Origin of the sequence: Sphingobacterium bovistauri (genome assembly GCF_020295405.1) — a bacterium.
GTDB classification, from domain to species: domain Bacteria; phylum Bacteroidota; class Bacteroidia; order Sphingobacteriales; family Sphingobacteriaceae; genus Sphingobacterium; species Sphingobacterium bovistauri.
On record NZ_JADEYP010000012.1, the window covers coordinates 1 to 57,671 of the forward strand.

Here is a 57,671-nt window from a genome sequence, read left to right on the forward strand (position 1 = left end):
CTGCTTATATTTCGAGCATTACTGCTGTACTTATCTTGTTTTGTTTTCCCTTCGTTTCCGTCGGGACTGCAAAGGTAGAAACTTTATTTAAACTTCCAAAATTTATTTGAAGTTTTTTTTCTTTATGTTTTTACAAGTTTCCTTGTTTAAACAGCTCCTATCCTCATATTTCAGCGCCGTATCCAGCGTTCCTCCCTTGCGGAGTGGTGCAAAGATAGAAAAGAATTGTAACTACTTCCAAGCTTTATTAGAGTTTATTTTTTGAACATCGCGTAAGTAGCTGTTCAACTGAGAAATAAAATTAAAAAGAGGACTAAATTACTTCAGCCCTCTTAAACCAATTTATCTATTTAATCAATATTAGTTTTTAAAATCAATATTGTGATCCCAAGATTTAATAATATTCGAACCAGCTGCAGCATCATGACCATTTCCTGTAATATCTTTAAAAGTATTACCCGAACCCTCATTCATTGGCCAATAGCCTACTAAATCCGTATTTTTTGGATTTATTTCGAAATACATGTTGTTTTTAATTTGAGTTTGCGAAATCGCCTTTTTCCATAATTTAACTTGAGCCAAATGAGCTCTGTTTGGAAAATATCTTGATCCGCTAGATATCATTTGCACATAATCCATCCTTACATTACCTCCAATAGGACTTGGAGGCTGAAACTTCACATCCACTTCTCCATCTCGATAGATAGTCAACGTAGTACCATCGTACACGAAAGCCCAATGATACCATCTGTTAGCAACCAAGTTTGAAGCAGTCTGAATCTGTCCACCAAGTGTTTTTATTTGCAAATAATTATAGGGTGAGTTTGCATCACCGAATCGTATGTAAATTTCATGTTGATTACTACCTAAATTAAAAATAGCTTGATTATTCACGTTGTATGCGCTCAACTTAGTCCAACACTCTAGTGACCATTCATTAACATTAATACCCCAGTTTTCTTTAGGTAATGCACTTACATTCTCATTAAGATCTCCTGATATAGTAAAACCAGACATAACAGGTACTGATACCCTCAATGGTTTGGCTAGGGCGTAAATAAACCTTGATTGCGTATTTGCCAAATCTATACCTCCATTTAAAATCTTAGTAATCTTAATTGGTAACGCGTATTGGTTTCCTTTTGTCTCAAAATCATTTACTACTATTTTAAAACTGCTTGAAATCTCTCCTGCTGGTATTTTAACTACCGCATTAGTTGGAAACTGAAAATCTGGAACCATCAAATATTCAGTTTGATTTCTTTGGTTATATTCCTCTAATAACTCCGCAGCAAGACCAAGCTCAACTTCGACATCATAATCAACTTTCTTTGCCAATCTAACTAATACAGATATATCAGCACCATTATTCATAATAATGGTCTCTGAACCACCTACATTTTGTTCCGCATTACTGATATACACTTGATTATCAATAATACTATAATCAGCATCGTTACAAGCATAAAGTAACGAGATAATTGCTATTCCAATAAAACTTAATAATTTCATCTTTTATATATTAATTAGATAAACCTGTATTTCTTTGATTAAAAATGCGATAAAGATTAGTGATTCCCATTCTCAAAAAATAATATTCAGGAGAGCCATCATAATCACCTTTGCCCTTTGGCAAATAGTCAAATCCACTTCTATATAATCCAGCACCTCCAATTTGTTGATCCACACCATTAGCTTTATATATAAACTGCGACATACCTAAGAATCCGCCACCACTATTTGCATATGACTCAAAATTTTCGGTCAATATAGTCCGTCTAACAACCTCCTCTACCGTTATTCTTCCAGCTGCAATATGATCACTCATATCTTCTACTACTCCAGTGACCCTAGAGGTGCGATTCACATCCGTGGTAGACCCGTATGCTTGAAGCACGTAATAATCAACATATTGAGACTCCCAATCTTTCCCCATACGGTTTCCTACACCAATTTCACCATCAATCAAGTATAGTAGACCTGGTTTCGCAGGTTTTCTACCATCTCTATCGGTTCTCTGCGATCCTTTACCAAACCAATAACCTAATTCTTCAACAAAAATTCTACGTTGTACTACGTTCTTCCACAAGTAAGCATCCCACACCCCTCCGAAAAAAGGTTCATAATCCCAATCGAAGCCATCATAACCACTTTCAATCACCGCATCATATATAGCTTCTGCATATTTTCTAATAGCTGGCCTTACGACCGCTTCATCAGAGCTGTTACCAACATTATATATGGGGTCTTCAGGCATATCATCACCTACATTTTCAGAAAATAAAGTAACTACAACTTTTGTCCCTTTCACCTTCTGTACATATTCCATATCTGCCTTTCGCTCTAGACTTAGGTCAAATTTTGGGTGACCACCCCAGTTTGATGCTATAGTTACAGAATCAGGCAAACCTCTTAAACTATTTTCACCTGTTGGAGAAACACCATTCCAATTATCAAACCAAACAAAGATTTGAGGTAGATTAGGCGTTTTTTTCCATTCACGCAATGCCTCATAATATTCCTCCGTCTTATTTGTAGCATCAAAATCAATAGCCTTATTCACAGACTCTATTTCGGTCCATTCTTTACATGATGCACCCAATAATATTGATAATCCAACTATTAAAAATTTAAATCTTTTCATAATCATAAATATTAATTCTTTTTAGCCCACCATAAATCTGTACTCCCTGCATCATCTCCTCCTAACAAAGAGATAGCAGATGTCACTAAGTCGTTATTCGTTCTATATAAACTTTGAGGATACGTAAGACGACGAACCATTCTACCGTAAGAATTATTTATTGAACCTATAAAACTACTCGAACTCAAGTTATCCAAAGCAGGATAAATCTGAGGGAATCCCGTTCTGCGTATATCAGCCCATGATTCCGAACCATATGGATAGTTTGCTAACCATTTTTGAGTAATGATCTTTTCTAACTTCGTATTTACAGAAGTACTAAAATCTGACCAACTAACTGTTATTCTATTTGGAACTGAAATATTTGATCTCGACAAATTAGGGCTTGTATACTGAGCAGGCACTGCTGTACTTGTCAAATAAGAACCAACTGTTACATTATTAGCACTCATTGATAGCGTTACACCTTGCTCATAATATGTTTTAGCGACCGCATCGCCACCAGTTAACCAACCTTTCAAAGCCGCTTCAGCTCTTAAGAAAGCAACTTCTGATGCATTGAATATCAATAAAGGTGTAGCCTTTGTAAAAGCAGGCTTTGAATAACTATTCGCATTCGAAAATGTGGTTTTATTAATACTTTGAATACCCATCCTCACTCCTCTATAAGAACCTCCAGAAATAGCGGTCATATACTTAGAACTTCTAGGATCTGCATAGCCATTCATATAAGAACTCAATGATGCACTTATAGCTAAATCACCCCATTCTACCGAAGCCTTAAGATATGGGTTATCTTGCGTTGGAATAAAAGCATTATCAGTATTCGCTATAATCGGTCCTGCTTGATGAGCTTCTAAAAATTTAGCACTTGCAAATGTTGCATCTACGTTTGATAGACGCATTGCCATACGCATTTTTAGAGAATTTGCAAATTTTACCCATTTAGCGAAATCACCTTGGTAAACCCCATCATACATAGCCATTGGGTTATTTTTGTAGTTTGTACTACCCAAGATAAAGCGATTTAATACCGCCAAACTTTCATCCAGCTCGCTAAACATTTTCTTATACACATCCTCCACACTATCAAATGGCACTTGGTCATTGTTAGATTCTCCAATTTTTGAATAAGGAATCGGGCCATATGTATCTAACATACGCAGCATAGAAGCGACACGAATAATATTTACCCATGCATATATATAACCTGTCGAATTAGTAACCTCTTTAATTTTCAAATAATTACTATTGAATTCTGCCATCACGTCTTTATAAGGAACCTCTACCCAATCCAAGGCTGGATTGAGAGTTCCGAAATTAGTACCATTCCAATTATTAGTTGTAGCAAAATATCCACCATATTGACCGAAAACGAACTGTTCGGTATGTTGACTTCTATTCTCTTGAGAAAAATGCATCGTAGAGATTAACGTAGGTATTAATGTCCCTAATCGCTCTGCTTCAGTTAGATTTTTATCTTGAGGGTTATAAGGATGTGTATTATATTCCTCAAAATTTTTAGTACACGAAACAGCAAAAACAACTGCTAAGACTAGGTATACTTTATTTTTTATTAAATATCGAATATTCATGATGCTTATTTTAGAAGTTAACTTTAACATTAAACCCAAAGTTTTTCTGCGTTGGTTGCATAAAATAATCTACGCCAGAATAAAATGTGCTTGATGCATTAGGTGAAGCCTCAGGGTCAAACGGAGCCTTTTTATAAATAAATGCTAAATTGTTACCACTAATTCCAACTGTAACACCCGCTTTATTATTAAACCACTTACGGTCCAATTTATATTCTAAACTTACTTCTTGTAACCTGACATTATCAGCATTATAAGTATAGAAGTCGGACTTACCTGTACCCTCGCCAATTATATTCAAATAATTTTCGATAGGTATTTCATTATTTAAAATATTAAATGCCCCCTCTTCTCTAAGGTTTGCAGAATACTCTGACACACCATATCTATCTAAAAATGCTTGCGTATTTGACACTACTAATCCACCAAATCTACCCGCCAAAGCCACATTTAATCTTAGATTATCATAAGTAAATGAATTTCTCCATCCCACATGTGTCTTTGGTAGAATTGACCCCAATTTTCTATATTCATCGGAGTTCAAGTTTTCGATAATAGGCAATAATGTAGACGGATTTAAAAAGATATGTCCGTTATTATCTCTTTTGAAATCAGATGTTGAATAAATATCACCTAGACTACCACCTTCTGTCAATCGTACAATTGGTGAGCCTACACTACCAAGTACAGCTTTATTAACAAACACATTGATATCAGGATTTTCCTTCATTATCTCATCACTATAAAGTTGTACAACTTTATTATGGTTGATGGAATACGTTATATTACTCGCCCACGAAAATTTACCCCAACTCTTATCATACCCTAATAACATTTCAACACCATTATTTCTTACTTTACCAGCTTGAATTAATTTAGCTTCGTATTCCGTTCCACTTTCCATAATGGTATGTGTTTGATTCTCTGTATCAGCGGAATAATAAGTAACATTGAAAGTCAATGCATTATTAAAGAATCTCATGTCAGCACCGAACTCGTACGTATTAGTCATCTCTGGCTTTAACGCATAATTAGGACGTATACGAGGCAAAGAGTATGTGTCTGTCTGATCATTATAAACATATTGCTCCGTTGTCAAATATGGAGCATATGGTCTACCTATCCTTGCATAAGAACCTCTTAACTTCATGTAAGAAAAGACTTGAGGCAATGTCGTTAGCTCATTTATAACGGCAGATAAACCAATAGAAGGATAATCATACATTGGCTTATCCATAGCTGTTGACATAGCTAAAGCAGAATCCCAATCTAATCTTTCTGTCAAAGTCAAGAATAACGCATTTTTGTAGCCAAATTCTGCACTTGCAAATACAGATTGGGTTTGTTGTCTTAAACCATCTTGATCGACCTTGTAACTACCTATCGAACGATCCAGGTTTTCCAAGCTGAAATAGTTACCAATTTTATCCAAATCGCCAGTTATTGAATTTGACTCAAAATTCATATGTCTAATCGATCCTCCTACATTCAGGTTCAAGCTGAAATCACTCCAATTCTTTTTGTAATTAGAGATAATATCTGCATATAACTGATTTTGATCATTTTGTTGCAGATTAAAACGTCCCAATGGTCCTGACAATACACCTATAGTTCCAGCATGTCGACTATCCGTAAATCTTCTGTTCATGTTATCCGCATTTACACGTCCAGTTATATTCCAGTCGTTTGTCAGATTATATTTCAAAGAAGCTGTCAAGAAATAACGCTTACGGTTATTTATTCTATCCATTTTGTTCATTGTCCAATATGGATTTTGCATAGTCAGTCCTTGATCACCATAGGGCCAGAATTGTGTGCTTCGACCTGTTACTTCGTCGTAACGCTCAAACAATCTAATAGCTGAAAAATCTTCACCTCGAGGGAATAAATATACCGCAGGAAGAGGGTTGCTATATTGTCCCTGAGACATCATGTTAAGATCTTTCTGAATAATATAATTAGCACTGAAATCAAATGTCAACTTATCATCTAGAAAGTTAGTCGTATTACGATACATAAAGTTGTATCTGTTATACGTATTATTAGATATAATACCCTCAGCATTATTGTAAGCCATAGAAAAATAATTTTGACTTTTATCTGTCCCGGTGGATAAAGCCAAAGAATTGTTCATGTTATAACCTGTTTGGAAAAATTTAGCTGGATTATAATCCGAATTAATTACTCCTCCCCAACTTTGGTTAGAGTTCATTGCATTACCGTACTTGTTTTGGAATTGAGGTAATAACAATGGTGTAGAGAACATCGTATTATGATTATAGGTCAATGATGTTTTATCAGCTTTACCCTTTTTCGTTGTTACCAATATCACCCCATTCGCACCTTGATATCCGTACAAAGCTGCTGATGTTGGACCAGTCATGACAGATATACTTTCAATATCATCTGGGTTAATGTCCGCAATAGACTCTGAACTTGGTTGCGAAGCAAAAGAACCTTCGCCTGGATTGACTTTAAAATTATTCATGGGGATACCGTCGATCACATATAAAGCATTATTATCTAACGCAATAGATTTACTTCCTCTTAACACAACTTTTACAGCACCTCCAGGCCCACTGCTACTTGAGTTGATCTGAGCACCAGCTACTTTTCCTACTAACGAGTTAACAAAATTTGAACCTTTAGACGCGGATAAATCTTCACCACTCACCTGTTGTATTTGATAACTTAATGCTTTCTCTGATCTTTTAATCCCCAAAGCTGTTACCACAACATCTTCTAAAGTATTATCCTGCAAAGTCAGTCTAACAATTACGCGTGAGGCGCTTGAAACAGTAATTTTTTCAGCATTATAACCTACATAAGTTACTTGTAAAACATCGCCTATTTTTCCCTTTATATTAAATTCTCCTTTGACATCAGAAATTGAGCGTACATTATTAGTTATATTCAATATACTTGCTCCTGATATTAGCTGACCAGACGCATCTTGGATAACACCAGTTAAAGATTCTTGAACTTCAATTTTGGAGTTTGTAATTTTAGGTCCATTTTCTTCGTAATTTGATTTAGGACTTAGAACAACATGTTCATCATAAATAGTGTAAGATAAGGGCTGACTCTTCAAGATAGTACTCAAAGTCTCTTCCAAGGACTTTCCTTCTAGAAAGACATTCACTTTATTAGCAGTTTTTAATAACTTCTTGTTATACGTAAAAGTATATATAGTTTGCTGCTCAATTTTTTTAAAAGCTTCTTCCAAACTTCTATTTTTTAGATTCAAGGAAATTTTTTGAGCTTTTCCAGTAGCATAACTTAAGGTGCTAAAGGCTAGAATTAGCAATGTCGTTATTTTCATAATAAAAAGACATTTTTTAAAGATTTTATTAGGCGTGAAATGCCTTATAATTTCTTCTGAATAGAAAAAAATCATAAATTAGTTTTTGTAAAAGTTTATAATCTGGTATTTAACTCGGTTATAGAGTTTCAATTAAGCCGATTTGTCTGCAAACAAATCGGTCTTTTTTATATTAACATTTGGCTTATTTTTTTTTCATACTCATCACTTTTAAAGTTTTATTACTTAATTCAAATTTTAATTCTTTAGTCAATTCTAGTATTTTAATTAAGTTTTGAAGAGTGTTATCTCTCTTAACATTAATGATAATATCCATATCAATATTTTCATCATTTTCTATTTTGACATCATACCATCTAGATATTTCACTCAATAGTTCGGTCAAACTTATTTCACCTTGAGAAAAATAACCATTTTTCCAAGACATAATTTGATTGACATCTACATCATCTATAATACGTGTATGATTACTGCTCACTTCAAATTTCTTATTTGGTTTTACGACACGAGAAACATCATACCCATATACTCCTACAGCTCCTTCTAAAACTGTAGTTGACATTTCTTGAAGATTATATGATTTGGTATTAAAATGTGTACCAAGGACATTTACACTTTTTCCTTGACCAAGGTTCACTATAAAAGGCCTATTTTTATCCTTAGCTATTTCAAAATATGCCTCACCTTCTAGATCTATTATCCTGTTCCCTTTATCAAAATTTATTGGATATTTAATTTTTGACATAGCATTTAACCACACTTCGCTTCCGTCAGGAAGTGAAACTTGAAACATCCCTCCTTTTGGAGTTTCCACTATATTATGACTTTTGGAACTCATAGCGCTAGAACTCGTTTCGTACACTATTTTACCATCTTCAAGTTTTGTTATTATTGTATTTCCATCAACGATACTATTCCCTAACGATAATGTATCCAAATAGACTTTTTTTCCATTTGCTAATGTTAATATTGCCTTATTTCCACCAGGAAGAATGTCATAGACTACTTTTGACAATTTGTTTGTAGTTATAGAATTACTATCGTAATAGAACTTATATATTCCGAATGATAAAAGTGATATAACTGATGCTGCTACAGCAAACCTTTTCAACCACCTTAAATTATCTTTCTTTGAAACTATATCAGTTGATTCAACAATTTTACCCCAAAGTTTACCATCATCCATCTCATATCTAACCCACTCAAAATCAAAGTGATTATCAAAATTTTCTTTCAAAATATTTTCTAATTGATCATCTTTTAAAGTATGAATTGTACTAAACAACTCTTCACGCTCAATTTCTGTAATTGACTTACTATAATATTTTTGAAATAATAATTGAATTCTTTCTGTTTGCATTGGTTATTTTGGATAGGATATTTGCCCCTATATACTATAAAGACAAATCGAAATTAAAAAGTGGTAATACTATTTTTAAAAAAAAATTATGGAGAGTATAATTATCATCACATCAAGGTTTTCTCGCTGCATTTCTTTCTTTAAAGTTTTTAATGCCAAAAACATGTGCTTTCTTACCGTTTCGATTGAAATTCCCAATTGTTCAGAAATTTGCTGGTAAGATTTTTTTTCATTCTTTGCTAGTTTAAATATTTTTTGCTGTTGTGATGGAAGTTGAGATATTTTATCTTCTAGTATAGTATATATTTCCTCCTTTTTTCTCTTCTCTTCAATTAAATCTTCATCAACAACATCATATGCTATACCGACATTACCGATAGCGTAAGTCAATAATTTTTCTCTCCCCTTCTTCTTTAAGGTATTTAAAATCCTATTTTTTGATAATATGAATATGTAGTCTTTAAAGCTTTTAATATACTTAAGCTTTTCCCTATTTAGCCAGATGCTAATAAAAACGTCTTGTACAAGATCCTCCGATGCGTCACTATCCTCCATTATGCGAAATGCATAATCAAAAAGTAATGGACCGTAGTGTTTAAATACTATTTCAAAACTATCACTATCGCTGTTACTTATCGCAATTAGCAAATCGATTTCATTTTTTAAGCCTAAGAAATTACTTTTACCCATAATTGACTCAAACGAAACAAGTAGTTAAATTGATTATCTTTAGGTAAATCTACAACATTATCACATAAAACAAAAAGGGGACAACATAACATTGCCCCCTTACTAAATAGAAAACTAACCGATTTTTATTTCCAACCGCCTCCCAAGGCTTTGTATAGAACAATTTGATTTAAAATATTCTCCTTTTGAATATCAACTTTTGAAATTTGAGCTTGTACTACGCCTTTCTGTGCAGAAATAATATCCAAATAACTAACTCGTCCCGCAATAAACAACTCTTCAGCTGCTTCGGTAGATGAAACCAATGCATCAACTTGATCTTGTATTAATATAGCACGATCCGCAATTATATTCTGTGTTTCTGTGGCTAAAGACACTTCGTTAACCGCATTTAACACTCGTTTTTCGTATTCTAAAAATGCGATACCATATTGTCCTTTCATGATTTCATATTGTGATTTCAATTCTCGCTGACGCAATATAGGAGTCGTAACACCGCCAAAAAGTCCATAAGCAACTGATTTATCCAGATTAAATAATTTATCAAAACTAAAGGATTGCAAACCCAAATATGGACTAATCGCAACAGATGGCAAGAATGATAATCTAGCGGCATCTAGCTCCGAAAAGTTACTTTTCAATTCGAAAGCTGCTTGACGAACATCTAGACGGTTGTTAATCAATAAATCAAAAGAACCAACTTCTAATGTTGTGAATAAATTGGTGTTTAAAACATTTCCATCCGAACGTTGAATTGGTTGATAAACTCTACCCAACAACTGATTAATGTGATGCTCATTTTTAATTATCTCTTGCAATGCAAAAGCTCTATTTGCACGAGATTCTGCCAAAATTGATTTAAACTGTTGTACAGCTAATTCGTCAGATCGACCAGCTTCTTTTTGAGCTTCAATAATTTCTAACGCACGTTCATGCAGTACGATATTTTGATCATAAACTTTCACCTTATTATCCCAAGCGATTAGATCAAAATAAGCTGAAGAAATACTAGTTATTAACTCCGTTTCAACCAAACGCTTTGCTTCAGATTCAGCTAAAAATCCCATATAGGCTGCTTGCCTACGCTGACGGAGTTTCCCCCAAATATCAATCTCCCAGGAAGAACGAACACCTACGAAATAATCAGGAATAAAAGGTTCAGGAATCTTTTCATCTGCTTTCAAATTGTCTGAAAAATTAGAATCATAGTTACCAATACCTGATTCAGTATAATGTCCATACTTACGGATACCTCCTTCTACAGCAGCATCTAGTGTTGGTAATAGAGCTGCTTTACGCTGTTTGAAATTTGCTTGCGCTATTTCGATACGTCGTATTGCTTGATTTAGATCTTGGTTATTTGTAAGCCCATTTTCAATTAATGTAATCAAATTTTCATCCTGAAAGAAAGAATTCCACTTTACATCTGCTAGCGAAATTGAATCTTTCAATATATCATTCGCTTCAATTTTCATTTCTTGACTTAGTTCCTTATCCATCATTTTTTGAGGAACAGAACATGCAGAAAACAAGATAACGAAAGCTGTAATCACCGCTGCTGATTTTCCTAGTTTCACCTTTTTTCTCTTTGAGAATAGTACAATTAAACCAGGAATAACAATAACACCCAATATAGTACCTATCACCATCCCCCCAACTGAGGCTGTTCCAATAGTACGATTACCCAATGCTCCCGCACCCGATGCTAACATCAATGGGATCAAACCGGCCGCAAAAGCAAATGATGTCATCAAAATTGGACGTAAACGTGCTACAGCCCCCTCTATTGAAGCCGTCAACACATCCATTCCCTGTTTACGTTTTAGATTGGCATATTCCACGATAAGAATTGCATTTTTTCCCAATAAACCAATTAGCATGACTAATGCAACCTGCGCATAGATATTATTTTCTAGCCCCAATAGCTTTAGGAATAAAAATGCACCAAACAACCCTGCTGGAAGACACAATATAACTGGTAATGGAAGTAAGAAACTCTCATATTGCGCCGCTAGCAATAAATACACAAATACCAAACACAATAAGAAAATATAAGCGGCTTGATTACCTGAGATCTTTTGTTCGCGGGTCATACCAGACCATTCAATTTCATAGCCTTGAGGTAAGGATTGAGCAATCTTTTCTACGGCTTCGATAGCTTGTCCGGAACTATATCCTTCAGCCGCCTGACCTGTAACCATAGCCGAGTTGAACATATTATAACGCGTGATTTGCTCTGGGCCGTATACTCGTTTCATTGTCAAGAAAGATGAATAAGGAACCATCTCTCCATCATTAGTTTTCACATATAATGCTAATACATCTTCTGGCTTTTGACGCGTGAAGGCATCAGATTGTACCATCACCTTATACATCTGTCCATAACGAATAAAGTTCGTCGCATACTGACTACCTAACAAAGTCTGCAAAGTATTCATCGCATTCTCAACTGAGATACCTTTTTTAGCCGCCAAATCATAATCAATTTCCAACATATATTGCGGAAATCCTACGTCAAATGTTGTACTTGCGGACTCTATAACTTCATTCTCTTCTAAAGTTTTGATAAAGTTATTTACAACTAAGGCTGTTTTATTTAAATCTTCATTACCACTTCTATCCAACAAACGCATCTCAAATCCAGATGAATTCCCGAAGCCTGGAACTGTTGGTGGAGGAAAAAACTCTATCGTAGCATCTGCAATATGTGCTGTACGCTCACGCAACATAGTCATTACATCGTCTACAGTCTCTTTACGATCATCCCACGGAATAAGGTTTATCATCCCCATACCATAAGAAGAACCTGAAACCTCAGTAACAATGCTATATCCACCTAAAGTTGAAACTGTCTCTACTACATCGAGCTCTCGTGCAATTCGATCAACTTCGTCTAATACCGCTTCGGTTCGATCCACAGTAGCTCCTGGAGGCGTAGTGACCGCTACATATACCATACCTTGATCTTCTGTAGGAATAAATCCCGTCGGAACAATAGACATGGCACCGTAAGTCGCTATAAACATCACGACTAAACTGATTAAAGTAATCAGACGACGACCGGCAATTTTTGACAATAATCCTTTGTAGGAACCAGCAACCTTCTCATAATAATAGTTGAAACCTTTGAAAAATCTCGCCATCAATCCGTTACTTTCTTTGGCATCATGCGGCGATTTAAGAATCAACGCGCACAATGCTGGGGTCAATGTCAAGGCATTAATTCCTGAAATCACAATTGAAGCGGCTAAAGTCAAAGAGAACTGACGATAGAATACACCTACAGGTCCCGAAAGGAATGCTACAGGAATAAATACGGCAGACATCACCAACGTAATAGCGATTACTGCAGTTCCAACTTCCTTCATCGCAGCAAGCGTAGCTTCTAACGGCTGCATATGCTCCTCTTCCATTTTTGCATATACTGCCTCGACCACAACAATACCGTTATCGACAACAATACCAATTGCTAAAACTAATGCAAATAACGTCAATAAGTTGATCGAGAAACCCATCATTTGCATGAAAAATAAAGCTCCGATCAAACATACAGGTACAGCTAATATCGGAATAATGGTCGCTCTAAAATTTTGTAAGAATACAAATACAACTATAAATACCAATATAAAGGCTTCAATTAGCGTCCAGATTACTTTTGAAATGGAAGCATCCAAGAAACGTGAAACATCATACCCCATAGTATAAGTCATTCCCGGAGGAAAAGTCGAACCTTTCAATTCGTCCATACGGTCCTTTACACGTTGAATTACTTCCTGTGCATTTGAGCCTGGCAATTGCTTTAACATGATAGAAGCCGAAGGCTGTCCATCTGTTTTGGATACCATTTCATAATCAAGTGAACCAAATTCTACGTCTGCGATATCTTTCACTCGAATAATTGAACCATCTGCATTTGCACGAATTGGGATATTTTCGTATTCGAGCACCTCGGTAAATTTACCTGGATAACGCAATACATATTGTTGCATATTGCGCGCCTTATCCGAAGAGATTCCTGTTTGTCCAGGAGCAGCCTCTATATTTTGACGACGCAAAGATTCTACAAGTTCATCTGTAGAAATCGCATACGCAGACATGCGATCAGGCTTTACCCAAATCCGCATGGCGTAATCTTTTGCACCCATGATTTGTGCAAAACCAACGCCTTCAATACGTTTTAATTCTTTTAGAATATTAATATCCGTGAAATTGTAAATGAATCGTTCATCTGCGGTTTTATCCTCAGTAAACAAATTCAAATACATCAACATGGAGTTTACTTCTTTCTCTGTTGTTACCCCTGCTTTAATAACCTCTTCCGGCAACTCATCCAATACAGTTGTTACCCTGTTTTGAACATTTACCGCAGCAATATCGGGATCTACTCCTACTTTGAAGAAAACTTGAATTAATGTGGTACCGTTATTTGTCGATACCGTATTCATCGATGTCATACCTGCAACACCGTTGATGGCTCTCTCTAATGGAATAGCCACGGCATTGGTACTTACTTCGGCATTTGCACCCGTGTAATTTGCTGTAACCACTACAGATGGTGGTACGATATCAGGGAACTGTGTAATTGGCAATGTAAACAACGCCAGTAATCCCAAAAGAGTAATGAAAATGGAGATAACTAATGAAAGTATTGGTCTCCTTATATACGTTTCAAACATCTATTTCATCCCTCCTTGTGAATTTCCAACATCTTTTGGTTGAATTGACATACCATCACTAAGGGCATGTACACCTTCGTACACAACTTTTGTAGAAGGCTCTAATCCATTCTCTACGATATAATAATGACCTACACGTTGTCCATTTTGGAATGGTGTCATTTTTATTTTATTGTCTGCTCCAACGATATAAACATATGCCTTATCTTGAATTTCAAGCACAGATTTTTGGTGCACAAAAACTAAATCTCCGGTACTAGTCGGTACAGCAATTCTACCTGAAGCACCATGCTTAAGCAAGCCTACTGGGTTATCGAATTTAGCACGCATCGATATTGATCCTGTACTCGTTTCAAATTCACTTTCAACTAATTCAGCGATCCCTGGATATGGATAAATTTCGCCATTAGCCAAAATTAGTTTTACCTCTTGTTTAAATGAGTTTTGTTTATAATTAGAATCTGCTGCAATAGCTAAATACTCTGATTCAGAGATATTATAATAAACATTTACTCTATCCAAATCAGAAATAGTCGTGATCAAAGCTCCCTCAGTCAATAAAGATCCTTCTTTTAACTGAATACGATCAATACGGCCATCGAATGGTGCACGAATTAATGTATAGCTTAATTTTGTACGTGCTTGATTCAAAATGGCTTCACTTTCTTCAACTTTAGAAAACGCGGCTTTCAATTGCACATCTAATAAATCAGCCTCAGTGGCACTTACTATTTTTTTATCGACAAGCTTCTTCGTTCTTTCTATCTCAAGTTCAACTTTCTTCACTTCAGCACGAGCACTATTCAACGATGCTTGCGCCTGAGCAAAATCAGCCTTATATTCTTCATCGTTCAAAGCGAATAAAACCTGTCCCTTTCGGACATTAGCTCCTTCGTCAACATATATTTTATTTAAAAAGCCAGTCAAACGGGAACGCAATTCGACATTGCGTTGGGATTGAATATCTGCAATATATTCTTTATAAATAATGGTGTCCATTTGCACTAAATTAACAACAGGAACCTCTTTGGTGATTTCAGCAGTTTGCTTTTCTGAAGCATTAGTACATGCTGCAAAAGTAATTACGCACCCCATAATAGGATACCAATAACATAAGTTTTTCATAGATCTTTAAATGAATTACAATAAAATGTATAGGAATATATGGATTGATAGGAGTATCAATCTGGTCAATATAATTGTTCTGAGAAAAAATTAGAAAGGTCTATAGCGATACAAAAAGGAATAGTATCCAGGTAAAATTAACCTTTTAAAAAAATAGATGACATGTTTTATTTGATCATTCAAGGCAAATACTCGTCTCAATAACCATGAGAAATACAGAACCAAAGGAATAAGTCCTATTATTAAATTAAATATACGGTAATCGTCATACATAATTTCCGGAACCGATTCTGTACTTGTGTCTTGCTTCAAATTTAATACATCTTGCAAAACTACCTCTATTAATGTTTCACCTAAAGCAACGGGTTGCTGCCCTAAGAAATTACAATACTTTACCTCAAAACACAAAACGTTAAGGTAACTCAATAAAACTATTAAGTGTATTGTTCTCCACATATGCGGCAAAGATAAGAACTATAACTATTTAAGGGGAATCCGTATGTAAAATTACTGTTATTAAAGACAATATAAAATTATTCATTCAAATGGTCGCTATCCGCTTTTCTCCAAAAAAAGATAAAATGTATAAAAATTTTAAAAACTTAGAAAAATTCCTACTTTTGTTATTTAGAATTAATTTAAATAAAATTAAAGAGCAAACTAGATATAGTACACGATGAAAAAGACATTTCTATTATCGCTTTTATTAGCCGCAGCCTTATATGGTAATGCGCAACAAAGCAACAATACTTTACTAACTGCTGACTTCTGGAAAGCAAAACCAGATCTAAATACAGTGAAGGCTGAAATTTCCAAAGGTAATAGTCCATCTGAACAAAATGCAGGATTTCATGATCCTGTTACTATGGCTATAAGTAATCGTGTAACAAATGACGTACTTAAATTTTTGATCGAACAAGAAGGTAATAGTGTAGACAAAAAAACACACCATTCAAGAATTTATTTACAGTGGGCCGCAGCTGCTGGAAATTTGGAGTTAGTAAATTATTTGATCGAAAAAGGTTCAGATATTAATTATAAAGACAGTCATGGTGATGGTGTAGTAGTTTATGCTGCTGAGGTAGGAAATAAGAACACAGAAATTTATGACCTATTCTTCTCAAAAGGTATCGATCCAAAAGCAACTTACGAAAATGGAGCTAACTTAATCATGTTTGCTATCGCTAATGACACCGATCTAAGCCTTACAAATTATTTTATTTCCAAAGGTGTCTCATTGAGTGCAAAAGATAATCATGGACGTACTGTAGCAGATTATGCGGCTAAACTAGGTAATTTAGAAATTATTGAAAAATTAGTCGAAAAGGGAATCAAACCGACTAATCAAGCTTTATTCTTCGCTACTCAGGGTTCAAGAATGAAACAAAATGGTTTGGACACTTATCAATCACTTATTGAGAAATACAATCTTGATCCTAAAGCCGTTAATCCAGAAGGTGCTACGCTATTGCATATATTAGTTCGTCGTCCAAATACAGAAATAGTAAACTACTTCCTAGACAAAGGAATAGATATTTCAAAAGCTGATAATGAAGGAAATACTATTTTAATCAATGCAGCTGCTGGTCGCGATGTAAAATTGATCGAAACATTATTGACAAAGGCTAATAATATAAATGCTAAAAACGAAAATGGTGAAACTGCTTTAATCAAAGCTATTGCTAGTGGATCTGCTGAAGTGGTTGATGCGCTGATAAAAAAAGGAGCTGATACAAAAGTCTTAGACAAAGATGGAAACAATCTAGCTTATTATTGGTTCAATTCTTACCGTCCAGCTAACCAAGGAGGAGGACGTCCTGGAGCTGCACCACAAGGGCCTGCTGTTGATGATTTTGCGGAAAAATTAAAAGTTTTGAAAGCTGCTGGTGTAGATGTAATTGCACCACAACAAAATGGAAGTTCATTATTCCATATTGCAGTTGAAAAACAAAATATTGATTTGATTAAGAAAACAGCTGAATTAGGCGCAAATATCAATGCTCAAGATAAAGAAGGTAATTCTCCCCTGCACAACGCAGCATTAGTGGCTAAGGATGATAAAATCATGAAATTATTAATAGAATTAGGCGCTAAGAAAGATTTAAAAACAGAATTTGAAGAAACGGCTTATGAACTTGCTAAGGCCAATGAATTTTTAACTAAAAACAACATATCTATCGAATTTTTGAAATAATTATATAATGAAAAATACTTTAAAAGTTTTCGTATTAGCAGTTTTCGTTTTATTCCTTAACAACGTAGCATCAGCTCAAATTACCAAATATAAGTGCATGATTCAAATGCAAAACTATACTGGTAAAGAAGCATACGTAATTATTTCTTTGATGAATCCTCAAGGACAATACGAAAAAACATTAGGTGTACTTGGCCCAGATCAAGAATGGTATAATACTTTACCCCAATGGGATAAATTCAGCACTAAGAAAAAAGAGAAACTAAATGGCATCACTGGAGCTTCTATTGCTGGTGGTGCGCGTGCAACACGAGTTATTGAATTTGAAACAGCTAAATTAGACAAAGGTTATAAATTGCGTTTTGAATCTGCTGTTGAGACACAAAAATATCATGTAAAAGACGCTGAAATTGCTTTAACAGCTGCTGCTTTAGATAATAAAGCCGGAGCATCAGGAACTGGCTATATCCGTCAAGTACGTTTTATAAAAGTTCAATAACATAATGACATTATCCATTTGGCGATATGCACATCTTGCATTGGCAATTATATCCTCTGCATTTTTGCTAATCCTTTCGGTCACTGGTGTTATACTAGCCATTGACGCTGTACAAGAGAAAACACCTGCATATCGAGTAGAAAATTTTGACAAAATTACACTCGCGCAAAGTCTACCAGCTTTGCGCGATGCTTATTTTGAGATTTTGGAAATCAAAATCGATCACAATGATTTCGTAGTGATTGATGCGATGGATGAAGACGGAAATGCCTTCCAAGTTTATATTAATCCATTGACAGGTGAAAAAATTGGCGAGGTAAAACCCAAAAGTCAATTTATACAATGGACCACAGCATTGCACCGATCCCTTTTTCTAAAAGAACCTGGTAGAGCTATCGTAGGCGTGGTCTCTTTTTTATTAATGCTCATTACCATAAGTGGATTTATATTAATACTAAAAAGACAAAAAGGAATTCGCCATTTCTTTGATAAAATAAATAAAGACTTCTTTTCGCAATATTTTCATGTTGTAACAGGGCGTTGGTTATTAATTCCTGTTCTAATCATTGCACTCACAGGTACAGTGATTTTCCTTGTTCGTATGGATTTTATGAAAACGGACAACATCGAAATTAAGTATGATCCAAAAAGTTCTGACGATACTGTTGTCGAATTAAAAGACATTGATTTTTTTAAAAACACAAAAATAGCTGATGTTGAGCGTGTAGAATTTCCATTTATTCCTGATGATCCTGCTGAGCCCTTTATTGTACATTTAAAAGATAAAGCTGTTGCTGTCAATCAGGTTAATGGTGATATTATCAGCGAAAGCGTACTACCATATGCTGCAGTATTTGAAAAAATCAATATCGATCTGCATACAGGTCGTACAAATATCATTTGGGCGATTATTCTTGGTTTAGCTTCCTTGAATATTTTATTCTTTATCTATACAGGTTTTGTCATCACATTCAAGCGTTCGAAATCAAAATTAAAAAATAAATATAAGGCAGCAGAATCTGAGATCATCATATTGGTCGGTTCTGAAAATGGCACTACCCTCTTCTTTGCGAACCAAGTTCAAAAGCAACTTTTGTCCGATGGGAAAAAAGCTTTTATCGCTGAGATGAACAAATATCAACTGTATCCTAAAGCGGAACACTTTTTAATATTTACCTCAACCTATGGCCTAGGTGATCCGCCTACAAATGCGACAAACTTCAATCGTTTACTGAAGAAAACCCCACAAACACAACCTTTAAACTATAGTGTTGTAGGCTTTGGTTCAACTTCTTACGAAGATTTCTGTGCATATGCAAAAGAAGTAGATGAATTACTGAGTAAGCAAACTTGGGCTAAACAATTAGTAAAATTTCATACAGTCAATGATCGTTCAACCGAGGAATTTGTCCAATGGGTTCAATCTTGGAGTGAAAAATCACTTCATGCTTTGGCAACTGCACCCGCAGTGTATAGCAGCAAAGTTCCTGATCTTCGAAAATTCAAAGTAATATCCAAAACATCTATATCTGATGATAATTCGACATTCAAAATTATTTTGAAACCACTTAAAAGTCAAAAATTTGATTCGGGAGACTTATTAGCCATCTATCCTGCCAATGATAATAGAGAACGTTTTTATTCGATTGGCCGCAATGGTAAGGATGTGCAATTAATTGTTAAATTATTCCCTGATGGACTAGGTTCAAGCTACTTGTACAATTTAGGTCAAGATAAAATTATAGAAGCTCGTATTATGAGCAACCCTAATTTCCACCTACCAAAATTGACACCAAAGGTAGCTATGATTGCTAATGGAACAGGTATTGCTCCTTTTTTAGGTATGATTATGGGTAATAAGAATCTTACTGAACTTCATCTATTCACTGGATTCAGAAATCAAAATTCATTGACACAAATGTACAAGGACTTTGCGAATGAATATCTCTCCAAACAACATCTTACTCGATTAGAATTTGCCTTTTCACGTGAAAAAAATAAAGAATACGTTATGGATTTAATTTTAAGAGATTATTTCTTTTTCGCAAATCTATTACAAGAAGGCGGCACTATCATGATTTGTGGAGCATTGAAGATGCAAAAAGATGTCGAAAAAACACTTAATGAAATCACCACGAGTCATCATGGTAAATCATTACAATACTATTTCGACAATAATCAAATTTTAACAGATTGTTATTAATCCGCACATACAGCATTTGGAAAGATAGAATAGCAGCTGCTCTTCTGTCTTTTTTATTTATTCCCTTTACGCTTAATGCGCAGACAAACATTGTATTGGTAAGAGATACAACCTTGATGGGTTCTAAATTTCAACTAACAATAGTTACTACAGACATTTCACAAGGTAATAAACTAATTGATACCGCCATAGCTGAAATTAATCGCATTGAAAATCTGATCTCCGAATGGCGTCCATACACTAAAGTTTCAGAGATTAACCGCAACGCTGGAATCCAACCAGTAAAGGTGAACAACGAACTTTATGATCTCACTAAACGAGCAATTAACTACTCGTGGATGAGTAATGGGGCTTTTGACATTAGTACCGCAGCTATGGACAAGGTTTGGGTATTTGATGGGTCTATGATTGAAAAACCTACTACTGAAATTATTTCAAAGTCCATTCAATATGTCGGTTTTGAGCATATCGTTCTAGATTCTATAAATTCCACAATTTACCTTTCGCAAGAAGGTATGAAAATTGGTTTTGGCTCCATAGGTAAAGGCTACGCTGCCGACAAAGCTCGTGAGCTTTTACAATCTCTAGGGGTCAAAGGCGGTATTGTTAATGCTTCGGGCGATATTGCGACATGGGGAACACAACCAAACGGCAAACCGTGGCGAATTGGCATCAATAATCCTTTCAAAAGGCATGGAATTGCGAAAGTGTTAAAATTAAAAGAAAATGCTGTAGCTACTTCAGGCTCATATGAAAAGTATGCTGAAATAGATGGAGTCCGTTATGCTCACATCATTAATCCCAAAACAGGCTATCCTTCTACAGGATTAACCAGTGTCACGATATATGGTCCTTCTGCAGAATTTGCTAATGCATTAAGCACTTCGATAATGGTATTAGGCGAAAAAGAAGGAAAGAAACTAGTTAAGAAATATCCGAGGTATAAGTTTTTGTTTATCACAGATAAAGGAAAGATTATTAAACGGTAAAGAAAATATTTTCATATATTGATGAAAATGTGATTTTATGAAGTTTTTATTATTATCCCTTACAATTTTTATTTCCTTTGTTTCTTTCGGACAAAAAAGAATCAATTAAAAATTGAGTATGTTTCGAAAGAAGTGATTAATAATTTACAACTTCCAACTTCAAAACAGATTGGTAAAAAAGAAGCATTAGGAAAATACACCTTTACTGTAGAATTAGATGGTAGTTTATCAGATATTAAAGTAAAAGATTCAATAGGATATGATATAGATGCACAAATTGTAAAAACATTACAATTTGTTAAAAATTGGTCCGTTGCGGAAGTGAATGGTGTTCCAACACGTATTGCTTATAGTTTGCCCATCAGAATAAGATTTCCTGAAAAATAGCTCCAACATGATTATTTAAAACATTTATACCGCTGTAATAAAAAGATTTAAACCAAAACCTGAAATTAGCTGAAAGTCGTTACCTTTTAATTAACTTATATTTTCATATTTGTAAAACAAACACTAACAAATGAGAAAATATAACATTGTACTAATATTAGTTATTGCATTCAATACCTGTCTAGCGCAGGTGCAAGATGTTTATCACATTAAGTTCAATTTTAAATCTGATAATATTACTGCCAATTCAGACCGTGAGAAATCTTATCTTGAGGTTTGGACAAATGAATTCTACCAAACTATCATGTTGCAAGAAGATGTCGAGCATCACTATCTGTACAACAAGCAGGATTCCAACTCGTATATTCGCTTATTTCATGAATCAAAAGAATATTTAAGACTAGACCGTAATCCTGATTTTGATACTATAAAAATAGATTTTAGTACCAACGAACAAAAGTCTATTGCTGGATATAAGTGCAAACTCGCTAAGATAAAGTTTGAAAACCCAGGGGATAATAGTAGCGTAACTTGCTATATATGGTATGCAAAAGAAATCCCTAAATTTTTTGCCCCTACTTTTCCGTATTTCAAAAATCTACCAGGAGCTGTGCTTTCTATTGAAATAGAAGGTGAAGGTATGGAAGCCTTTGAAGTTGTAAAAACTACTAAACCAACTTCCTTCTTCGATAAACCTGAAGACTACAGCAATATGACTGCCGAAGAACCCGAGCAGGATAATTACCTAGGAGATGGGAGATATTATTACCAAGATAATTCGAGTGAACTCTATGGATTAATGGATACAGAACAAAAAATAATAACACCTGCAATTTATACAAGTATATTTGAATTCAACGCTGGTGTTGCCATTGTTACGAATCCCGAAGGTAAATATGCTGCTATTGATACAAGTGGTATTTTGGTTTCCCCATTTAAATATGATTATCTTATGTACGAACCAAATGGAAATCAATTCATTTTCGTAGAAAATTCAAGATATGGATTAATCAAAGACAATAAAATAATTATTCCGGCGGAGTACGACGCTTTGCATTTTTTTAATTTAGGATACACCATTTGTGCAAAGGATAATAAATGCGGATTAATAGACACGGACAATAAACTAATCGTACCTATTCAATATAATAACATTGTAGATTATAGAGCGGACTTATTTGTTGTCGAAGAAAATCAAAAATATAGCTTGTATGAAATCAAAACGCTGAAAATGGTTGCAAGTAATTTTGACTTCATAGCCCTACCAATACAAGATGAACTCATTACAGTGCAGAAAGATGGAAAATATGGCTTTATGGATAAAAAAGGGAAACTCATAATTCCTATTCAATATAGCTATGCTTCTACCTTCTATGAAGGTGTAGCTAATGTAGCACTCCAAGAAGACTTGGAAGATATGCATACAATTAATACGAGTGGTAAGAAGGTTGAATAAAACTTACAATAATTAGCTGTTATCAGGGATAAAATTACTTGATAATTATCCCAAAATTTGTGCTATTAATAATAAGTATTATGAAAAAAATCACACTAACACTGTTACTAATCTTTATAGCTGGTGTAAACTTGTATGCTCAAGATCAAAAAGTAGTTGAGATCAAATATGCCGCTACATTTGACGGTAATGAAGGAGCTCCAGATAAAATCAATCCTTTTATACACGCTTTAATCAATGAAGAATATAGCTCTATCACCCTACAAAACGAAGACGGTAAATACAGCTATATCTCAAAAACTAGCGAGGCCCCTGCTTACACATTTCTTAATGATGAGGATAAAACATATCTAAAACTAGAACATGACTATGAAGAATTGGACATTTTCGAAATAGATCTATCTTCGACTGAGACTAAAATGATTCAAGGATATACCTGTCAATTAGCCATCATAAATATCCCTACAGACGAAGGTGAATACAAGATCCAAATCTGGTACACACAAAATATTCCAAATTTCTATCTAAACAATTTCCTTTTCTTAAAAAAAGTCCCTGGTGCAGCCTTACAAATTGCAACTGAAGATTATTCTATTGATGCATTTGAAATCGTAAAAACGACTAAACCATTAAGTACATTTGAAATACCGGAAGATTATACAGAAATGGAAGTTGATTCTGCAGTAGAATACAATGAAATTGGTGACAATAGATATTATTATGAAGATGAAACAGGTACTTACTTTGGAATGCGAGATGGTGAAGATAACATTATCACACAACCCATTTATTCTGGAATGATGCATTTCAAAGGAGATGTTTGTATCGTAACGAATGAGGAAGGTAAATATGGAGCGATAGATTATAATGGAAAAGAAATATTGCCATTAAAATTTGATTATTTAGACCACGAACCAATTAATAATCAATATATATTTTCAGAAAATGAGAATTTTGGATTGATGAAAGACGGGAAAATCATCATCCCTGCACAATACCAGCTAGTTAGCTTTATAAGTAATGGTTACGCTATTTTTACTGAAAACTATAAAAATGGAATTATCGATGAAAACAACAAGGTTATTGTCCCTGCAAAATACAACAGCATACAAGAAAACTCTTCTACGCTATTTGTAAATATGGATGACAAAGGGATATATTCCTTACATCGTATTTCTGATGGAAAAGAACTTGCTTCGAAATATGATTTGATAAGTCTTAGTCAAGATTCTGATCTAGTGTTAGTTCAAAAGAATAATAAATATGGTTACGTGAATAAGGATGGAAAGATTGTTATTCCTATTCAATATGCATATGCTACAGTTTTCACTGCAGGACTAGCCGTAGTCTCGAATAGCGAAGATTTCAGCGAAGTTTTCTATATTGATACTACAGGAAAAAAATCAGACAAAACATATTAATATCTTTAACTGCTATTTAATTTAAAAACTTAATTTAGTGCCTCATACTTAAACGATGAGGCTTTTTAATAAAATGCATAAAATTGTTGTCTTTACCCTAATTTTCCTTTCTTGTTTTTTCATAAATAATCTATTCTGTCAGGAACAAGAGAATGAACTAGCGCAACAATTTAACACGACCAAAATTGGTTCTCCAGAAAGATTTGAATTAGCAGCAGATTATGTCAAGTTTTTATTCTTTAACAATAAACAAGATCAGGCATTTAAAATAATAAATAAAGAAATTAGAGAAGCTACTAAGAATAAAAATGGTAAATATGCAGCCAATTTATATACCGTTGCCTCGATAATTTATTTACTCAGTGACGATCAAGAATCTTCTGACAACTATTCAAAATTAGCTTCCTTATATGCTAAAAAAACGAAGGATAAGGAATCTAAAGGATATACATACTATGGTCAAGGGTGGATTTTTGCACGCACAGATAATGAAGCTGAGGCTATACCTAAATATTTAAAGGCACTAGCCTATTATGAAAATGCACATCCTAGTAAAACTTTGTTTTCTAGAAAATTCACCATCTACACTGAGCTTTCTGCCATATATGCGAATTGGAATGAATTTGAACTGCAAGAGAAGTATACATTACTAGCCTTAAAATTAGCTCAAAAGGAAAATAACATCTCCTCTATTTTTAATGCTAATATGGCTATGGGCTTTTTGCGCGAAAAACAATTCAACCTTGATAATGAAGACAAAAAAGCTATTACAGAAGCAGAGTCCTACTACCTAAAAGCTTTTCATACTTTCCAGCAGAATAGTAAAAAGATGACCGTGCCATCTGATCTTTCTTTCGTAGCAAATAATTTAGCGCATCTCTACCTCATGTATTTTCCCAATTCTAATGAATCAAAAGTTGTAGAATATGCCGAAATAGCGATAAAACAAGGTAAATTGACTGGCCAACACAATCATGTTGCTTCAGCATATGGCATTCTTGCAGACCTAAATTTGAGAAATGGGGATAAAGAGAAATCTAAAGATTACTTGTTGGCGGCAATAGTTGAGTTAGATAAAAACAATATAGAAGCGCCATTGACCAAAATGAATGTTTTTGAAAGTCTATCGACTATCCATGAACAAGAGGGAGATTACAAAGAGGCTATTCGTTATCAAAAAGAATACCTTGAGCTTTTTAAATCCTATTATGATCAAGAAAAGAATGCTCGTGCAAAAAAATTAGAAACCCAATACGAGAAAGAAAAACAAAAACAACAATTGTTAGCTCTTCAGTTAGAAAGCCAGAAAAAAGAACAGCAAATTCTGAAAATGAATTTGTTGAATATTCAGCAAAATCAACAACTCGAAAACTTAAGGTTACTAAAAGATAACCAACAAAAAGAGTTTGAATTGGCACAACTAGAAAAATCAAAACAACAGCAGGAGTTACGACTTTCGAAACTAGAATCCTTCAATAAACAAAAGGAAATAGTGCTTTACAAAGCACAAATACAGCTAAAAGAACGTATAAATCTATTTTACATTGGTATAGCTGTAATTGTAACGTTATTATTGTTCGCATTTATTTATGCGTACTTACAGCGTTCAAAAAGTTTGAAGCATCAAAAAAACATCTATGCCCTTGAGCTAGAAAAAGAAAGGCAAAATTCAAAAATTTCGAATCTTACGACCATGCTCGATGCCCAAGAACTGGAAAGAGGGAGATTAGCCCGTGACTTGCATGACGGATTAGGTGGATTATTATCAGGAGCCAAAATGAATCTTTCTCTATTAAAAGAACGTGACACTATATTAGCTTCAGACAATGTCAATCAATCTATCTCAAAACTGGATTTGGCTGTTGATGAATTAAGACGTGTAGCCCATAATTTGATGCCTGATTTATTAGAAAAATATGGACTTCAGGAAGCATTAACAGATTATGCTTCTAGGATGTCCAATCATTCTTTGGATATTGATGTTCAGTTTTTGCATTATCAAAACACCTTATCACAAGAGCATCAACTATTGGTGTATCGTATTCTTCAAGAACTTGTAAACAATGTTATCAAACATGCTCAAGCCACACAAATAATTATTCAGTTTGTAGAATACGACTCTCATTATGAAATTGTTGTCGAAGACGATGGTAAAGGCTTTGATACGAAAATCAATAATTCCAAAACAGCAGGATTACATAATATCCAATCAAGGATAGAATTTTTAAAAGGAAAAGTAACAATAGATTCCCAACCTGATTTGGGGACAAATATTGACATACAGTTTCCAAAAACCTATGCACATGATTAAAATTATCATCACAGACGATCATCCACTCCTATTAGAGGGATTGAAAAATATTTTAACACAACAGCAAGATTTTGATGTAATACAATGTTATGCATCCGCCAAAGATTTATTTGAAGGACTAAAACTCCAAAAAGCAGATGTGTTACTACTAGATATTAATCTAGTCGATTGCAATAGTTTGGATATTATTGAAGAATTGATTAGAAAATATCACGATATGCGTATCATCATGTTGAGTGTTCACAATGAATTTGCTGTCATCAATAGTGCTTTGCAAAAAGGTGCCTTAGGTTATATTCAAAAGAATGCTAACATAGATGAGATAATCTTGGGGATAGAAAGCGTATTGCAAGGTAAAAAATTTCTATGCAAGCAAACCAAAACTGTAATGGAAAAAAAGAATCTTTCTGAACTAAAAATAATTCCAAAACTAACAAGAAGAGAGAAAGAAATTTTGACGGAAGCTGCTTCGGGATTAACAACGCTACAAATCGCTGAAAAATTATTCATAAGCCCACACACGGTCGAAAGCCATCGAAAAAATTTAATCGTAAAATTCAAAACGTCAAATCTTACCAAAGCTATCAAACTAGCCTTAGAATATGGAATTATAAGAGAATAAACTACAAATAGCCATTTCCGGGGAGATATTTAATTCCTTGTTGTCGTATATTTACTCTCAAGCAATGACAATAAGAAATGGCACATCGCATCTATATATATAATATCGACTTACCAACGGGCTCTTCTTTTCCTCATTATCTTGGCGAATGGAACTATGAAATTCCTCCCCTACTGTTACCGCTATTTAGTTCAAATATTCGTTCAAAAGGGGAAATATTATATGCGGATAAGGTACAGGGAGTATCAAATCTAAGAAGGTTTTATGATTTATTGGCTGAAGTTTATCAATTAACCTATAAAAAGGTTTTCAATGAGCCAGTAGATGTGATGTTTGATTTTTTGGAGAATTTGCCCTATGACACCTTTCAGATTGATGGCACTGATGTGTTCAATATGAATGAAGAGAAACACAGTCAACAAGCTAAAGATTGGGGTATTCAAATAAAAAAACAAGTCGACATAATTGAAAAAGCTATAGATGAACGTTCATTAAAACCCCTTGATGAATATCTGAAAACATTTGGATATATATCCTTCTTAGAGGCGTTACAAACCGATTGGATCAATTACGGATTAGGATATTGGAATGATGACGCGTACAAAAATGATCATATAGAAATATTTACTGAAAATGGTTTTGAAGGTGTGCGAGATATGAAAAACAACATCATAGTTCAGCCTATTTATCAAGAAATATATGCTTTTGAAAATAATATTGCAGTTGCTAAAAAAGAAGACAAATATGGTTACATAAATAGCAAAGGGTTCGAAATAACCCCAACACAATTCGATGATGCTTTTGATGCTTTACAAATTTTCTATGGTGACATCAAAGATAATGATTACGAATTCCATACGTTAGTTGGCGTAGTAGAACAAGATGATAAATATGGATTACTGGATTTAATATCAAACACAATTCTAATCCCTATTACATATGAAGATTTAGAATATTTATATGGTAATTGTTTCAACGAACTGCAAAATGGACTATACTATTTAGTTGACCATGAAAATGAGTTAGTAGTTCATGAGGGTAGCGAAAACAAATTTGAATTTTGTAATTATAGATTATTCTTCACGAAAATCAAATGTTCATCCAAAAGAAAATACTTCAGCAGCAATGGAACTTTTCTAGGCGAATACATCGAAGATATGGTCGAAGATTTGCCTTACGAGCATTATTATATACGTCCGAATAAATTTCAAAAGAAAATTCAAATCATCAAACCTGATGGTAGTTTATTAGATACCGAAATAGACAATATAATACCGTTAGATAAATACGAAACGCTAGCCTATAAAAAGATTGGCGAATGGTTTATCTATAATTTAAAAGAACAAAATCACGTTACGATTTCGAGCAAAATAACCAATATCATTGTAGATTATTTTTCGGATGAATTTCCTAATTCATACATCTTACAAACCGATGCGGGAACAGGATTTTTTGATGCGAAACAACAAATTTGGCTTATCCCAGTAGATAAGGAAATTCAGAAAATAACAATGGTTTATTCTAGAATATTTTCCATTCAACGGAAATCAGGTTTTACCTATTGGGATGGAAATACGAACACAACAAGCGAAATTTACGATTATATTTCAGAAGCGATAGATACCGAAAGCCATAAGATTTTATTGTATAAAAATGATACTATCTACGCCTTGTCACTTGATGATAAGTTAGTTGAAATTCCGAAGGAAGAAATGGGTCGGTTATACCAAAACAGATACAATTTAAGAGGGAAAGACAACCAATTTTTTAATGCTTTCTATGAAAAATGGAAGGCAAAATTAGGAGAAGATTATTTCCAATACTATGATAATGATAGTTTGTATGATATGGCAAAAGAATATATTAAACACGAAAAACTAGACCAAGCCGTTCCCATTTTACGTTTAGGAGTGCGACGTGGTGATGAACGAATGATGTATGATTTAGCGGGTATTTATTCGGATGAAAACAATAGCGAGTTTTTCAATCTGACAGAGGCTATTGAGTTGTACACAAAATCTAGTGAATTGGGGCATGCCTTTGCAGCTAATGACTTAGGTTATCACTTACAAAATGGTATCGGTTGCGCACAAGATATCCACAAAGCAATCGAATATTACGAAAAAGCAGCACAACAAGGTAACGGTCTTGCTTTGTCTAATCTTGGCGACTTATATTTTCATGGCGAATGTGTGGAGCAAGATTATGATAAAGCACTGGATTACTATTTAAAAGCACAAAAGAAATTTTATTTCAATAACCAGAAAATAACGGAAATATATTACCAAAAAGGAGAATTTAACAAGGTAATTCCGCTACTAAAGAAAGATATCGACGAAGAGTTTTCACCCATCTATTATGGTATTATGTATGAAAACGGCTTTTGTTTGAAAGAAAACGTGAATAAGGCCATCAAATATTACGAAAAAGCATTAGAAATCGCCATGTACGAACATGCTATTCAGCGTTTGTTGTTTCATTACAGAAAAGATTCACCATTTGCCAACGAAATTAGATTTCAAGAATTATTAGCATTAGCTAAGGAAAATGACATCGAAATAAACCGAGAAGAATTAGGTTTAGAGCCAGTCAAGAAAGATTCATTTTTAAAGCGATTTTTTAAGTAAATAACCTGAATTATGTTGAACTCATTTAAAAGAAATAAAGAATCCTTTCCTCAAGAAACTGAAGATGGAAAGGTATATATAGCTGGAGATAAACTCTATTTTATCGACCATGGATACGAGGAATCTGTTGATTTATCAATTTTGAAATATGCCTATGTTGAGATATTAAGCGATAGACCTTTTCTATTTCTATTCGACTATCAGCAGCATTATATTTGTTGTTTACAACATGGTTTCGCGAAAGCTTACACAGAATTGAGCGAACGATTTGGTTTTGATGATGCCGCATTTTTCAAAATTGCAAATAGTAAAAAAGAACAAAAGCAGCGTATTTGGATACAATCTCAAAAGAAAAATTATCATATTCTAGATGATACAAATAAAGATTATACGGAAGGATTTGAAGTCTTAAGCCAACCTTCACAATTTATATCTTGGGATACTTCCTATGACGACATTAAAAAGCTGGGTATCGGAACATCTTACACGTCTGAATTTGACACCAATTATTTCAAAATTAATTATCCTGTACGAATCGGTTCACTAGTTATGGATGAATTGGAATTTTATGATGATAATGATAGAAAAGAAATAGCTGTGCAATCTTTTTTTGCGACTTTAAACAATGGAAACAATACCGATGATAGTTATAAAGAACTACGAAAACTTTGGATGGAAGAAATCCCTACCAAAGTAAAAGATGCAGGATACGAACGTAAAGACCAAAAGTACCTTAGTTTTGACCTAGGAGATATTTCATTAAGCATCTGTTATACCTACGATTCCGAACAGTATGATGATGGATGCACTTCACTATCTATCAGCAACTACAGAGATTATTCAGACATCATATTACGCGAAAGAGATGATTTACAACCCGAATCCACCGAAATAATTACTTTTAAATCACTTCTACAGTTTATGCCTGACTATACAAGCAATGCTAAAGTAACGGCAAAACCTAAGCTAATAGAGAAACTGGCTGGTCACAAACAAGCCCTTTATTTCAATAAAGAAACCAATAGGTTTGGATTTACCTCAGACCAATATGCTATAGAATTCGCTTGCTCGGAAGTCGAACAAATCAGCATCCAAAATGTATTGCCCGCAAAAGGAGGTGGTTATGCAGAATTGAGTATCAAACCATTTGGACAAGATTATAGCACGACTAACTTCTATGCCAATCAAAACGAATTAGATGAATACGCAGAGCCAATTGAGAAGCTATTGAACATAAAAGTCATCATGCCCGAACCTTATTACAATTGTTAATATAATGTGGATACAAAAATTAATATTTACGTTGAGTGTTTTTAGTCTTTTTAAGTGTGCTATCCCCCATAAATTGAATGTAGCAGCTATTGAGTACACCTATATTGCCGCATCTAAAACAAATAAAAAGGGCGCTCATATTCGATACAGAAAACGTATTCCCCTAATCGAAAAGTTGGACCCAAAAATATGGAACATTGAACAGTTTAATAACAAAATAGCGTATAACATTCGCGGACACATTACTTCTGCTGGACATAGTATTAATCGGATAAAAAAAATTAAAACAAAAAAAGAAATAATTGACAATACCCTCTATATAATACATTACGTATTAATCAAAAATAATCCAGGGAAAGAGAATGCCAACATAATGGGATATAACTATGTGCAAACATACACGCATAAAATAACACAAGATATCAAAAAAGTAAAGATAGAACTTCGACATCAGCTCCTCGCAAAAGAACACACGAATACCTTAATGACTGAAGAAAACATCAATATCAAATGACACTTAGAAGAACAAAATTAAACGATAAATAAAACTTTTTCATAACTTAAGGAGATGATTAACCAATTAAACTGGACAAAATCAGAAAGAATAGCCTTTCGTTTTGCTTTTATTCTTATTCTCACATTCATTATTGAAAAAAACAATGGAGCTTATCCATTGTTTGAAATTATTACTAAGCCCATTGTTTATTTATTCCAAGAGTTGACACCTTGGTTTGCTAAAAATATTCTAAAATACAATTATGATTACAGCATTTATACCAACGGTAGCGGGGATACATCCTATGATTGGATAAGTCTACTTCTTTTTATAATTATAGCGAGTATCGCGTGTGTTATATGGGGTATCTTAGATCAAAAACGAACTAATTACAATACGCTATATTATTATCTTACGGTATTTATCAGATACTATATTGCATTTATGTTATTCAATTATGGAGCGATTAAATTGCTTCATGCACAAATGCCTCCCCCTACGCTGAACAAATTGATGCAACCCCTGCATGAATTTTCACCAATGGGATTAGCTTGGACATTTTTAGGCTTTTCAAAAGGTTATAATATTTTCATGGGAATCGTTGAAATCATGGCAGTATTACTCCTATTTCGCAAAACGATGGTCCTCGGGGCATTGATTACAATGGCAACAAGCATAAATATTATGACTGTGAATTACTTCTACGATGTACCTGTAAAAATGATATCTACAGCTTTATTTGCCTTCTCCTTGTTTTTGCTTCTACCAAATTTTAAAGCTTTGTATGCATTCTTTATTCTAGGAAAATCCGCAGAAATTCGTACAATTGACAAGCCAGTATATAGTAAGACTTGGATTAATAAAGGTCTAATTGCTTTGAAAATTATTTTTCTTGTCGTGTTTATTGTTACCCAGTTCTTCTCACTCTCTAATACACAGAAGATGATATCTGAATACTTTAAGAAATCAAGTATTAACGGAATCTTCAAAATTGATCGTCAAGGTAAATCGCAAAAATCTATACCAAAAGATTGGAATTATGTCATATTTGAATTCGAGGGTACCCTAATCACTAGGGATACAAATTATCAAAAAGGGTATCAACAATATATTTTAGACGAAAGGACTAAGGAAATCACGATAAATAATTACAAATTAAAATATAGCGTTGAGAAGAATGGGGATATCATAATGAAGAAAAAATTTCCTTCACATCATGAAGAAATTAGGTTGGTAAAACAGAGGCAACAAGATTTTGAATTATTGAAGAGGGGATTTAATCTTATTCAAGAGCACCCATATAATCGATAGCACACCGATGTGATGAGAATAGAAATTTAGGGAAATCCCTAAATTTCTATTAATCTTCGTTTCTTTTATCAGCTAGTGAAAACTTCACTCCCTTTTGAGGATATGTTGCAGCGCTTTTTGCACTTGTATTACTCACAACTTTCTTTACACTGATGTAATCCCCCAATTTGAAATAATACTTTGCAAGTTTATAATCCAATATTAACGGGCCGCAGAAATAATTCCCATCTGCATCCTGCTCAATTACACCACGGTATAAACCTTCTTTTGTCTCTCTTGGCATTTTTAATTATGTATTTGATGCAAAGGTACAAACAATTAATTCATTATTTTGAATTATCTGTTTCCTTTACTTCGTCATCAAAAAGAATACGAACCGATGGTGTATACGTATCTTCGTATTGCTTTGTCTTATTCGCCCAAAAGAATGCCAATAGAAATATCAAAGCAATAAATACACTAAATCCAATTAATAAAAAGATAATATTCATAAATATTTAAATTAACCCTCTTTTCTTGCCATACCACCGTGTCATCAAACTCGTGAACGAAATAATGGTCACTGTACTTATTGGCATTAATATAGCTGCAAAAAGCGGTGACATTGTTCCTTGAACGGCAAAACTAATACCAATAATATTATATAAGATTGATATCACAAAACTCATTTTAATAACCTTGACCGCATCTTTACTAAATCCGAAAAAAGCAGGAATATTAGCAAATGATGCTCCATCCAATATCGCATCGCAACCGGGAGAAAAATTATTGATATCATCCGAAACAGCAATACCTAAGTCTGCTCGTCGTAATGCACCCGCGTCATTCAGACCGTCACCCAACATACAAACTCTTCGTCCTTCTTTTTGCCAACTTTCAATTCGTTGTAACTTATCAGAAGGATTTTGGTTAAATAACAACTTAGAATTAAATGGAAAAATTACCTTCAATGCCTCAGCTCGGCGCTCATTATCACCCGATATTAAATGAAGCATATAGTCATCTTTTTTTAAAATTTGAACTACTTCATTGAATCCCGAACGCCATGATTGCTCCAAAGTGAACACTCCTTTAATAGCTTTATTAATTTTTACATAAACCGCTGTATCATCTCTTTGTTTTGGTATTCCAACAAAAATTGCACTTCCTATTGTGACTTCATAGTCCAAATACTCGGCAGATTGTCCTTTACCAACAACTTCATTATAATTTGAAATAGGTAATAATTGACCTTCACCCAACCACTTCAATATTTCACGACTCAAAGGATGGTTTGAATTACGACAAATTGAATACAGAATATCCTTTTCTGTCGAACTCAATTCTCCCTCAAAACACATAGCTGATGCTGTTGGAGAAGTGATTGTACCAGTCTTGTCAAACACAACCGTATCTATCGCTGCCATTTGTTCAATCGCAGCTGTATTTTTTATATAAAATTTATTTTTATCAAAAATACTTAAAGCTGCTGAAAGCGTAAACGGCGAACTCAGAGCTAACGCACACGGACAGGCAATAATCAATACCGCCGTAAATGCAGCCCAAGCTTTATCCGCTTGTCCATTTATAAACCAAAACGACAAAGCCAACAAAGCAATACTTACCAATACTACTGTAAAATATTTACTTATATACCCTACAAAAGTATCAAACTGTTTTTCATAGTTCTTGAAAGACTCATTATTCCACAGGCGTGTCAAATAACTTTGGGAAACAGCTTTTACAACTTCCAATTCAATAGCTCCTCCAATTTGTCGACCTCCAGCATAGACCACCTCACCCAATACTTTTTCAATTGGTTTACTTTCTCCTGTCACAAAACTAAAATCTACCGATGCATTGCCTTTTAATAGAATTGCATCAGCAGGAATGATTTCATTATTACGAATCAAAATACGATCAGCAATTTTCAAATCAGAGATTTGTCTCGGAATTTCTTTATTTTCTTCTAAAACCGTTACCGCTACAGGAAAGTAAGAACGGTAATCACGTTCGAATGAGATGTGATGATAAGTACGTTGTTGTACCCATTTTCCGATCAGAATAAAAAACACCAAGCTGCATAAGGTATCCATAAATCCTGGACCTGTTTGGGTCAAAATCTCAATAGCAGAGCGGAGGAAAAGTACTAAAACCCCAAGTGCCAAAGGTACATCCAGATTCAAACGCTTTTGTTTTAAGCTAAACCAAGCAGATTTAAAATAATCAGAAGCACTATATAGCAAAACAGGAATACCGAATGCCAAATTCATATAACCAAAGAAATTGACGTATTCCTTCTCAAAACTTCCCATCCCAAAATAATCAGGGAAGCTAATCATCATCGAATTACCAAAGCAAAATCCTGCTACAGTAATCTTAGCAATCAGACCATTTTGATTTATTTTTTTTCCTTCTTTGACCACATCCTGCAGTGTAATCTTAGGGTCGTATCCTATATTTTGAAGTAGCTCAACGATTTGTCTTAATGACAATTCCTTTTTATTGAAGGTAATACTTGCTTGCTTTTTCATAAAATCAACCTTCGAAGATTTTACAGCAGTAGTTAGTTTATATAAATTTTCAAGTAACCAAATACATGAACTACAATGTATTGCCGGTATATAAAAAGTTATAATCGCAACATCATCATCTTGGTAATCTACCAGCTTAGCGATGATATTTGGTTCATCCAAATAGCTCAAATCCTGCTTTTCCGATTTCTGAGATTTACCAGGATGTGTATTATATCTATAGTAACTTTGCATGTTGTTTTCATGCAAAATTTGATACACAGTTTGACAGCCTAAGCAGCAGAACGTATGTTCATTAAGTACATATGGTGTATCCACGACCTTATCCCCACAATGGAAACAATCTGTAGCAACTTTCAATTGTGTATCTATTGCCATAATGCGCTACTTTATATTGCTTGACTGAATAAATTTTCGCGTGCTTTTGTGCGTTGCAAACGCTCGTCAAAAGCCATACACACATTTCTTAAGAAAGATTTCCCAACAGCTGTAATTGATATATTCAGGTCATTTACACGTACAAGACTATCATTTTCTAGAGGCTCAAGCCTTTCCAAGATACGTTCGTTCAATTCATGAAAAGGAACTAAATTCACCACGCCCCTACACATCATATCCAAAACGTATTGACGGATAATTACGTCCTCCGTATTAAGTAAATGTCCTTTAAACACAGGTAAACGTCCGTCAAGTATACATTGATGATATTCTTCTACTGTTTTTACATTCTGCCCAAAAGCCGTCCAAGCATCCGAAATTGAAGAAACCCCCAATCCAATCATTAATGGTGTGTACCTATCTGCATACCCCATAAAATTGCGGTGCAGAGTGCCATTGGCATTGGCTATAAATAAAGCATCTTCATTTTTGGCAAAATGATCCATACCCACATCTTCATAATCTGCATCTTGTATCATAGATTTGCCTAAATTATACAAGTCCAACTTCTCCTTGCCCACGGGTAAATCTAATTCTGTAAATCGTCTCTGCCCAGGTTTAATCCATGGGACATGTGCATAGCTATAAAATGATATACGATCTGGAGACATTTTTAGAGAATGATTTATGGTCATTTGAATGGATTCCAAAGTCTGTAACGGCAATCCGTATATCAAATCAAAATTAATAGATTCATAACCTATTGTTCTAGCTTCATACATTACACGTGAAACATCCTCCACAGTTTGATGACGATTGATGGCAAATTGCACACGTTCATCAAAATCTTGAATACCCAAACTTAATCGCTTAAAACCTAAATCATATAAGGTTTTTAAATGCTCACGCGTGGTATTTGCTGGATGCGCTTCAAAAGAAAAACTTGCGTCTGCAGTGATTTGATTGCCTTCTAAAATTCCATTTATTAATCTTTCAAGATTTTCTGGTTGAAAAAAAGTAGGTGTACCACCACCAAGATGTATCTCTTGAATCAAAATACGGCCTTCCCCAAGGAGGTGATGGTACATCTTCCACTCTTTTAACAAAGAATCTATATAAGGCTCTTCGACTTTGTGGTTTTTAGTGATGCGTGTATTACAACCACAGTAAGTACACAAGCTTTCACAATATGGTAGATGAATATAGATACTTATTCCATGCTCTTTTGATTTATTGTAGCGAGCTACTACATTTGATTTCCAATCCTCCCCATTGAAAACATCATTTTCCCAAAATGGAACTGTCGGGTATGATGTGTAACGTGGAGCTGCCACATTATATTTTTCAATTAACTTATTGTAATCCATAATATTTTGAATTAAAGGATGGAATTATTTTTATTAGAACAATCAAAAGAACAATGACATGCTGCACCTAGACATTTACTATCCACCCAATTATTCAAATTATCAATAGTTTGTATAGCGATGCTTCTAGGAGAATCATCTGTGCTTGGTGTATTGGCTACATGAAGCGCTAATTTTCCAGCATGCTTTAGATCAATATGATTAACAGAATGAGAACGGGTGATAATTTTCTTAACACCAATCTTATAAAGTGCATTTAGTAGTTCTTTATCTAGATTATCTTGAGGAGATACAATAACCACCTCTTTACCTTCTGCATAACGAATTGTGGCCAAATTCAACGGATTTGAGATCAAAGTCAAATCATGAACCTTAGCGTTAGCTTTGGCTAATGTTTGCTTCTCAAATTCTTGAATATTATAAGCAACTACCCTCATCAATTATTGTACTTTTTTATTATCCCAAAAGTACTGTGAAGCCACTATCTGCCGAATGTAGGCGGTCAACTTAATATGTGATTTAGGTCACATATTAAGTTAAGAAAGGCTTCCAATATGGAAGCCTTTCTTAACTATTGCTTGATATTTTTCAATTTTTCGATGGAGTAGATTCGAATAGCATTTCCTTCTTTGATGATAAGCTTCTCATCTTTGAAATCTGCAAGCATTCGGCTAATTGTTTCATTAGCCGTACCCGCCAATGCAGCTAAGTCATCTCGCGATATACGGATTACGACTTCATCTTGATCAGGTTTTTCTAATGATTTGGTAGCGACATGCACTAAAGTATTAGCGACACGTTTTCTAACGGAATCATAAGCAAATCCGAGCATTTGCTCTTCTTTCTCCTTAACATTTCCCGAAAGTAACTTAATAAACTTGGTCGCAATTGCTGGCTTATTAAACATCAATTCGAAGAAATTTTCCTTAGGTATCAACGCGACTTCTGAATCTTCTAAAGCACTAGCACTCTCTGTATAATGTTCATTGAGTAGGATAGATTCATACCCAAAAAATTGCGCGTCGGTATGGATATTCGTAGATAATTCCCGACCGTCTAGATAATATAAAAATGTACGTACTTTCCCTGACAACAAATAATACACGTATATAGGTGAATCACCATCTTCGTATATTAACTGCTTCTTTTTGTATACTTTTACGCGGGCTTCTTTTACCAAATCCTTCAATAATACATTTTGATCTTCCTCACTTAGATTCAGCGTATTCGTCTTTTCTATAGCGGAATGTAAACTATCGCGTTTACGTAAACGACTTTCAATAGAATTTAACAATTCAATATCATCAAATGGCTTGACTAAATAGTCGTCAGCTCCCATTTCCATCGCTTTACGCATATCTACACGTTCTGATTTCGCCGTCAAAAAGATAAAAGGAATATGCATCGTTGATTCCTGTTTGCTGAGCATATACAATACGCCATAACCATCTAGTTCGGGCATCATAATATCACAAAGAATTAAATCTGGAACATGTTTCATAGCAAGTTCTACCCCAATCTTCCCATTCTCAGCTGTAAGGATATTATATCCACTCGTGAGCTCCAAAATTTCGGCGGTACCTTCCCTTATTTCAAGATTATCTTCGATAATCAAAATAGTACGTTTATTCATAGTGTAGATTTTTTACTTTTGGAAAGTCATTTTAAATGAAGTACCCTTGTTGATAGCCGACCAATATTCCAACTCTCCCCCCATCAAAGCAATATATCGATTTACAATATTAAGTCCAAGTCCTGTGCCTGGAATATTGCCCGTATTATGTGCTCTGAAAAAAGGTTCAAATAGATTTTTTTGATCTTCCTCAGGAATGCCTATACCATTATCACGAATAATAATAGTACACGCATCATCTGTAATTTCTGTCGCAAATTCAATAAAAGTATCCTCCCCTGAATACTTGATGGCATTTGATATCAAATTGATGATACTACTTTTCAACAAATGCGCATCCAAATCAAATTCTGCATTGGCTCCTGTATGTTGATAGACAATATGTTGATTTTTTTTACAAATCATCTGCATCTCGCCTGTGATTTCTTCCCCCAAGTGAACTACATTTATTTTCTGTTGATTCAGCACCACTACCCCAGCTTCCAATTTTTCTAATGACAAAAAATCATTCAAAATATTATTTAGCAGCTGAACGGCGCCTTTTATACGGCCTGTATGTTTAGCCACCGCATCCAATTTCTCCTGCTCTACGTATTTATCAATAAGAGATGCAGACAATTGAACCGAACTCAACGGAGTACGGAATTCATGTGAAGCCATAGAGACAAAACGAGATTTCAACTGATTAAGCTCCTTCTCCTTTTCAAGCGAATTGCTCACATCAGTTTTCGCTCGCTCCAATTCCGAAACTAAAGCAATTAAATCTTTGGTACGATGGCGAACAGTCTCCTCGAGCTCCAAAGTATGTTGCATCAACCTATCCTCAGCAGCCTTTTCTTTAGATAAATCGTGGATAAATCCGGTGAAAATACTTTTATCTTTATAAAAGACTTCACTCACCGCCAATCGAAATGGAAAGGTCGCGCCATCCTTTTTTCTACCCAATACCTCGCGACCTACACCAATAATTTTTTTATTACCCGTAGTTTTATAATTAGAAATATACGAATCATGCCTGCCGCGATCGGGCTCAGGCATTAACATAGATATATTATTCCCAATTACTTCTTCTGCCTTATACCCAAACAATCGTAATGCTGCAGGATTTATAGATTCCACAATACCTCGATTAGAAATAGTAATAATTCCGTCAATTGCAGTATCAATGATTGCTTCTAATAATTTCGAAGTTTCAAAACTCATTTGACAGGTTCTATTTTACTAATTTCTTATATTTAATACGCTTAGGACCTACATCACCCAGACGTTTTTTTCGATTTTCCTCGTATTCAGTATAATTACCTTCAAAGAAATACACTTGAGAATCTCCTTCAAAAGCCAAGATATGTGTACAAATTCTATCTAAGAACCATCTATCGTGAGAAATAATCACCGCACAACCACCAAAATTTTCTAAACCTTCTTCCAAAGCACGCAACGTATTCACATCGATATCATTGGTAGGCTCATCCAGTAATAATACATTTGAAGCTTTCTTCAACGTAATTGCTAAGTGAACGCGATTACGTTCACCACCAGAGAGTACGCCTACTTTTTTCTGCTGATCTGCACCGTTGAAATTAAATTTCGAAACATAAGCGCGAGAATTTAAGGTCTTAGTTCCCAATAAAATATTATCATTTCCATCTGTGATGTTTTCCCAAACAGATTTATTTGGATCCAAATCATCATGCATTTGATCAACATACCCTAAATCAACGGTTTCTCCGACTCTAAAATCTCCAGTATCAGGCGTTTCTTGCCCTGTAATCAATCGGAATAAGGTAGTCTTACCTGCACCATTTGGCCCAATAATACCCACAATACCTGCTGGAGGTAAAGAGAAACTTAGATTTTCGAACAAAATACGATCTCCGTAAGTTTTCGAAATATTATTTGCTTCTATAACTACATTCCCCAAACGTGGTCCTGGTGGAATAAATAATTCTAATTTTTCTTCACGCTCTTTTGTCTCTTCCGAAGCTAATTTTTCGTAATTATGAAGACGTGCTTTGGATTTGGCGTGACGTGCTTTAGGTGCCATTTTCACCCATTCCAATTCACGTTCTAATGTCTTTTGACGTTTTGATTCTGTTTTTTCTTCCTGTGCTAGACGTTTTGACTTCTGATCCAACCAAGATGAATAATTCCCTTTCCAAGGAATACCCTCACCTCTATCCAATTCCAGAATCCATCCCGCTACATTATCCAAGAAATACCTATCGTGCGTTACCGCAATGACAGTTCCCTTATATTGTTGCAAATGTTGTTCTAACCAATCAATAGACTCCGCATCCAAGTGGTTGGTAGGCTCATCCAATAACAAAACATCTGGCTCCTGTAATAATAAGCGACACATCGCGACACGGCGACGCTCACCTCCTGACAGATTGGCAATCTTAGCATCTGGCTCTGGACAACGCAAAGCATCCATTGCACGTTCCAATTTTGAGTCTAACTCCCATGCATTTGTTGCGTCGATTTTATCTTGCAACTCGCCTTGACGAGCCAAAAGCTTATCCATCACATCAGCATCTTCATATACTTCTGGTAAACCAAACTTTTCGTTGATTTCCTCATATTCTGCTAAAATAGCTGTCGTCTCCGCAACCCCTTCCTCTACAATCTCTCGAACTGTTTTATCCAAATCCAATATAGGCTCTTGCGCCAAATACCCCACTGAATATCCAGGAGAAAATACGACTTCGCCTTGGTATGATTTATCCAATCCAGCAATAATTTTCAACAAAGAAGATTTACCAGATCCATTGAGACCAATTACACCAATTTTCGCTCCGTAGAAAAATGATAGATAAATGTTTTTTAATACTTGTTTTTGAGGTGGGTAAATTTTGTTTACGCCAGCCATCGAAAAGATTATTTTTTCGTCAGACATATGAATATTTTATACTGAAATGCGCTCTTGTTTTTCGTTAGTCAAAGATAACTAAATAAAGCCCAATATTAAATAGTCTAAAATACTTTCATATTCACAAAAAAAACATCATAAATACAAAAATACCTTTACTAAAAAACACTTTTACCAAAAAAAATACGGAAGTTGACATATTTTTAACTAATAAAATATATTAATCACTGTTGTTAACAAAAAAATACATACTTTTACCTATCAAGCAATCCGATCAACTAACCAATACAATATGTTTACTAAAAGTAAAGACAGGAATAAAGTGAATAGCTGTATTTCCTTCAAAAAAAAATTAGCACTAGTATTTATAACCCTAACTATTCAATTTGTCATCCCAATTGATGGAGTAAAAGCCGAAGTAACCACCGATAAATATCAACAAATTATCATTAAAGGAAATGTGCTAACTATTGACGGGAAACCAATAGTTGGGGCAAATATCAGATCAAAAGACAGAAAACATGCGACTAAAACCAATGATAAAGGAGAATTTAAACTCACTCTAGGTGACAAAATTGAAGACATCGAAATCTCTATGCTGGGTTATAATACAGTCAAAATCCCTGCTAGAAAAATCAGAGAGAATCAAGACTTAGTTATCCAGCTTGAAACCAAAAATAATGAGATTGAAGAAATTAACATCTCCGCCCAAGCAGTCCCTAGCGTTAAAATCGATTTGACCAACCGCAAACACCTCAATCTAGGTCAAATCCTAGAAGGAACTGTACCTGGATTGACTGTAAAAAGAGATTTGAAAACAGAAGTAGAATATACGATATCTGATTTTCAGTCAGCAGCAACGTATAAAATGAGATTTCTAACAGAGGAAGAATTTTATAATATTAAAAATTATAATATTTTTCCCAAAGTCACAAACCCTCATTTTTATAATACAGATTATATTTCGACAAACGCTGGACATCAAACCTATCAAGATTATATAAATGAATCCACAAGTCGTGGCACTCAAGGGAGTAATCGCTTATCTTCAAGCACATCAACTAAAGATAATGGTTTACAATTTGAAATGTTAGGAGCGAGCGGAATTGACAACAAAAGTTTGCTATTAGTAATAGATGGATTTGTTCAAAGTAAAATTCCTGAAAATTTTCCATTAAACAATATAGAGACTGTCGAAATCATACGAGATCCACTGGAATGTGCTAAGTGGGGCCCCGATGCGATGAATGGAATCATAAAAATCACTTCCAAACAAGGTACAGCTGGCAAATTAAGTTTTGATTACAGTTCAAACGTATACATTTCGAACAAAAGTGATAATAGTCCTGAAAATTTGAATTTGGTTTCAAGCCAAGACGTGCTAGACTTTTATAAAGAACTGTATGACAACAAGCTGCTATTCAACGCTAATTTGAGTGGAGTGAATCATAATTTCGTTCCAGCAAAACAATTGCTATATGAGTTGGATAAGAAAATGATTACAGAAGATATGTTTAAGACAAAATGGGATTCTTTGTCAAGCATCTCAAACTATGAACAAATCAACTCTCTCTATAGACCTGCAGTGAGACAAAACCACAGTCTGTCTATATCAGGAGGCACCGAAAAATACAATGCTGTATTCTCAGGACTATATGCTTATGACAAATTAAACACCATTAGAAATAGTGAAAGCAGATATGGCTTGTCATTACAAAACAATTTCAACCTATTAGACGGGAATCTGAAAGCAAAATTATTTGTGACCTATAACAAAGAACTAGGTCACTCATCTCAATTCGAAATCCCAAATAATTTCGACCCATACCAATTATTGCTCGACCAGAATGGAAATTATGTATACGACTATTCTACAGGCACATTCTCAAAAGCGCTAAATGATGTGAATATAACAAGAGGGTTTCTAGATAATGGAAAAAATGCTATTGAGGATGCGAACGCTAGTGACAATAAAAGAATTTTGAATAATTACCAAACATTATTAAACCTAAATTGGAACATTACAAAAAATCTAGACTTTGATCTTGGAGGTAAATTCTTTATTGAAAAGGCGAAATCTAATAATTACACAGGGGAAAATCACAGTTCAACTAGAAATCAGATAAACTTATATAGGGAATACATAAATACTACTTCTCTCAAAACGGCTAGTACCTATATGATTCCATATGGTGGTATCCTCAGAAGGACAGATGAAAATAAAGACAATTGGGATTTAAGAGCTTCTCTTAAATATAGATACCAAATAAATAACAGAAATAAAATTAGCTTTTTTGTAGGAGGTACAGGCTCAAGCACTAATACTGAAGGGATCCCTTATCAGACAATTTATGGATACAATGACGAATATAGCCATGGCTTGCCTATTGTATCTGACAACACAAAGTCAATCAATTCTGTTGTTAACGGTCTGATACGCACTGACAACTTATTAAATATAAATGCAGCAAGCGCGTATAATGATAAAAACCTCGGTTTCAATGGTAAAATATCCTATCAATTAGATAATTTTTTACAGATTGATGCAACTAAGACTTATTCATATTTTCCGAGACCATATGTCTCACCGTCATATACGCAAACCTCTCTCTCTACATTAGATGCTACTCTAGATATATTGAACTTATACTTCAAGAATAAGGGAATTTTTAATCACTTCACCTTCAAGACAGGATTTAAAGAGCTAAAAACATCTGATTTAACGCAGCAAGGCATAAGAGGAAACTATATATCTCAGTTAGAATGGAAAGAATCTGTCAGAGCTATTGTCATTAATAATTTTGATATGACCCAACACCAAAATGGCACTAACAGAAATATATTGTCTGATATCAGTTTAGGCTTATTAAAGGGCGCATTGGTTATGAATGCCAATTATTTTCAACCTTTTGATGAGAAAGGAAATATATCTGGAAATATATCTTATACAAATGCTGTCAACAAATTTGGAATAAGCAATTTCGCGATTAATCTATCCTTAGTCAATTTAAGTCCAATACAAAAACTAATATTAGGACTAAATACTAGCTTAGATCCAAATGCGATTGGTATTTCGCCAAGTGCTTTAGGACAAAGACGAGAATCATCGAGCAATAGAAACATTGTTCTAACCTTAGGATTCTTAGAAAATCGAATTACATTAGAAAGTCGGTATTACAACACCCAATTAACAGGACTTTCCTTTTCTGGAATTGTACCAGTAGACCCTACTACAGGTTTAACAACAAACATTTGGTTTGGTGGTCGATCTAAAAATGAAGGAATGACTTTTGGATTAAATACTGAAATCCTTAAAGCGGGAGTCAATAAATTAGGGTGGCGTATGAACATAGTGGGTACATATAATCAATCATCAGTAGATGGCCTGCCTACAGCAAGAAAATTAAATACCACTAATCCATTAACTCTACAATACAATGGCGCTAATCAAAACATTTTACGAAGCTTTTCTTGGGCAGGCTTAAACGAGCAAGGACATCCTCAAATATATTCCACCAATGATAATAAACTAACATTTGATGGTGATAGAAGCAAAACATACACCTTAGCAGATACAACCATAAAAATAGTAAATAGTGGGTTAAGCAGAGCTCCATGGAGTGGAGGTGTTAATCCTTCATTTGAATACAATGGTTTTTTTGCATCAGGTAGAATAATCTTCAACTTGGGTCATGTGATGCGGAGATATATTCCTGCCCCTACTGACGTTTTAGATTCGGATAAACTAATGAGGGAAAGATGGAGTGAAAGTGGAGATGAGCTAAATACCGACGTACCAAAAATTATGCAACAGAGTTACTACCGAACCTTAGTAACTCAAAATTCAGACAACAGCATTTTACCAGCAGATCACATTAGACTTCGTGAAATACAATTGGGATACACGTTCCCTAAAAATATGCTTCAAAACCTTAGGCTTAACGCGCTCACCCTATCATTTCAAATGATGAATGTAGGCTTATGGGCTAAAAATAATTACGGTATTGATCCTGAAGCCATCACGAATGTCGGAAAACTTATCCCTCAACAACCAAAACAGTACATTTTTTCCCTAAACGTTAATTTCTAAAAATGAAAACTATATTAAAATTAAAAACATATATATTTTTTACATGTTTAGTTCACTTGACTACATCCTGTGAAAAATTCTTTGATACTACGTTTCAAAACTCAACATCAGTAACTCCGAAATATGTAGAAGATTACGAAGAAATGCTAAATTCGACCACGTTCGCTTCTCCTAATTATTTTGTAGCAGATCTAGTAAGTGATGATATATACATCTCAGATGCTATGTATAATAACACACGAAAAGAATTTATTTTAAATGCATATGAGTGGAAAAAAAACATATGGTCAGATCTACCTGACTATATGTATAACACATCCTATAAACAAATTCTTCAGTTGAATTTTATACTTCAAAATATTGATGTTGCCATCTCACAATCAATTCCTGATAAAAAGGAAATCGTAAAGTCTGAAGCATTAATTCAACGAGCGTATATATATTTACAATTAGTAAATATATATGGAGCAGCCTATAATTCAACAACTTCTAAGACAGACTTATCCATCCCATTAGTCTTAGAGCCAAATGTGTTACTGCCTAAACAAGAAACCGTAGAAACCATTTACAAACAAATAATTACGGACATAAACAATGTGATAAACACAAATTCATTAGAAAATTTCGGGAAAGACATATTACATCCAGGTAAAGCAGCTGCATACGCTCTACTAGCAAGAACATATCTGTACATGAATGATTTTGAAAATGCTTTAGTATATGCGGATAAAGCATTAGTAATTAAGAACTCATTATATAACTACAATGATTTGTTTCTTCCGCTATTTAATTACCCTAAAACTCTAGTTGAATTTAATTCTAAAAATGATGAAGTAATATTTCAAAAAATAGGTAATGACAAAGATTTCGTATTATCTGATAATAAGTTACCATACATAAGCAAAGATTTGGAAAATACTTTTGAAAAAAATGATTTAAGACTTCTAGTCAAATATTCCGAATCTGATAATATACAACCGAGTATTAGACCATTTTCTACGAAAGATTTATACTTCGACTATGGAATAAATGTGCCGGAAATGATGCTAATTAAAGCAGAATGTTTAACTAGAGCCAACAATCATCAAGATGCAGTAGAACTATTAAACGAATTAAGAATAAATCGATTCTCCCCTGAAAATTTTATATCAATTAAATATCATAGTAATAGTGTTTTGGATTTAGTACTCAAAGAAAGACGAAGAGAGTTAGCTTTCCATGGTGGCGTGCGATTATTTGATATCAAGAGATTAGCAGCATTAGAAAATAACCATACAACTATCAGTAGGACAACAGATGATGGTACTCCAAGAGTATCTATATCTTCTAGCAACAACAAATTATTAATCCCCTTCTCTGATAATTTATTATTAGGAAACCCTAACATAAAGCAACATGAATAATATATATAAAATTTCATTTTTCATCCTTCTTCTTTCAATATTCTCGTGCAAAAAAGAATCTTTAATAAGAGATGATTTATACGCTCAAGTAGTAAGTAGTTTATCTAATTACCAATACGTGCCGTCAAATAATTATGACTCTGTTTTATTTAACATGGGTGCATATATAGACTCCAGATCATACCCTGGATTACCAGCAATAGTGGATAAAGCTAATGCAGAGGATACTTATATTACGGGTAAAATAAGTTATGACCCTGCCTTATTTGAAATATTCGATAGCATTTATCACACCAATGCTTTACCATTGACTGATGAAAAATTATTTAAAGTAATCAACGATGGGAAATTATTATTGAAACAAGGTCAAACTATAACTTCAGATTCACTTAAAATCAAACTAAATGATTTCACTACATTTCCTGCTACAAACAAAACATATAAATATTTAGTACCAATTGTGTTTTCAACCACTTCATCTAATATCAAATTAAAAAGTAACATAATATATTACATATTTTCATTCAGAATTGTGAATAATATAATTATAAGTATTGAAAATACTTTTTTTGACCTTGATGACAAAAACCTTGCTTATAATTTTGACTTTAAAATATCAACTAGAGTATCAAAGGACATAGCAATAGAGCTTGAAGATTTAAGTTCAAAACAGTCAATTGAAGAATACAATTCTAAATCTGGAGGAAATTATATAGCACTACCTAAAGACTCATACTCATTAAAAACGTCAGTTTCATTTCCAGCAAATGAAACGAATAATAACATTAAAAGTGTATTCGTGATCAATGATTATAGCAAAATAGATGAATCTAAAAGCTATATATTACCACTTAAAATTAAAAATTTAAATAACTCACCAACTTATTATATAAGAATTTGGAGGAATGATATAATAAATGATAATGAAAAAATTAATGGAAACCCAATTAATAAGAAAGATTGGTCAATACAAGTATCATCTGAATATAATCAAAATAGTTTAAAAGAAAGAGCTATCGACAACAATAACACCACTACTTGGAGTTCGAAAACAACACCAAAACCACATTGGTTAATATTAGACTTAGGGAAAATACATTCTATTAAAGGCTTCGAAATCGTCCCTAATTATACATACAGGACTGAAAACATATTAGAAATGGACATATACAGTAGTAATGATAACATTAATTGGACATATCAAGGTATATATATTGGAAGTTTAACATCATCATCTTCAAGTTCATCTTCACCTGATTTTAAATATTTCTCTTTCAGAAACAAAGTTAACAATCGATATTTCAAATTTGTAATAAACAAACATACAGCTAATTATACCGGTCTAAATGAAATATCTGCTTATGAATAGGTAGAACTAAAAAACATATTAATTTACAAAGACAAATTTAAAACATATGAGATCCTTATCAATAACTGGAATGATTTTATTATTCCTAATTACTACAATAAGAATTAATGCTCAGACTCAAAACAATGAAAGATATGAAAATATTTTAAAGGATATAAGATCCATATTGAACAATAAAGAAAATATTATAGGAAAAAATAATCTAGATGAGACTTACACTGAGGAAGCAATCAAAAAACTAGAAAGTTTTAATGATGAAATACTTAATAGTAATGACGAAAAGATATATTCATTATATATGTATACAATTTTTGACCGTGCTAAAAAAGAGGAATTGCGTGAGTCAGTATTTAAAAAATTCCCTAAAGGAAATGCAAGCCAGGAGCTCGCTATGAGTTTAATTATTAAAAACACAAAATCCTCAAAAGACATTATTAAAAGTTACAAACAATTTAGTAGGCAATTCAATATAAAGAAAAATGAAAATATTGGATCTTCATTCAGTATATATAAAAGAAAGCTTATATTACTATATTTTATTGAAGGTAACACAAAGTCCGCCTATTATCATATAAATGACCTAATAATTTCCCAGCCCAAAAAGCGACATGACTATAGTAATTTACATTTGTCTATTGCAAAACAAATGAATACTTCTAATGTCGATAAAAAAATTATATTGGAATTATTAGATACAGTAATCGAAGAGGTAAGAAATGACAACCAAGAATATAGTATTAATGACTATGTTAAAACATATATTAATTTAGCCTATGATACACAAGACTATGAAAGAATTGTCAATTTATTTAAACAATTTGATAGCACAAATCCTAATTTATTAAACGGCAGCTTGTTCGCGGATAAACAAGCATCAGCATACTATCACACGAATCAAATCAATAAAGCAAAAGATATACTTGAATATATTTTAAAAAATCATGGAACAGACTCAGAATCAGAAGATATTTTAAAGAATATTTATATTAAAGAAAACAATACTGACCAAGGATTTGGAGTATATATTCAAAACTTAACAGCAGTTTTTGACAAAAAAGCAATCGATTCTTTTAGAGGCAAAATGATCAAAAAAACTGCGCCTGATTTCACTTTAGAAGATTTGAATGGACAAAAAGTTTCGCTGTCTGATTTGAAGGGCAAAATTGTAATTTTGGATTTTTGGGCGACGTGGTGCTCCCCTTGTATACAATCCTTTCCAGGTATGCAAGCATCCATAGAAAAATACAAAGATGACGATCGTATTAAGTTTATTTTCGTAAACACATGGGAAAGTGATATAAATCCGCAGGAAAAAGTAAAAACTTTTCTAAAAAATAACAATTACCTCTTCAATGTATTATTTGACAATTCAAATACCCCTGTAAATGCTATAGCCACATCTTATGGTGTCCGTGGAATCCCTCACAAAGTGGTGATTGATCAAAATGGGTTTATTCGATTTGAATCATCTGGATCATCCTCAAATATAAATAGCATTGTAAGCGAAATGTCAGCTAAAATTGAATTGATTCTAACAGAACCTCAACCCAATAATTAAATAAAATATTCTAATCCTTAAAATATGAACTCAAAAGCTTATCATTTAATTATTGCACTAATAATAATTAGTCATAGTCTTAAATCGCAGATTGCTTCCAAAAGCAACATTACATTACATGATATAATAGAACATATTAATAAAATAGAAACTGATGACTTAGGAAAAAAAAATATAAAAAAAGAGGCAGATATACTATCAAATAGCTCTAAAGAAGAATTTGCAAATTATTCTTTAGAGCTATATAGGGATATACTAAAAGATAATATATCAGCAGAAAGAATTAAAAATAAAATTATTAAAAAATTCCCAAAGGGAATTCTAGAAAAATCGATAGATCTAGATCATGTATTTAAAGATAAATCATTGACAGCGGAGGGTATTGAAAAAAAGTATAATCTATTCATAAGTAAATACTTTGATAGCAACTCAAACGAAGACACTTATGTCGATGATGATCCAAACCTAAAACTAGCTTTACTGTTTTATAACGAAAAAAATATTGACAAAACGCTGGAATATATCAGCAAAACTAAAAAAGATTTAAAATACCCACATAAAGCATGGAGTTTAGTAAAAAAATTACACTCCGATAAGGAGTACACATTATTGGTGGATATTTTAGAAGATTACAATAATATAATTCAAAAAGACAGTGTTTTAAAATCAACATTCACTCGATATATAGTACCGATGCATGTCGAAAGTCTCATAAAAACTGGGAAAATAGAAGAAGCCAAACTTATTGTAAATACTCATTTAGATACAGAGGATAACTTGGATGCATCGATAGGACTATTACTAGTCAATGAATATAAAAATCAAAAAAAATATAATGACGCACTATCAAAACTTGAAGAAATAATTATTAAAAAGGGAAGAAATTCTACACTGAAAGATTCCCTACGGTCTATTTATGTAAAAATAAACAATGACGATAAACTTTTTGAAAATTATTATAGCACAATTGAGAACACCAGAATTCAAAAGGAAATTGAATATTATAAAAAGGACATTATAAAAGAAAGCGCTTTAAATTTTAATTTAAAAAACTTAAACGGCGATTCGGTTAACTTATCAGATCTTAGAGGGAAAATAATTGTATTAGATTTTTGGGCAACTTGGTGTGGGCCTTGTAAAAAATCATTTCCTGCAATGCAAAAACTAGTTGATTTATACAAAAACGATAATGATATTGAATTCTTGTTTATTGATACATGGGAAAAAGACAGCGATTATAAAACTGTAGTTCAAGAGTTTATCACTAAAAATAATTACACCTTTAATGTACTTTTTGACGACAAAACCGAAAAGGATTATTACATATCTAATAAATATGGGGCTACAGGAATTCCATACAAAGTAATAATTGACAAAAATGGTTATATCAGATTTAAATCCGCGGGTGCTTATTTAGAGGCTGATAAAACATTAAACGAAATATCAACTAAGATTGAAATGATAAGAAATAATCTCTAAAATATTTAAAGAAACAATTTCACAATCATTAAAGCACAAACGTATAAAATAACAAGATCATTACACTCGTTCAAAATCAAATTGTAATTCTCAAAACCTTAAATTTATTCAATTCATTTTCTGAGAATTAGTAAATACTACCAATCAATAATTTGTAAAATCAACGAAGAATACTACCTTTGTAAGGTTGTCAATCAAACAAGATGAGGCAACACCTGCATAAGGTGCCATAGCTCAGTTGGTAGAGCAAAGGACTGAAAATCCTTGTGTCGCTGGTTCGAATCCAGCTGGCACCACAGAAAAAGCCTCGATAGTTCGAGGCTTTTTTTATTCCATACAAAAAATATTTACATCAGAATATGGGATCAAGCTGAATTCTTGGGGGGAGTGTTAAAAATTTCTTAATTTAGTATCCTTAATACAGATATCCCTTGCAAGAAGCCGAACGTAAATTACTATCCTAATTGATGCCCGAAGGGCTTTTGGAATATTTTCAGATTTTAGAAGTCGATCAAGTTGACAATCAACTCCATATTTATTTAGATGAGCTTAATATTGCTCCGACAAGTTATGAGAACAGCAAGTTGGAGTTGTAAATCGTCAGCAAAAAGTGGACACGTTTGAATCTTAACTAAGAGAGTGTTTTATTCAAAAACACTTAACTTTAGTAATATGGGAAGACCAAGAAAAAGTAGTCCAGAAAACTTCATCAAAGACATTCGTCGCAAGACCAGAAGAATCTTTACAGCAGAACAAAAAATCATGATCATTATGGAAGCCTTACGGGCAGAGGTATCGGTATCGGAACTATGTCGCAGGCATAATATTAATGAATCGCAATTCTATAAATGGAACAAAGAATTCCTTGAAGCGGGAAAAAAGCGACTAGAGGGCGATTTAACACGAGAAGCAACGAGTGATGAGGTGATGGAATTAAAGCAAGAGAACACTCGTTTAAAGGAAATTGTCGCCGATTTGGTTCTGCGTTATGATATCGTAAAAAAAAGCTTGGATTTGCTGGATTAAGCACAAAATATAAGAAGTTTATGCGTATCACAGCAGCAGAAAAGTACGAGATTATCCAGTCCGTTACACGTTCAGAAATCGGCATTAAACGTACTCTAAAAGAGTTTGGTATTGCTCGAAGTACCTTTTACAAGTGGTACAATTGTTATTTGAAAGATGGATATTTAGGCCTTCAATCCAAAGCTAAAACAAATCGAAGACAATGGAATTCTATTCCACCAGAGGTCAAAGAAATGGTAGTGGAAATTGCTTTGGATAAAGAAGATCTCTCTAGTCGTGAGCTCGCACATTATATCACCGACGAACAACAAGTGTTCATTTCCGAATCCAGTGTATATAGAATTCTCAAAGAAAGAGGACTTACAACAGCTCCAAGCCATATTTTACTATCAGCTTCGAATGAATTCAAGGATAAGACAGCCTTTGTACATCAAATGTGGCAAACGGATTTCACTTACTTCAAAATCATTGGTTGGGGATATTATTACCTCAGTACGATTTTGGATGATTACAGTCGCTATATCATTCACTGGGAATTATGCAGTACTATGAAAGCGCAAGATGTAAAGAGAACTGTAGATAAGGCGATTATTAAAGCAAAGCTGAAGACCAAAACAAAACCAAAATTACTGTCTGATAACGGTGCTTGTTACGTATCTACCGAGTTGGGAAAATAACTGAATGATGAATTAAATATGAAACAAGTTCATGGTAAACCAGGACATCCGCAAACGCAAGGTAAGATTGAACGCTATCATCGAACGATGAAAAATGTCGTTAAACTGGATAAATATTATTGTCCCGAAGAATTAGAAGCAGCTTTAGAAAAGTTCGTGAAAAAATACAACAACGAGCGTTACCACGAATCTTTAAACAATCTAACTCCGGCTGATGTCTATTATGGACGAGGTGAATTGATCTTGAAAAGACGAAAGGAAATAAAAACAAGAACTTTAAATGAAAGAAAAACTCAATATCTTAATCAAAAATTAATAGATTTATAAAACAAAACTCACTCTAAGTGATTGTCCACTTTATTTTGAATACATACAATACTAACAGTTCTTATAAAGATAATAGGGCTGTTAGTATACTTTATATATCAAATACTCTTCAAACCAAACCTTATTTAAATATAAACTTACATCCAACCTCTACTTAAAAAACACAAGAAATTCTAACATCTGTCATTTTGACTTGAAAATACTATGGCTTAATTGTTGATAATTTCTTTTAGAAATATAAGTGCGGTTTTCTCAATAATTTCATACTTTTATAGAAATCCTCACCTATTAATTTAAAGAAAGGTAATTAAATGGAAGCAAAATTTTCACCAAGAGTAAAAGATGTAATTTCCTATAGTCGCGAAGAAGCTTTACGTCTTCGCCATGATTATATTGGAACAGAGCATTTATTACTTGGACTTATTCGTGAAGGTGATGGTATAGCTATCAAAATTCTTAGAAATCTTAATCTTGATACAGTTGCAATAAGACAATCTGTAGAAGATGCTGTCAAAGGATCTTCGGTATCAAGAACACCTATAGGATCTGTACCTCTAACGAAACAAGCTGAAAAAGTCCTTAAAATAACATATTTAGAAGCCAAAATCTTCAAATCAGACATTATTGGCACTGAACATCTTCTCCTCGCGATTTTACGAGACGAAGACAATATTGCTTCGCAGATTTTGCAGCAATATGGAGTTAGTTATGACTTATTCAAAAATGAAGTAGAGCAAAATAAAACATCAATCACAGACGAAGCTTCGGGTTCTTCTACACCTGATGATGATTACGAAGAGCAAGAAAACTTCTCCGCTCCTAAAAAAGTATCGGATATCAAGTCGAAGACTCCAGTTCTAGATAATTTTGGTCGTGATTTGACACGTGCTGCCGAGGAAGGTAAATTGGATCCAATTGTAGGTCGTGAAAAAGAAATTGAACGCGTTTCACAAATCTTATCACGTCGCAAGAAAAACAACCCTATTCTAATCGGTGAACCTGGAGTTGGTAAATCAGCTATTGCTGAAGGATTAGCTTTACGTATTGTACAACGCAAAGTGTCACGTGTATTGTTCAACAAACGAGTTGTAACACTAGATTTAGCATCGTTAGTAGCTGGTACAAAATACCGCGGTCAATTCGAAGAACGGATGAAAGCGGTAATGAATGAATTGGAAAAATCACCAGATGTCATCTTATTTATTGATGAGATTCACACAATCGTGGGTGCTGGTGGAGCATCAGGTTCTTTAGACGCTTCTAATATGTTCAAACCTGCTTTGGCTCGGGGAGAAATTCAATGTATTGGTGCTACTACTTTAGACGAGTATCGTCAATTTATTGAGAAAGATGGAGCTTTAGATCGTCGTTTCCAAAAGGTAATGATTGAACCTGCTTCGCACGATGAGACATTGGAAATCCTAAATCGTATTAAAGATAAGTACGAAGAACACCATAATGTAAACTACACGCCAGAAGCTTTACTAGCTTGTGTTACGTTAACAACACGATATATCACAGATCGTTTTTTACCAGATAAAGCTATAGATGCTTTGGATGAAGCTGGTTCTCGCGTTCACTTGACAAATATTCACGTACCTCAAGCGATTATCGATATCGAAGAGAAGATTGAAGAAGTTAAGGTGGAAAAAAATAAAGTTGTTCGTTCGCAGAAATACGAAGAAGCAGCGAAATTGCGTGATACAGAGAAAAAACTTCTTGAAGAGCTAGAAAAAGAAAAAACAGCTTGGGAAGCGGAAACGAAGACCAAACGTTATACCGTAACGGAAGATAATGTAGCGGAAGTTGTATCCATGATGACGGGTATTCCTGTTCAAAGAGTAAGTCAAACTGATAGCCAAAAGCTATTGAATATGGGCGAATCGATGAAAGGTCGTATCATTGGTCAAGACGATGCTGTCCAAAAATTGGTAAAAGCGATACAACGTACACGCGCAGGGTTGAAAGATCCGAAGAAGCCAATTGGTTCTTTCATTTTCTTAGGACCTACAGGAGTAGGTAAAACGGAGTTAGCGAAAGAATTAGCACGATTCATGTTTGATTCAGAAGACTCATTGATTCAAGTGGACATGAGTGAGTACATGGAAAAATTCGCTGTATCTCGCTTGGTTGGCGCGCCTCCAGGATATGTAGGTTATGAAGAAGGTGGTCAATTGACGGAGAAAGTACGTCGCAAACCTTATTCCGTAGTTCTATTGGATGAGATTGAGAAAGCTCACCCAGATGTATTCAACTTATTGTTGCAAGTACTGGACGAAGGACAGTTGACTGACTCACTAGGTCGTCGTGTAGATTTTAGAAATACGATTATCATCATGACGTCTAACATTGGTGTACGTCAATTGAAAGAATTTGGTCAAGGTGTTGGTTTTACCACTGCTGCAAAAGAAAATCAAGCAGATGCACATTCAAGAGGTGTAATTGAAACCGCTTTAAAACGTGCTTTTGCTCCTGAATTTTTGAACCGTGTGGATGATGTAATTGTATTCAATTCGTTGACAAAAGAAAATATCTTCAAAATCATTGATATTGAATTGAAATCATTATTTGGCCGTATCGAATCATTGGGACATACGATCCAATTAACTGATAAAGCGAAAGATTATATTGCAGAGAAGGGTTATGACACCAACTTTGGTGCTAGACCTTTGAAGCGTGCAATTCAGAAATATTTAGAAGATCCTATTGCAGAAGAAATTCTGAAAGGTGAATTGAAATCTAATGCTTTGCTTACTGTAGATTTAGATACAGAGAAAAATGAAATCGTAGTAAAAGGTGCAACCCCTAATAACGACGACTCTGTTTCAACAGATGTTAACGAAGAAAAAGAAAAGTAAACCTTTTCAGATACAACTGATATACATTTAAAAATCCTTAAGCTTTTGCTTGAGGATTATTTTATTAGCAATAATAATTAGCAACAAAAAAGCTCAACATTTATAATGTTGAGCTTTTAAATATAATACAATAGATATTTATCCTTTAACCATGCTAATGAAATCGTCAAACAAATAACGAGAATCGTGAGGACCTGGAGATGACTCTGGGTGATATTGTACAGAGAAAGCTTTTTTACCTTTCACACGAATACCTTCGATAGAGTTATCATTCAAGTTGATATGTGTTACTTCAATATTATCCGAATTCTCGATATCTTCTCTTACCACACCGAAACCGTGGTTTTGTGAAGTAATTTCACAACGGTTAGCAATAATGTTTTTAACTGGGTGATTGATACCACGGTGACCATTAAACATTTTTTGCGTACGAATTCCATTTGCTAGAGCTAAAATTTGGTGACCTAAACAAATACCAAACATTGGTTTGTCAGCAGCTAAGATTTCTTTTACCGTTTGGATGGCGTAATCTGCAGCAGCTGGATCGCCAGGGCCGTTAGAGATAAAGTAACCGTCTGCTCCCCAAGCTTCCATTTCAGCAAAAGTTGTCTTCGCTGGGAATACTTTCGCATACACTTGACGCGCATCAAAGTTTCTTAAAATATTACGTTTGATACCTAAATCCAACACTGCGATACGAACCGTTGCATCTTCATCTCCGTAGAAATATGGTTCTTTAGTTGTCACTATAGACGACAACTCCAAACCTGCCATCGAAGGTACCTTTGTCAATTCCGCTTTTAATGATTCAGCATCCAAATTTTCTGAGGAGATAATTGCATTCATCGCCCCTTTGTCACGGATATAGCGCACCAAAGAACGTGTATCGATATCTGAGATACCTACTAGATTTTCCTCTTCAAA

General features: G+C 34.0%; 37 protein-coding genes, 1 tRNA gene and 1 pseudogene (1 of these 39 running past the window's edge). 21 read left to right on the forward strand and 18 right to left on the reverse strand.

Features of this window, described 5'->3' with window-relative positions:
• Window positions 1–360: 360 nt before the first annotated feature.
• The 9 genes from IPZ78_RS07880 to IPZ78_RS07920 all read right to left on the reverse strand — a co-directional run bounded on the left by IPZ78_RS07880 (window position 361) and on the right by IPZ78_RS07920 (window position 15,868).
• Window positions 361–1,512: a DUF1735 and LamG domain-containing protein gene (locus IPZ78_RS07880; RefSeq protein ID WP_225552456.1), complete on the reverse strand. Its 1,152-nt coding sequence runs from the start codon at window positions 1,510–1,512 to the stop codon at window positions 361–363.
• 10 nt (window positions 1,513–1,522) lie between these two features.
• Entirely contained in the window at window positions 1,523–2,644 is a 1,122-nt protein-coding gene (locus tag IPZ78_RS07885; protein WP_225552457.1) for a glycoside hydrolase family 18, read from the reverse strand.
• An 11-nt stretch (window positions 2,645–2,655) separates the two neighbouring features.
• Window positions 2,656–4,269 carry a SusD/RagB family nutrient-binding outer membrane lipoprotein gene (locus IPZ78_RS07890; RefSeq protein ID WP_225552458.1) on the reverse strand — a complete coding sequence of 538 codons (1,614 nt, stop codon included), beginning with the start codon at window positions 4,267–4,269 and terminating at the stop codon, window positions 2,656–2,658.
• Window positions 4,250–7,561, reverse strand: a complete 3,312-nt coding sequence (locus IPZ78_RS07895; RefSeq protein WP_225552459.1) for a SusC/RagA family TonB-linked outer membrane protein — start codon at window positions 7,559–7,561, stop codon at window positions 4,250–4,252. Before IPZ78_RS07895 ends, IPZ78_RS07890 begins: the two co-directional genes overlap by 20 nt.
• 184 nt (window positions 7,562–7,745) lie before the next feature.
• Complete coding sequence (locus IPZ78_RS07900; RefSeq protein ID WP_225552460.1) at window positions 7,746–8,921, reverse strand: FecR family protein; 1,176 nt, start codon at window positions 8,919–8,921, stop codon at window positions 7,746–7,748.
• A 75-nt stretch (window positions 8,922–8,996) separates the two neighbouring features.
• The gene (locus IPZ78_RS07905; protein WP_225552461.1) at window positions 8,997–9,611 is read right to left on the reverse strand and encodes an RNA polymerase sigma factor; all 615 of its coding nucleotides are present in this window, start codon (window positions 9,609–9,611) and stop codon (window positions 8,997–8,999) included.
• 125 nt (window positions 9,612–9,736) lie between these two features.
• Window positions 9,737–14,287, reverse strand: coding sequence for an efflux RND transporter permease subunit (locus IPZ78_RS07910; protein ID WP_225552462.1), 4,551 nt, complete (start codon window positions 14,285–14,287; stop codon window positions 9,737–9,739).
• The gene (locus IPZ78_RS07915; protein WP_225552463.1) at window positions 14,288–15,412 is read right to left on the reverse strand and encodes an efflux RND transporter periplasmic adaptor subunit; all 1,125 of its coding nucleotides are present in this window, start codon (window positions 15,410–15,412) and stop codon (window positions 14,288–14,290) included.
• A gap of 90 nt (window positions 15,413–15,502) precedes the next feature.
• The gene (locus tag IPZ78_RS07920) at window positions 15,503–15,868 is read right to left on the reverse strand and encodes a hypothetical protein (RefSeq protein WP_225552464.1); all 366 of its coding nucleotides are present in this window, start codon (window positions 15,866–15,868) and stop codon (window positions 15,503–15,505) included.
• A gap of 220 nt (window positions 15,869–16,088) precedes the next feature.
• Here IPZ78_RS07920 and IPZ78_RS07925 point away from each other — a divergent pair, with 220 nt between their 5' ends.
• From IPZ78_RS07925 to IPZ78_RS07985, 13 genes are all read left to right on the forward strand, one after another.
• Window positions 16,089–17,606: an ankyrin repeat domain-containing protein gene (locus IPZ78_RS07925; protein WP_225552465.1), complete on the forward strand. Its 1,518-nt coding sequence runs from the start codon at window positions 16,089–16,091 to the stop codon at window positions 17,604–17,606.
• A 7-nt stretch (window positions 17,607–17,613) separates the two neighbouring features.
• Window positions 17,614–18,105, forward strand: coding sequence for a DUF2271 domain-containing protein (locus IPZ78_RS07930; protein ID WP_225552466.1), 492 nt, complete (start codon window positions 17,614–17,616; stop codon window positions 18,103–18,105).
• A 4-nt stretch (window positions 18,106–18,109) separates the two neighbouring features.
• Window positions 18,110–20,308, forward strand: coding sequence for a PepSY domain-containing protein (locus IPZ78_RS07935; RefSeq protein WP_225552468.1), 2,199 nt, complete (start codon window positions 18,110–18,112; stop codon window positions 20,306–20,308).
• On the forward strand, window positions 20,299–21,297 hold the full coding sequence (locus tag IPZ78_RS07940) for an FAD:protein FMN transferase (RefSeq protein WP_225552470.1): 999 nt from the start codon (window positions 20,299–20,301) through the stop codon (window positions 21,295–21,297). Before IPZ78_RS07935 ends, IPZ78_RS07940 begins: the two co-directional genes overlap by 10 nt.
• A 132-nt stretch (window positions 21,298–21,429) precedes the next feature.
• Window positions 21,430–21,684: an energy transducer TonB gene (locus IPZ78_RS07945; protein ID WP_225552472.1), complete on the forward strand. Its 255-nt coding sequence runs from the start codon at window positions 21,430–21,432 to the stop codon at window positions 21,682–21,684.
• Window positions 21,685–21,814: 130 nt separating this feature from the next.
• Window positions 21,815–23,140 (forward strand): WG repeat-containing protein, encoded by a 1,326-nt coding sequence (locus tag IPZ78_RS07950; protein ID WP_225552474.1) that lies wholly within the window; start codon window positions 21,815–21,817, stop codon window positions 23,138–23,140.
• 80 nt (window positions 23,141–23,220) lie between these two features.
• Complete coding sequence (locus IPZ78_RS07955; protein ID WP_225552476.1) at window positions 23,221–24,561, forward strand: WG repeat-containing protein; 1,341 nt, start codon at window positions 23,221–23,223, stop codon at window positions 24,559–24,561.
• A gap of 73 nt (window positions 24,562–24,634) precedes the next feature.
• A complete protein-coding gene (locus IPZ78_RS07960; RefSeq protein ID WP_225552478.1) occupies window positions 24,635–26,872 on the forward strand; it encodes a tetratricopeptide repeat-containing sensor histidine kinase in 2,238 nt (745 codons plus the stop codon).
• Window positions 26,865–27,494, forward strand: coding sequence for a response regulator transcription factor (locus IPZ78_RS07965; RefSeq protein WP_225552480.1), 630 nt, complete (start codon window positions 26,865–26,867; stop codon window positions 27,492–27,494). The genes IPZ78_RS07960 and IPZ78_RS07965 overlap by 8 nt, the downstream gene beginning before the upstream one ends.
• Before the next feature lie 77 nt (window positions 27,495–27,571).
• Complete coding sequence (locus IPZ78_RS07970) at window positions 27,572–30,121, forward strand: SEL1-like repeat protein (protein WP_225552482.1); 2,550 nt, start codon at window positions 27,572–27,574, stop codon at window positions 30,119–30,121.
• 12 nt (window positions 30,122–30,133) lie between these two features.
• Entirely contained in the window at window positions 30,134–31,393 is a 1,260-nt protein-coding gene (locus tag IPZ78_RS07975) for a hypothetical protein (RefSeq protein ID WP_225552484.1), read from the forward strand.
• 4 nt (window positions 31,394–31,397) lie between these two features.
• Window positions 31,398–31,907 carry a hypothetical protein gene (locus IPZ78_RS07980; protein ID WP_225552485.1) on the forward strand — a complete coding sequence of 170 codons (510 nt, stop codon included), beginning with the start codon at window positions 31,398–31,400 and terminating at the stop codon, window positions 31,905–31,907.
• 54 nt (window positions 31,908–31,961) lie between these two features.
• A complete protein-coding gene (locus IPZ78_RS07985) occupies window positions 31,962–33,200 on the forward strand; it encodes a hypothetical protein (RefSeq protein WP_225552486.1) in 1,239 nt (412 codons plus the stop codon).
• Between the two features lie 49 nt (window positions 33,201–33,249).
• Here the strand turns inward: IPZ78_RS07985 and IPZ78_RS07990 are convergent, their stop codons facing one another.
• The 8 genes from IPZ78_RS07990 to ettA form a co-directional block, all read right to left on the reverse strand.
• Window positions 33,250–33,483 (reverse strand): hypothetical protein, encoded by a 234-nt coding sequence (locus IPZ78_RS07990; RefSeq protein ID WP_225552488.1) that lies wholly within the window; start codon window positions 33,481–33,483, stop codon window positions 33,250–33,252.
• Between the two features lie 43 nt (window positions 33,484–33,526).
• The gene (gene ccoS, locus IPZ78_RS07995; RefSeq protein ID WP_225552490.1) at window positions 33,527–33,691 is read right to left on the reverse strand and encodes a cbb3-type cytochrome oxidase assembly protein CcoS; all 165 of its coding nucleotides are present in this window, start codon (window positions 33,689–33,691) and stop codon (window positions 33,527–33,529) included.
• 6 nt (window positions 33,692–33,697) lie between these two features.
• Complete coding sequence (locus IPZ78_RS08000; protein ID WP_225552492.1) at window positions 33,698–36,091, reverse strand: heavy metal translocating P-type ATPase; 2,394 nt, start codon at window positions 36,089–36,091, stop codon at window positions 33,698–33,700.
• A gap of 11 nt (window positions 36,092–36,102) precedes the next feature.
• Entirely contained in the window at window positions 36,103–37,458 is a 1,356-nt protein-coding gene (gene hemN, locus IPZ78_RS08005) for an oxygen-independent coproporphyrinogen III oxidase (protein ID WP_225552494.1), read from the reverse strand.
• 11 nt (window positions 37,459–37,469) lie between these two features.
• Entirely contained in the window at window positions 37,470–37,895 is a 426-nt protein-coding gene (locus IPZ78_RS08010; RefSeq protein ID WP_225552496.1) for a Rossmann-fold NAD(P)-binding domain-containing protein, read from the reverse strand.
• A gap of 134 nt (window positions 37,896–38,029) precedes the next feature.
• Window positions 38,030–39,091: a response regulator gene (locus IPZ78_RS08015; RefSeq protein WP_225552498.1), complete on the reverse strand. Its 1,062-nt coding sequence runs from the start codon at window positions 39,089–39,091 to the stop codon at window positions 38,030–38,032.
• 12 nt (window positions 39,092–39,103) lie between these two features.
• On the reverse strand, window positions 39,104–40,294 hold the full coding sequence (locus IPZ78_RS08020) for a PAS domain-containing sensor histidine kinase (protein ID WP_225552500.1): 1,191 nt from the start codon (window positions 40,292–40,294) through the stop codon (window positions 39,104–39,106).
• Between the two features lie 10 nt (window positions 40,295–40,304).
• Window positions 40,305–41,987, reverse strand: coding sequence for an energy-dependent translational throttle protein EttA (gene ettA / locus IPZ78_RS08025; protein ID WP_225552502.1), 1,683 nt, complete (start codon window positions 41,985–41,987; stop codon window positions 40,305–40,307).
• A gap of 265 nt (window positions 41,988–42,252) precedes the next feature.
• Here ettA and IPZ78_RS08030 point away from each other — a divergent pair, with 265 nt between their 5' ends.
• The 8 genes and pseudogenes from IPZ78_RS08030 (at window position 42,253) to IPZ78_RS08065 (ending at window position 56,747) form a co-directional block, all read left to right on the forward strand.
• Window positions 42,253–46,050, forward strand: a complete 3,798-nt coding sequence (locus IPZ78_RS08030; protein ID WP_225552504.1) for a carboxypeptidase-like regulatory domain-containing protein — start codon at window positions 42,253–42,255, stop codon at window positions 46,048–46,050.
• 2 nt (window positions 46,051–46,052) lie between these two features.
• Window positions 46,053–47,453 carry a RagB/SusD family nutrient uptake outer membrane protein gene (locus IPZ78_RS08035; protein ID WP_225552506.1) on the forward strand — a complete coding sequence of 467 codons (1,401 nt, stop codon included), beginning with the start codon at window positions 46,053–46,055 and terminating at the stop codon, window positions 47,451–47,453.
• Window positions 47,446–48,822, forward strand: coding sequence for a discoidin domain-containing protein (locus IPZ78_RS08040; protein WP_225552508.1), 1,377 nt, complete (start codon window positions 47,446–47,448; stop codon window positions 48,820–48,822). The genes IPZ78_RS08035 and IPZ78_RS08040 overlap by 8 nt, the downstream gene beginning before the upstream one ends.
• Window positions 48,823–48,868: 46 nt before the next feature.
• Entirely contained in the window at window positions 48,869–50,380 is a 1,512-nt protein-coding gene (locus tag IPZ78_RS17315; protein ID WP_317197573.1) for a TlpA family protein disulfide reductase, read from the forward strand.
• A 24-nt stretch (window positions 50,381–50,404) separates the two neighbouring features.
• Entirely contained in the window at window positions 50,405–51,859 is a 1,455-nt protein-coding gene (locus IPZ78_RS08050; RefSeq protein ID WP_225552509.1) for a TlpA family protein disulfide reductase, read from the forward strand.
• Between the two features lie 223 nt (window positions 51,860–52,082).
• Window positions 52,083–52,155, forward strand: a tRNA-Phe gene (locus IPZ78_RS08055).
• Between the two features lie 376 nt (window positions 52,156–52,531).
• Window positions 52,532–53,889, forward strand: a pseudogene (locus IPZ78_RS08060) (IS3 family transposase).
• 311 nt (window positions 53,890–54,200) lie between these two features.
• Window positions 54,201–56,747, forward strand: a complete 2,547-nt coding sequence (locus IPZ78_RS08065) for an ATP-dependent Clp protease ATP-binding subunit (protein WP_225552511.1) — start codon at window positions 54,201–54,203, stop codon at window positions 56,745–56,747.
• A gap of 138 nt (window positions 56,748–56,885) precedes the next feature.
• Here the strand turns inward: IPZ78_RS08065 and carA are convergent, their stop codons facing one another.
• On the reverse strand, window positions 56,886–57,671 hold the 3' portion of the coding sequence (gene carA / locus IPZ78_RS08070) for a glutamine-hydrolyzing carbamoyl-phosphate synthase small subunit (protein ID WP_225552513.1). Its footprint extends 315 nt past the window's final position; 786 of the gene's 1,101 nt are visible here — the last part of the coding sequence; its start codon lies beyond the right edge, outside the window — the gene reads right to left on this strand; the stop codon is at window positions 56,886–56,888.

What these genes read in the sequence shown, in the direction of transcription:
- IPZ78_RS07880 (WP_225552456.1), bottom strand. Translation starts at nt 1,512, where the DNA reads ATGAAATTATTAAGTTTTATTGGAATAGCAATTATCTCGTTACTTTAT.
- IPZ78_RS07885 (WP_225552457.1), bottom strand. Translation starts at nt 2,644, where the DNA reads ATGAAAAGATTTAAATTTTTAATAGTTGGATTATCAATATTATTGGGT.
- IPZ78_RS07890 (WP_225552458.1), bottom strand. Translation starts at nt 4,269, where the DNA reads ATGTTAAAGTTAACTTCTAAAATAAGCATCATGAATATTCGATATTTA.
- IPZ78_RS07895 (WP_225552459.1), bottom strand. Translation starts at nt 7,561, where the DNA reads ATGAAAATAACGACATTGCTAATTCTAGCCTTTAGCACCTTAAGTTAT.
- IPZ78_RS07900 (WP_225552460.1), bottom strand. Translation starts at nt 8,921, where the DNA reads ATGCAAACAGAAAGAATTCAATTATTATTTCAAAAATATTATAGTAAG.
- IPZ78_RS07905 (WP_225552461.1), bottom strand. Translation starts at nt 9,611, where the DNA reads ATGGGTAAAAGTAATTTCTTAGGCTTAAAAAATGAAATCGATTTGCTA.
- IPZ78_RS07910 (WP_225552462.1), bottom strand. Translation starts at nt 14,287, where the DNA reads ATGTTTGAAACGTATATAAGGAGACCAATACTTTCATTAGTTATCTCC.
- IPZ78_RS07915 (WP_225552463.1), bottom strand. Translation starts at nt 15,412, where the DNA reads ATGAAAAACTTATGTTATTGGTATCCTATTATGGGGTGCGTAATTACT.
- IPZ78_RS07920 (WP_225552464.1), bottom strand. Translation starts at nt 15,868, where the DNA reads ATGTGGAGAACAATACACTTAATAGTTTTATTGAGTTACCTTAACGTT.
- IPZ78_RS07925 (WP_225552465.1), top strand. Translation starts at nt 16,089, where the DNA reads ATGAAAAAGACATTTCTATTATCGCTTTTATTAGCCGCAGCCTTATAT.
- IPZ78_RS07930 (WP_225552466.1), top strand. Translation starts at nt 17,614, where the DNA reads ATGAAAAATACTTTAAAAGTTTTCGTATTAGCAGTTTTCGTTTTATTC.
- IPZ78_RS07935 (WP_225552468.1), top strand. Translation starts at nt 18,110, where the DNA reads ATGACATTATCCATTTGGCGATATGCACATCTTGCATTGGCAATTATA.
- IPZ78_RS07950 (WP_225552474.1), top strand. Translation starts at nt 21,815, where the DNA reads ATGAGAAAATATAACATTGTACTAATATTAGTTATTGCATTCAATACC.
- IPZ78_RS07955 (WP_225552476.1), top strand. Translation starts at nt 23,221, where the DNA reads ATGAAAAAAATCACACTAACACTGTTACTAATCTTTATAGCTGGTGTA.
- IPZ78_RS07960 (WP_225552478.1), top strand. Translation starts at nt 24,635, where the DNA reads ATGCATAAAATTGTTGTCTTTACCCTAATTTTCCTTTCTTGTTTTTTC.
- IPZ78_RS07965 (WP_225552480.1), top strand. Translation starts at nt 26,865, where the DNA reads ATGATTAAAATTATCATCACAGACGATCATCCACTCCTATTAGAGGGA.
- IPZ78_RS07970 (WP_225552482.1), top strand. Translation starts at nt 27,572, where the DNA reads ATGGCACATCGCATCTATATATATAATATCGACTTACCAACGGGCTCT.
- IPZ78_RS07975 (WP_225552484.1), top strand. Translation starts at nt 30,134, where the DNA reads ATGTTGAACTCATTTAAAAGAAATAAAGAATCCTTTCCTCAAGAAACT.
- IPZ78_RS07980 (WP_225552485.1), top strand. Translation starts at nt 31,398, where the DNA reads ATGTGGATACAAAAATTAATATTTACGTTGAGTGTTTTTAGTCTTTTT.
- IPZ78_RS07985 (WP_225552486.1), top strand. Translation starts at nt 31,962, where the DNA reads ATGATTAACCAATTAAACTGGACAAAATCAGAAAGAATAGCCTTTCGT.
- IPZ78_RS07990 (WP_225552488.1), bottom strand. Translation starts at nt 33,483, where the DNA reads ATGCCAAGAGAGACAAAAGAAGGTTTATACCGTGGTGTAATTGAGCAG.
- ccoS (WP_225552490.1), bottom strand. Translation starts at nt 33,691, where the DNA reads ATGAATATTATCTTTTTATTAATTGGATTTAGTGTATTTATTGCTTTG.
- IPZ78_RS08000 (WP_225552492.1), bottom strand. Translation starts at nt 36,091, where the DNA reads ATGGCAATAGATACACAATTGAAAGTTGCTACAGATTGTTTCCATTGT.
- hemN (WP_225552494.1), bottom strand. Translation starts at nt 37,458, where the DNA reads ATGGATTACAATAAGTTAATTGAAAAATATAATGTGGCAGCTCCACGT.
- IPZ78_RS08010 (WP_225552496.1), bottom strand. Translation starts at nt 37,895, where the DNA reads ATGAGGGTAGTTGCTTATAATATTCAAGAATTTGAGAAGCAAACATTA.
- IPZ78_RS08015 (WP_225552498.1), bottom strand. Translation starts at nt 39,091, where the DNA reads ATGAATAAACGTACTATTTTGATTATCGAAGATAATCTTGAAATAAGG.
- IPZ78_RS08020 (WP_225552500.1), bottom strand. Translation starts at nt 40,294, where the DNA reads ATGAGTTTTGAAACTTCGAAATTATTAGAAGCAATCATTGATACTGCA.
- ettA (WP_225552502.1), bottom strand. Translation starts at nt 41,987, where the DNA reads ATGTCTGACGAAAAAATAATCTTTTCGATGGCTGGCGTAAACAAAATT.
- IPZ78_RS08030 (WP_225552504.1), top strand. Translation starts at nt 42,253, where the DNA reads ATGTTTACTAAAAGTAAAGACAGGAATAAAGTGAATAGCTGTATTTCC.
- IPZ78_RS08035 (WP_225552506.1), top strand. Translation starts at nt 46,053, where the DNA reads ATGAAAACTATATTAAAATTAAAAACATATATATTTTTTACATGTTTA.
- IPZ78_RS08040 (WP_225552508.1), top strand. Translation starts at nt 47,446, where the DNA reads ATGAATAATATATATAAAATTTCATTTTTCATCCTTCTTCTTTCAATA.
- IPZ78_RS17315 (WP_317197573.1), top strand. Translation starts at nt 48,869, where the DNA reads ATGAGATCCTTATCAATAACTGGAATGATTTTATTATTCCTAATTACT.
- IPZ78_RS08050 (WP_225552509.1), top strand. Translation starts at nt 50,405, where the DNA reads ATGAACTCAAAAGCTTATCATTTAATTATTGCACTAATAATAATTAGT.
- IPZ78_RS08065 (WP_225552511.1), top strand. Translation starts at nt 54,201, where the DNA reads ATGGAAGCAAAATTTTCACCAAGAGTAAAAGATGTAATTTCCTATAGT.